General features: G+C 34.8%; 54 protein-coding genes (2 of these 54 only partly in view). 22 read left to right on the top strand and 32 right to left on the bottom strand.

What is annotated here, in order from left to right:
- Both QSV08_RS03510 and QSV08_RS03505 read left to right on the top strand, forming a co-directional pair.
- Nucleotides 1-927, top strand: the 3' portion of a protein-coding gene (locus QSV08_RS03510; RefSeq protein WP_324026627.1) for an acyl-CoA dehydrogenase family protein. The gene continues 885 nt to the left of window position 1, outside the view; only the last 927 of its 1,812 coding nucleotides appear in the window; the start codon falls outside the window, past its left edge; the stop codon is at nt 925-927.
- A gap of 102 nt (nt 928-1,029) precedes the next feature.
- On the top strand, nt 1,030-2,454 hold the full coding sequence (locus QSV08_RS03505; protein ID WP_324026625.1) for a pyridoxal phosphate-dependent decarboxylase family protein: 1,425 nt from the start codon (nt 1,030-1,032) through the stop codon (nt 2,452-2,454).
- Here the strand turns inward: QSV08_RS03505 and QSV08_RS03500 are convergent, their stop codons facing one another.
- A complete protein-coding gene (locus QSV08_RS03500) occupies nt 2,455-4,257 on the bottom strand; it encodes a glycoside hydrolase family 15 protein (protein ID WP_324026623.1) in 1,803 nt (600 codons plus the stop codon).
- 103 nt (nt 4,258-4,360) lie between these two features.
- On the opposite strand from QSV08_RS03500, the gene QSV08_RS03495 reads away from it, so the two are divergent.
- The 9 genes from QSV08_RS03495 (at nt 4,361) to QSV08_RS03455 (ending at nt 15,600) form a co-directional block, all read left to right on the top strand.
- Nucleotides 4,361-6,574, top strand: a complete 2,214-nt coding sequence (locus tag QSV08_RS03495; RefSeq protein WP_324026621.1) for a bifunctional alpha,alpha-trehalose-phosphate synthase (UDP-forming)/trehalose-phosphatase — start codon at nt 4,361-4,363, stop codon at nt 6,572-6,574.
- A 27-nt stretch (nt 6,575-6,601) separates the two neighbouring features.
- Nucleotides 6,602-8,125, top strand: a complete 1,524-nt coding sequence (locus tag QSV08_RS03490; protein ID WP_324026619.1) for a nuclear transport factor 2 family protein — start codon at nt 6,602-6,604, stop codon at nt 8,123-8,125.
- A gap of 4 nt (nt 8,126-8,129) precedes the next feature.
- Complete coding sequence (locus QSV08_RS03485; RefSeq protein WP_324026618.1) at nt 8,130-9,293, top strand: MFS transporter; 1,164 nt, start codon at nt 8,130-8,132, stop codon at nt 9,291-9,293.
- A 154-nt stretch (nt 9,294-9,447) separates the two neighbouring features.
- Entirely contained in the window at nt 9,448-10,779 is a 1,332-nt protein-coding gene (locus QSV08_RS03480) for a M28 family peptidase (RefSeq protein ID WP_324026616.1), read from the top strand.
- A gap of 18 nt (nt 10,780-10,797) precedes the next feature.
- Nucleotides 10,798-12,405, top strand: coding sequence for a M1 family metallopeptidase (locus tag QSV08_RS03475; protein WP_324026615.1), 1,608 nt, complete (start codon nt 10,798-10,800; stop codon nt 12,403-12,405).
- A 106-nt stretch (nt 12,406-12,511) separates the two neighbouring features.
- Nucleotides 12,512-13,627, top strand: coding sequence for a DUF2914 domain-containing protein (locus tag QSV08_RS03470; protein ID WP_324026613.1), 1,116 nt, complete (start codon nt 12,512-12,514; stop codon nt 13,625-13,627).
- Nucleotides 13,628-13,773: 146 nt separating this feature from the next.
- Entirely contained in the window at nt 13,774-14,379 is a 606-nt protein-coding gene (locus tag QSV08_RS03465) for a YkgJ family cysteine cluster protein (protein WP_324026612.1), read from the top strand.
- Nucleotides 14,380-14,484: 105 nt separating this feature from the next.
- A complete protein-coding gene (locus QSV08_RS03460) occupies nt 14,485-15,120 on the top strand; it encodes an alpha/beta fold hydrolase (RefSeq protein ID WP_324026610.1) in 636 nt (211 codons plus the stop codon).
- 12 nt (nt 15,121-15,132) lie between these two features.
- A complete protein-coding gene (locus QSV08_RS03455) occupies nt 15,133-15,600 on the top strand; it encodes a GAF domain-containing protein (RefSeq protein WP_324026609.1) in 468 nt (155 codons plus the stop codon).
- A 67-nt stretch (nt 15,601-15,667) separates the two neighbouring features.
- On the opposite strand, the gene QSV08_RS03450 is transcribed toward QSV08_RS03455, so the two are convergent.
- A complete protein-coding gene (locus QSV08_RS03450) occupies nt 15,668-19,063 on the bottom strand; it encodes a ThuA domain-containing protein (RefSeq protein WP_324026608.1) in 3,396 nt (1,131 codons plus the stop codon).
- A gap of 129 nt (nt 19,064-19,192) precedes the next feature.
- On the opposite strand from QSV08_RS03450, the gene QSV08_RS03445 reads away from it, so the two are divergent.
- From QSV08_RS03445 to QSV08_RS03430, 4 genes are all read left to right on the top strand, one after another.
- Nucleotides 19,193-19,774: a YdeI/OmpD-associated family protein gene (locus tag QSV08_RS03445; protein WP_324026606.1), complete on the top strand. Its 582-nt coding sequence runs from the start codon at nt 19,193-19,195 to the stop codon at nt 19,772-19,774.
- A 135-nt stretch (nt 19,775-19,909) separates the two neighbouring features.
- Nucleotides 19,910-20,677: a CDP-alcohol phosphatidyltransferase family protein gene (locus QSV08_RS03440; protein ID WP_324026604.1), complete on the top strand. Its 768-nt coding sequence runs from the start codon at nt 19,910-19,912 to the stop codon at nt 20,675-20,677.
- A gap of 85 nt (nt 20,678-20,762) precedes the next feature.
- Complete coding sequence (locus QSV08_RS03435) at nt 20,763-22,142, top strand: amidohydrolase family protein (RefSeq protein ID WP_324028345.1); 1,380 nt, start codon at nt 20,763-20,765, stop codon at nt 22,140-22,142.
- A gap of 13 nt (nt 22,143-22,155) precedes the next feature.
- Nucleotides 22,156-23,400 (top strand): metal-dependent hydrolase family protein, encoded by a 1,245-nt coding sequence (locus QSV08_RS03430; protein WP_324026602.1) that lies wholly within the window; start codon nt 22,156-22,158, stop codon nt 23,398-23,400.
- 637 nt (nt 23,401-24,037) lie between these two features.
- Here QSV08_RS03430 and QSV08_RS03425 read toward each other — a convergent pair.
- Nucleotides 24,038-24,661, bottom strand: coding sequence for a DUF998 domain-containing protein (locus tag QSV08_RS03425; protein WP_324026601.1), 624 nt, complete (start codon nt 24,659-24,661; stop codon nt 24,038-24,040).
- A 77-nt stretch (nt 24,662-24,738) separates the two neighbouring features.
- Nucleotides 24,739-25,638, bottom strand: a complete 900-nt coding sequence (locus tag QSV08_RS03420) for a sterol desaturase family protein (RefSeq protein ID WP_324026599.1) — start codon at nt 25,636-25,638, stop codon at nt 24,739-24,741.
- 195 nt (nt 25,639-25,833) lie between these two features.
- On the opposite strand from QSV08_RS03420, the gene QSV08_RS03415 reads away from it, so the two are divergent.
- Nucleotides 25,834-26,310 carry a Dps family protein gene (locus QSV08_RS03415; protein ID WP_324026597.1) on the top strand — a complete coding sequence of 159 codons (477 nt, stop codon included), beginning with the start codon at nt 25,834-25,836 and terminating at the stop codon, nt 26,308-26,310.
- A gap of 64 nt (nt 26,311-26,374) precedes the next feature.
- Here the strand turns inward: QSV08_RS03415 and QSV08_RS03410 are convergent, their stop codons facing one another.
- Together QSV08_RS03410 and QSV08_RS03405 are read right to left on the bottom strand one after the other, a co-directional pair.
- Complete coding sequence (locus QSV08_RS03410) at nt 26,375-27,025, bottom strand: hypothetical protein (RefSeq protein ID WP_324026595.1); 651 nt, start codon at nt 27,023-27,025, stop codon at nt 26,375-26,377.
- A gap of 25 nt (nt 27,026-27,050) precedes the next feature.
- Nucleotides 27,051-27,476: a VOC family protein gene (locus QSV08_RS03405; protein WP_324026594.1), complete on the bottom strand. Its 426-nt coding sequence runs from the start codon at nt 27,474-27,476 to the stop codon at nt 27,051-27,053.
- Nucleotides 27,477-27,812: 336 nt separating this feature from the next.
- Here QSV08_RS03405 and can point away from each other — a divergent pair, with 336 nt between their 5' ends.
- Nucleotides 27,813-28,454, top strand: a complete 642-nt coding sequence (gene can / locus QSV08_RS03400; RefSeq protein ID WP_324026592.1) for a carbonate dehydratase — start codon at nt 27,813-27,815, stop codon at nt 28,452-28,454.
- Between the two features lie 26 nt (nt 28,455-28,480).
- Here the strand turns inward: can and QSV08_RS03395 are convergent, their stop codons facing one another.
- From QSV08_RS03395 to QSV08_RS03270, 26 genes are all read right to left on the bottom strand, one after another.
- Nucleotides 28,481-28,663 carry a hypothetical protein gene (locus tag QSV08_RS03395; protein ID WP_324026590.1) on the bottom strand — a complete coding sequence of 61 codons (183 nt, stop codon included), beginning with the start codon at nt 28,661-28,663 and terminating at the stop codon, nt 28,481-28,483.
- A gap of 117 nt (nt 28,664-28,780) precedes the next feature.
- Nucleotides 28,781-29,266, bottom strand: coding sequence for a hypothetical protein (locus QSV08_RS03390; protein WP_324026588.1), 486 nt, complete (start codon nt 29,264-29,266; stop codon nt 28,781-28,783).
- 108 nt (nt 29,267-29,374) lie between these two features.
- Entirely contained in the window at nt 29,375-29,959 is a 585-nt protein-coding gene (locus tag QSV08_RS03385; protein WP_324026586.1) for a hypothetical protein, read from the bottom strand.
- Nucleotides 29,960-30,008: 49 nt separating this feature from the next.
- On the bottom strand, nt 30,009-30,404 hold the full coding sequence (locus QSV08_RS03380) for a hypothetical protein (RefSeq protein WP_324026585.1): 396 nt from the start codon (nt 30,402-30,404) through the stop codon (nt 30,009-30,011).
- Between the two features lie 75 nt (nt 30,405-30,479).
- Nucleotides 30,480-31,145: a hypothetical protein gene (locus QSV08_RS03375; protein ID WP_324026584.1), complete on the bottom strand. Its 666-nt coding sequence runs from the start codon at nt 31,143-31,145 to the stop codon at nt 30,480-30,482.
- A 136-nt stretch (nt 31,146-31,281) separates the two neighbouring features.
- Nucleotides 31,282-31,941, bottom strand: coding sequence for a hypothetical protein (locus tag QSV08_RS03370; RefSeq protein WP_324026583.1), 660 nt, complete (start codon nt 31,939-31,941; stop codon nt 31,282-31,284).
- Nucleotides 31,942-32,089: 148 nt separating this feature from the next.
- Nucleotides 32,090-32,623: a hypothetical protein gene (locus QSV08_RS03365; RefSeq protein WP_324026581.1), complete on the bottom strand. Its 534-nt coding sequence runs from the start codon at nt 32,621-32,623 to the stop codon at nt 32,090-32,092.
- Between the two features lie 15 nt (nt 32,624-32,638).
- On the bottom strand, nt 32,639-33,097 hold the full coding sequence (locus tag QSV08_RS03360; protein ID WP_324026579.1) for a hypothetical protein: 459 nt from the start codon (nt 33,095-33,097) through the stop codon (nt 32,639-32,641).
- 73 nt (nt 33,098-33,170) lie between these two features.
- Nucleotides 33,171-33,755 (bottom strand): hypothetical protein, encoded by a 585-nt coding sequence (locus QSV08_RS03355; protein WP_324026577.1) that lies wholly within the window; start codon nt 33,753-33,755, stop codon nt 33,171-33,173.
- Nucleotides 33,756-33,859: 104 nt separating this feature from the next.
- Nucleotides 33,860-34,522: a hypothetical protein gene (locus QSV08_RS03350; protein WP_324026575.1), complete on the bottom strand. Its 663-nt coding sequence runs from the start codon at nt 34,520-34,522 to the stop codon at nt 33,860-33,862.
- Between the two features lie 232 nt (nt 34,523-34,754).
- Entirely contained in the window at nt 34,755-35,234 is a 480-nt protein-coding gene (locus QSV08_RS03345; RefSeq protein ID WP_324026573.1) for a hypothetical protein, read from the bottom strand.
- Between the two features lie 81 nt (nt 35,235-35,315).
- Nucleotides 35,316-36,017: a DUF4240 domain-containing protein gene (locus QSV08_RS03340; protein ID WP_324026571.1), complete on the bottom strand. Its 702-nt coding sequence runs from the start codon at nt 36,015-36,017 to the stop codon at nt 35,316-35,318.
- A 205-nt stretch (nt 36,018-36,222) separates the two neighbouring features.
- Nucleotides 36,223-36,744 (bottom strand): DUF4303 domain-containing protein, encoded by a 522-nt coding sequence (locus tag QSV08_RS03335; RefSeq protein WP_324026569.1) that lies wholly within the window; start codon nt 36,742-36,744, stop codon nt 36,223-36,225.
- Between the two features lie 112 nt (nt 36,745-36,856).
- On the bottom strand, nt 36,857-37,360 hold the full coding sequence (locus tag QSV08_RS03330; RefSeq protein WP_324026567.1) for a phosphate ABC transporter permease: 504 nt from the start codon (nt 37,358-37,360) through the stop codon (nt 36,857-36,859).
- Between the two features lie 112 nt (nt 37,361-37,472).
- Nucleotides 37,473-38,096, bottom strand: coding sequence for a hypothetical protein (locus tag QSV08_RS03325; protein ID WP_324026565.1), 624 nt, complete (start codon nt 38,094-38,096; stop codon nt 37,473-37,475).
- A 176-nt stretch (nt 38,097-38,272) separates the two neighbouring features.
- On the bottom strand, nt 38,273-39,688 hold the full coding sequence (locus QSV08_RS03320) for a carbon starvation protein A (RefSeq protein WP_324026563.1): 1,416 nt from the start codon (nt 39,686-39,688) through the stop codon (nt 38,273-38,275).
- A gap of 106 nt (nt 39,689-39,794) precedes the next feature.
- Complete coding sequence (locus QSV08_RS03315; protein ID WP_324026562.1) at nt 39,795-39,962, bottom strand: hypothetical protein; 168 nt, start codon at nt 39,960-39,962, stop codon at nt 39,795-39,797.
- Nucleotides 39,963-40,009: 47 nt separating this feature from the next.
- Nucleotides 40,010-40,744 (bottom strand): hypothetical protein, encoded by a 735-nt coding sequence (locus tag QSV08_RS03310; RefSeq protein ID WP_324026560.1) that lies wholly within the window; start codon nt 40,742-40,744, stop codon nt 40,010-40,012.
- 221 nt (nt 40,745-40,965) lie between these two features.
- Nucleotides 40,966-41,679: a YARHG domain-containing protein gene (locus QSV08_RS03305; RefSeq protein WP_324026558.1), complete on the bottom strand. Its 714-nt coding sequence runs from the start codon at nt 41,677-41,679 to the stop codon at nt 40,966-40,968.
- A 77-nt stretch (nt 41,680-41,756) separates the two neighbouring features.
- Nucleotides 41,757-42,557, bottom strand: coding sequence for a hypothetical protein (locus QSV08_RS03300; protein WP_324026556.1), 801 nt, complete (start codon nt 42,555-42,557; stop codon nt 41,757-41,759).
- 263 nt (nt 42,558-42,820) lie between these two features.
- The gene (locus tag QSV08_RS03295) at nt 42,821-43,594 is read right to left on the bottom strand and encodes a hypothetical protein (RefSeq protein WP_324026554.1); all 774 of its coding nucleotides are present in this window, start codon (nt 43,592-43,594) and stop codon (nt 42,821-42,823) included.
- Between the two features lie 124 nt (nt 43,595-43,718).
- The gene (locus tag QSV08_RS03290) at nt 43,719-43,970 is read right to left on the bottom strand and encodes a hypothetical protein (RefSeq protein ID WP_324026553.1); all 252 of its coding nucleotides are present in this window, start codon (nt 43,968-43,970) and stop codon (nt 43,719-43,721) included.
- 87 nt (nt 43,971-44,057) lie between these two features.
- On the bottom strand, nt 44,058-44,702 hold the full coding sequence (locus tag QSV08_RS03285) for a hypothetical protein (protein WP_324026552.1): 645 nt from the start codon (nt 44,700-44,702) through the stop codon (nt 44,058-44,060).
- Nucleotides 44,703-44,807: 105 nt separating this feature from the next.
- Nucleotides 44,808-45,752 (bottom strand): hypothetical protein, encoded by a 945-nt coding sequence (locus QSV08_RS03280; protein WP_324026550.1) that lies wholly within the window; start codon nt 45,750-45,752, stop codon nt 44,808-44,810.
- Between the two features lie 140 nt (nt 45,753-45,892).
- The gene (locus tag QSV08_RS03275; RefSeq protein WP_324026548.1) at nt 45,893-46,351 is read right to left on the bottom strand and encodes a hypothetical protein; all 459 of its coding nucleotides are present in this window, start codon (nt 46,349-46,351) and stop codon (nt 45,893-45,895) included.
- Nucleotides 46,352-46,432: 81 nt separating this feature from the next.
- The gene (locus QSV08_RS03270) at nt 46,433-49,663 is read right to left on the bottom strand and encodes a S41 family peptidase (protein ID WP_324026546.1); all 3,231 of its coding nucleotides are present in this window, start codon (nt 49,661-49,663) and stop codon (nt 46,433-46,435) included.
- A 267-nt stretch (nt 49,664-49,930) separates the two neighbouring features.
- Here QSV08_RS03270 and QSV08_RS03265 point away from each other — a divergent pair, with 267 nt between their 5' ends.
- From QSV08_RS03265 to QSV08_RS03245, 5 genes are all read left to right on the top strand, one after another.
- Entirely contained in the window at nt 49,931-50,524 is a 594-nt protein-coding gene (locus QSV08_RS03265; RefSeq protein WP_324026544.1) for a methyltransferase domain-containing protein, read from the top strand.
- Nucleotides 50,525-51,623: 1,099 nt separating this feature from the next.
- Nucleotides 51,624-54,860: a VPS10 domain-containing protein gene (locus QSV08_RS03260; RefSeq protein ID WP_324026542.1), complete on the top strand. Its 3,237-nt coding sequence runs from the start codon at nt 51,624-51,626 to the stop codon at nt 54,858-54,860.
- A 40-nt stretch (nt 54,861-54,900) separates the two neighbouring features.
- A complete protein-coding gene (locus tag QSV08_RS03255; protein WP_324026540.1) occupies nt 54,901-56,841 on the top strand; it encodes an alpha/beta fold hydrolase in 1,941 nt (646 codons plus the stop codon).
- Nucleotides 56,842-56,881: 40 nt separating this feature from the next.
- Nucleotides 56,882-57,607, top strand: coding sequence for a DUF2490 domain-containing protein (locus QSV08_RS03250; RefSeq protein WP_324026538.1), 726 nt, complete (start codon nt 56,882-56,884; stop codon nt 57,605-57,607).
- Between the two features lie 28 nt (nt 57,608-57,635).
- On the top strand, nt 57,636-57,671 hold the 5' portion of the coding sequence (locus tag QSV08_RS03245; RefSeq protein WP_324026536.1) for a hypothetical protein. The gene runs 600 nt beyond the window's last position; 36 of the gene's 636 nt are visible here — the first part of the coding sequence; its start codon is at nt 57,636-57,638; its stop codon lies off the right edge, out of view.

The following is a 57,671-nucleotide window of genomic DNA, read 5'->3' as shown; positions in this document are numbered from 1 at the left end:
CGTATTCAGTTCAAAACTCCGATTATGAACTTTGGCGCTATTAAGTCTAAAATTGCCGAAATGGCAACTAGCGTTTATGTTGATGAATCTGCAAGTTACCGTGCTGCAAAAAATATAGAAGATCGTATTGCTATGCGTGAAGCGGAAGGTAATACACACCAAGAGGCTGAACTTAAAGGTGTTGAAGAATATGCTATCGAATGTTCTATTCTAAAAGTAGCTGTTTCTGAAGATTGTCAAAAAACTACAGATGAAGGTATTCAGATTTTTGGAGGTATGGGCTTTAGTGCCGATACACCAATGGAATCTGCTTGGAGAGATTCGAGAATTGCCCGTATCTATGAAGGTACAAACGAAATCAACAGAATGTTGGCAGTGGGTATGCTTGTGAAAAAAGCAATGAAAGGTCATGTTGATCTTTTAGGTCCTGCAACTGCTGTTGGTGAAGAGTTAATGGGAATTCCTTCTTTCGATGTACCAGATTTTTCTGAACTATTCGCTGAAGAAAAAGATATCTTGAAGAGACTTAAAAAGGTTTTCTTAATGGTTGCTGGATCTGCAGTACAGAAATACGGAGCAGAATTAGAAAATCACCAACAATTAATGTTGGCTGCATCTGATATTCTTATTGAAGTATATATGGCAGAATCTGCTTTATTACGTACAGAGAAAAATGCAAAACGATTTGGTGAAGAAGCACAAGCTACTCAAATTGCCATGTCTAGATTGTACTTATTCAGTGCTACTGAAACCATCATTAATAAAGGAAAAGAAGCTATCGTTTCTTTTGCTGAAGGTGATGAGCAAAGAATGATGTTAATGGGACTTAAACGTTTCACGAAATATACAAACTACCCTAATGTAGTTGCCTTACGCACACAAATTGCCGATAAGGTTGCTGCAGATAACGGTTATACGTTTGACTAATTCAGATTACCTTTTGTTGTTTGGTAACTTGAATATTAAACCGTCCCAATTGGGGCGGTTTTTTTGTTTGGTAAATATTGATATTGCGACTACTTTTAAACCATGCATAAAAAATTACTTGAACAGGTTTATAATACTTCCGATTTCAATTCGAATGGTCATATTCTAATCGACCAATTGACTTCTCACTTAGAGGATAAACTAAATGCTTCTTCTCGTAATGCTATCAACTGGAACGAACCTGAAAAGGAATTAGAATTCTGGAAGATTTTTTTAACCGATGGTATTGAAACAGACCTTTTTCCAGAAATAATAAAACGTACCACCTACGTACACCATCCTAAGTATATAGGACATCAAGTGAGTCCGCCAGCTCCAATTACTGCACTCACTGGGCTAATTAGTTCATTATTAAATAACGGTACTGCGGTTTACGAAATGGGCATGTCTTCTAATGCTATTGAGCGCATTATTATAGAATTGATTTGTAGAAAAATTGGTTTCGATAACGCTTCAGGAGGATTCTTAACCTCTGGCGGAACTTTGGCAAATTTAACTGCGTTATTAAGTGGACGAAAAGCAATTACCAAAAGAGATATTTGGAATGAGGGCAACCAAAATCAATTAGGCATTATGGTAAGCGAAGAAGCGCATTATTGCGTTGATCGTGCCGCAAGAATTATGGGATTGGGCGACCAAGGAATTATTAAAGTTCCTGTAACCAAAGGTTTTAGAATGGATACCGATTTAATGGTGTCTAAATTTAAAGAAGCACAGGAAAAGGGAATTGAAATATTCGCTATTATTGGTAGTGCTCCTTCTACTGCTACTGGTATTTTTGATGACTTAGAAGTGATTGGAGAATTTGCTAAAAAACAAAACATTTGGTTTCATGTTGATGGCGCACATGGTGGAGCGGGAATTTTCTCTAAAAAATACAAGCACACCCTAAAAGGTATTGAATTGGCAGATTCTGTTGTTATCGACGGACATAAAATGATGCTAATGCCAGCACTGACCACTGCCCTACTCTATAAAGATGTAAAAAATGCTAACGCCACTTTTAGCCAGAAAGCAGATTACCTACTTACAGATTCTGAGCATGAAGATTGGTATAACTCTGGTAAACGCACGTTTGAATGCACCAAAAATATGATGGCAATTCATTGGTTCACACTGTTAAAATTGTACGGAGAAGAAGTTTTTGATGCAAATGTTACCGAACTTTATGACTTAGGTGTTCTCTTTGCTCAGCTTATTGAAGAGGAGCCAAATTTCGAACTGGCTTTACAGCCAATGTCCAATATTGTTTGTTTTAGGTATTGCCCTGCTGATATGGATGAAGAACATATAAATGCTCTTAATGTAAAAATTCGCCAATCTCTTTTAGAAGATGGCGAATTTTATATTGTACAAACGAAACTAAAAGGTACGCATTACATGCGTATTACTGTGATGAATCCGTTTACCACAGCGCTTCATTTTAAAGCCTTAATACAAAAAATTAAGTCCTTTGCTACTTGTTAATTATTCCCTTAAAGACTCAAGCATTTGATCTTCACTTTCTTTTTTAGAGAAGTTGATTGCACACTCTATTAATGCTAAATGCGAATATGCTTGTGGGAAGTTACCTAATAATCTTTTGGTCTTAAAATCAATATCTTCACTAAAGAGACCTAAATGATTACTATAACTCAATAATCGCTCAAAATACTCCAACGCTTTTTTACGTTCTCCTATTTTAAATAAGCTATTTATATACCAGAATGTACATACTGTAAATGATGATGAAGGCAAACCAAAATCATCTTCATTTTTATAACGATACAGTAATCCGTCATTATTTAATTCCTTCCCTATGGCATGTACCGTGCTAATATATCTCTCATCTTTTGCATTCACACATCCATAAGATTCCATCAACAATACAGATGCATCTAACTCTTTAGACCCATAAGACTGCGTGTATGCGCCTACTTCTTCGTTCCAGGCATTGTCATATATATCTTTCCAGATTTCTGCTCTAATAGGCTCCCATTTCTCAATTTTGTGCTTCTTATCTAACATTTCGGCAACCTTGATCGCACGATCCAAAGCTGTCCAACATAATACTTTTGAGAATGTAAAATGTCTGTCTTCTGTTCTGAACTCCCAAATACCCTTATCGGCATCCTTCCAATTATTACTTACAATCCAAACGATTCCTTTTGTAATCGCCCAAAGGTCTTCTCCATTATCAATATCAATACTAAATTTCGCCATCTGTTCGTAGATAACATCCATTAGTATACCATAGATATCGTTTTGCTTTTGATGATAAGCTGCATTACCAATTCTTACAGGCTTAGAACCTTTATAACCAGCTAGGTGCTCTAAGGTTACTTCAGTCAACTTCTTTTCTTTATTGATACCGTACATGATTTGAAGCTTCTCTGCCTTATCTGGTATCAAATCTATAATGAACTGTAAATAACGTTTTGCAACGTTCTTATGACCCAATTCTGATACTACCTTAATTACCATAGATGCATCGCGGATCCAACAGAATCGGTAATCCCAATTACGTACTTCGCCTATTGTTTCTGGTAATGATGTAGTCGCTGCAGCTAAAACTGCACCTGTCTTATCATAGCTTAATAGCTTTAAAGTCAGTGCACTTCTAGAAATTTCTTCGTTGAATTTCTCATAGGTAGGTGTCAAATTAGACCAATTCAACCAATATACCTTTGTATTTTGTAAATCTAAGTAAGCCCTATCTGTAGTAGGTAGCAATAGTTTTTCATTATAACCTACCAGAATATAACCATCTTCGTTTAACTCAATTTCACCACTATCTACAATAGTCTTCTTATCAAAAGAAGAATATAAAAATATAGTATCGAATTTTACGTCATGCGTAAGACTTGCTATAAAATCTTTTTTTATAAATGATTCAGTTTTACCCATTGCATACTCAAGCTTGGGATCGTAAACAATTGAAAATTTTGGCGCACCAGATATATATTTAAAATATCTGATCAACTCTGGTGGCGCATGGTAAGCATTGCCTTCTTTTCTATAACGTGGCATGAAATCATGAATCTCAAAATGGTCAGCGCCAGATTTAAAAGAAGTGATTAAAATATTCGTGAATTGCTCATATTTTTGGGTAATGACATAGCTATCATCTACATTGATTTCAAAACTACCACCAATCTCTTCATCTAATAATTTTGCAAAGATAGATGGACTATCAAATTCTGGTAAGCAGCACCATTCGATGCTTCCTGTCTTTGAAATTAATGCTGCACTTCTACAATTCCCTATTATTCCGTAGTCTAAATTATCCATTCAATAAAAATCTTAATTCATATGAGGTTTCAATTGGTATTACCCTCCTTTTTCCCGAAATTTAGAGAAATAATTATCAAGAAGTAGCAAAAAAATCTCTTTTATGGCGAAAACTATCATTATCTCAAATAGACTACCTGTACAATTACAAATTAGCAATGGAGACATTACTGCAGTGCCAAGTGTTGGTGGTTTAGCTACCGGAATGAAATCTGTGCACTCAGGTGGAGATAGCCTTTGGATTGGCTGGAGCGGATTGACAGATGAAGAAATACCTAAAGAGTTAATCCCTAAAATTGATAAGGCTCTTGCTGAGCATGGTTCTTCTAAAGTAAATCTTACAGAAAAAGAAGTAGATGGTTTTTACTACGGATTTAGCAATAGAACCATATGGCCACTATTCCACTACTTCTTAGAATACGCTGAATTTGAGCTTGAAAGTTGGGAGGTTTACAAAGCGGTTAATCAGAAATTTGCCGATGCTATTCTTGAAAAAGCCGATAATGATGATACAATCTGGATTCACGATTACCAATTAATGTTGGTACCGCAAATGGTTCGTGCCCAAAGACCTGATATTTCTATCGGATTCTTTTTGCACATTCCTTTTCCTTCTTATGAGATATTTAGAACACTACCTTGGCGTGAAGAAGTATTACAAGGCTTATTAGGGTCAGATTTAATCGGTTTTCATACCTATGACTATGAACGTCACTTTTTAAGCTCTGTACGAAGGTTATTAGGCTTAGAGGTAAGTTTTAATGATATCTACTTAGATGATAGGGTTATTAAGGTAGACTCTTTCCCCATGGGTATTGATTATAAAAAATTCAGTGATGCTGCCAAAGAACATTCGCAACGCAGCGAAGACGAAAAGTCTGAACTACAAAAACGTCTGGACACCCATAAAAAATCGGCGCCTGATGCTAAATTCTTTTTGTCTATTGACCGCTTAGATTATACTAAAGGTATTGCGAAGCGATTAAAAGCATTTGAATACTTTTTAAATAAATACCCTCAGTACAAAGAAAAAGTAAGACTGATTATTCTTGCTGTACCTTCTCGTTCGAATGTACCACAATACCAATTATTAAAGCGAGAAGTTGATGAATTGGTAGGTCGTATTAATGGCGAACTTTCAACGGTTAGCTGGACACCGATTTGGTATTTCTACAGGTCTATGCCTTTTGAAAACTTAATTGATTTGTATACTTCTTCTGATATTGCTTGGTTGACACCAATTAGAGATGGTATGAATTTGGTAGCTAAGGAATACATTGCTACTAGAACAGACAAAACGGGAGTTTTAATACTTAGCGAAATGGCTGGTTCTGCCAATGAAATGAATGAATCGCTATTGATTAACCCTAACAATTTTGAGCAAATTGCAGATGCTTTAAACGAGGCTATAAATATGCCTAAAGAAGAACAGATTGCTAGAAACACATTATTACAAAAGAGATTAGAGCGTTATAACGTTGAAAAATGGGCTAATGACTTTATGACATCGTTAGTGGGTCAAAAAGAAAAAGATCAAACCTATAAGTCAAGAAAACTGTCTGCAGACATCTTGAATACGGTGATGGATGATTATAATAAAGCAAAAAGAAGATTAGTTTTCTTAGACTATGACGGTACATTGGCTGGTTTTCATGCGGATCCACAAAAAGCATCGCCAGATGAAGAATTATACAAACTACTTGATGCGATTTCTTCTCAACCAAACACAGATATGTATTTAATTAGCGGGCGAGATAAAGAAACGTTCACTAAATGGTTCTTGCCTAAAAAGTACAATATGATTGTTGAGCATGGTGTATGGATTTCGCAAGGTGGCGAGGAATTCAGGATGCTAGAAAATGTCAAGAAAGACTGGATGGAGAAAATTTTACCAGTGTTAGAATCTTTTGTAGACCGCACACCTGGTAGTTTTATTGAAGAAAAAAATTATTCTTTAGCTTGGCATTATAGAAAAACAGATCCCGACTTTGGACAAAAACGTTCTGTTGAACTAAATACGGTATTGACAAGTCTTATTGCCAATGATGACTTAAGTGTCTTAAATGGTAACAAAGTGATGGAAATAAAAAGCAGCAACGTAAATAAAGGTAGAGCATCTATGCGCGTGTATACTGAACATGAGTACGATTTTGTTTTTGCAATTGGTGATGACTGGACCGATGAATTTATGTTTCAAGAGCTTCCTGAAGATTCCATTACCGTGAAAGTAGGGCGCCAAAAAACACAAGCAAGATATTTTGTTGATAACACTAAAAATGTACGTGCAATTTTGAAGCGATTTGCCGACAAAAAATAATCTTACATTCTAATTACCCTCATTAATATGAAACAAATTTACAAGCTTGTATTCGTAAGCTTTTTTTGCTGCCATACTGCTTTTGCTCAACAAGGCACCGAAGTTTATATAGCAAATTTAGATTTGAGTAATGATAGTTTGAAAATTAATGAGGTTATCAATATATCTGAGAATGAAGGTTATGATAATCAACCTTCATTTTTTTTTGATGATAAAATTCTATTTGCATCAACAAGAAATAATCAAACAGATATAGCCCTTTATGATATAAACGATAAAACAACTACTTGGCTTTCTAATACACCAAATGGTAGTGAATATTCTCCTTTAAAAATTCCTGGTAGAAATGCTGTTTCTGCTGTTCGTTTAGACGAAGATGGTTTACAGCGTTTATACGCGTATGATTTGAAAACGGGTGACTCAAAGGTGTTATTACCAGATTTAAAAGTGGGTTATCATGTTTGGTTTTCTAGTGATATTATTGTTTGCACGGTTTTGATCGAAAATCGTATGGATTTGGTGGTGTATAACCTAAAAGAGAACACCCATTATACTGTACAGAAGAATGTAGGTCGATCGTTGCATAAAATTCCCGGTACAGAGCTAATTAGTTTTATAGCAAAAGAAAGCGAGAATGCTACTATTACATCGCTAAACCCAAATTCTAAAGAAACAAAGGTTATCACAAACCTTTTAAGAGATTCTGAAGATGTGACTTGGACTACCGACGGAAGCTTAATTACTGCGTATAACAAATATCTGTTTTCCTTTAAGCCATCAATCGATACAGAATGGAAATCATTGTTTGAATTTCAACAAACTGATATTCATGGTATATCAAGACTAGCCGTAAGCCCTAACGGAAAGAATATTTCTTTTGTTTCTAAAGATGCTCCAGATAAAATTGTACAGAAGCAAGTAGAAACTTTTAATGCACGTGATTTAGACGCTTTTGTAAATTGCTATTCAGAAGATGTTGTAGTGAAAAATTTCTCTCAGGATACTATATCCATTGGTAGAAAACAACTGAAAGATGGGTATGAGGCTTTTTATAAAAAAACACCTTCCATTGAAGTTAAGGTATCTTCAAGAATTGTAATTGGTTCTACTGTTATAGACCAAGAATTTGTCACTATTGGCGACAAACAAAAACAACAAGTGGCCATTTATGAAACTGACGGACTCATAAAAACCATGACTTTTATTAGAGATAAAAAAACAACTTTTGACCCAGAAATCATTGTTCAAAAGCAACTTGAAGCTTATAACAATAGAGATATTGACGGTTTTTTAGCCACGTATGCAAAACAAGCTAAAATATATAGCTACTCAGGAGAATTAAGATCTGATGGTACAGATGCAATGCGAGCTGGCTATGCTGATTTCTTTAATTCATCCCCAGATTTACATTGCGAAATTCTCAATAGAATCGTCATCGGAAACAAAGTAATAGATGAAGAATCGATTACTGCAAATGGCAACACTTTTAAAGCTGTAGCTATTTATGAAGTGGAAAATAATGAGATAGTCAAAGTAACTTTTGTTAACTAATCTATTGAAACAAAAGCTACATATTCTCCCGATTATAATTCTATCACAGTTCGCCTGCACTTCTACATGGTTTGCAGGGAATGCAATATTAGAATCGCTAACCAAAAAGTTAGATTTTGGTGCAGATATTGTTAGCCATGTCATTTCTTCGGTACAATTCGGATTCATCATCGGGACCCTAATATTCGGAGTTTTGATGATTGCAGATCGATTTTCTCCTTCAAAAGTATTTATGATTTGTGCCTTTCTAGCATCCCTTTCTAATCTGACATTGATCTATCCAGATTTAAACGTGGGTGGTTTACTATTAGCGAGATTTAGTACAGGTTTCTTTTTAGCAGGTATTTATCCCGTAGGAATGAAAATAGCGGCAGACTACTACGAAAAAGGACTCGGTAAAGCATTGGGGTTTTTAGTCGGAGCATTAGTTCTAGGCACCGCTTTTCCTTTTTTGATAAAAGGAAGTCCTTTAGCAAGTCATCCAGATAAGGTTATTATGTTAACCTCTGGTATTACGGCGTTGGGCGGACTATTACTCTTCTTACTTGTGCCAAACGGTCCGTATCGCGTGGCAAGTACTACTTTAAAATTTGATGCCGGACCGAAGCTTTTTAAAAATTTCGAATTTAAGAAAGCTGCATTTGGGTATTTCGGGCACATGTGGGAACTCTACGCCTTTTGGGCTTTTACACCTATTGCCATTCAATATTTTGCGATTCAATCAGGTAGTGATATTTCGGTCTCACTTTGGTCAGGAATCGTCATTGCCCTCGGCGGATTATCATGCGCCTATGGCGGAATACTTTCTCAGCATATAGGCAGTAAAAAAGTAGCATTGATAGCGTTAATAGCATCGGGATTTCTATGTTTAATTTCTCCGCTTCTATTTTCACTTCCTATATATGTATTCTTGGCAGGTTGGTGTTTATGGGGCATTGCTGTTACTGCAGATTCACCTCAATTCTCAAATTTGGTGGCATCGGCCGTGGCACCCGAATTAAAAGGCACTGCACTTACACTAGTAAATTGTATTGGTTTTGCCATTACTATTATTAGCATTCAACTTCTAGGATCACTTCAATCGATCATCCCTATTGATCTTTTATTTATTCCTTTAGCTATAGGTCCGTTGTTTGGTGTATACTATTTATTGATCAAAAGGCGATGATAAATCCTGCTTAAATAGAAATACCTTTTTTATCCTATTAAAACTATACCATACGCACTTATACTTTTATACATGAAATTATGCTCAACCCTATATTTTACTTAATTTTAGAAACCTATTGCCCATACTAGCTTTACTCATATAAAAAATTGAAATGAAAAAATTATTACTGCTTACATTACTAACCTCAGCCATTACGTTAACAGCACAAACCGATCAACGTATATATGATATTATCGATGCAGTTTCTGCCGAGCGAATAGAAAACGATGTTACTAAACTTGTCAATTTTGGTACTAGACATACCTTAAGCGATACCGTTTCAACTACCAGAGGTATTGGTGCAGCAAGACGTTGGATCAAAAGTGAATTCGAAAAAACCGCTGCTGAATGTAATGGGTGTTTGAATGTTTTCTTTCAAAAAGACTTAGTTAAAAAAGGTGCTAACGACCGTATTATAAAAGATGTAGAAGTAGTTAACGTACTTGCTATTCAAAAGGGGACAAAATACCCAAATCGCTACATTATTATGAGTGGCGATATCGATTCTCGTGTTAGTGACCCAACAAATTTCACAGATGATTCCCCAGGTGCAAATGACAACGCCAGCGGTATGGCGGGTACTATTGAAGCTGCACGCGTATTATCAAAATATAAATTCGAGAACAGCATCATTTATATGGGACTTTCTGGTGAAGAGCAAGGTCTATTCGGTGGTGGCGGTATTGCTCAATACGCAAAAGATAAAGGCTGGGAAGTTATCGGTATTTTCAACAATGATATGATCGGTAATATTACTGGTGTCGATGGTACGGTAAGCAATGTAGATTTTAGAATTTTCTCTGAACCTGTACCACCGACCGAAACTGAAGCGCAGCGTAAAGCAAGACGTTTTTATGGCGGTGAAGTGGACGGAATTTCTAGACAACTAGCACGCTATGTTCATAAAAACGTGAAGCAGTACATGCCAGAAATGAACCCAATAATGATTTATCGTTTGGATCGTTTTGGTCGTGGTGGGCATCATAGACCTTTTAACGATGCTGGTTTCCCTGGTATTCGTATTATGGAAGCTCATGAGAATTACACCCAACAACATCAAGATATTCGTGTTGAAGATGGTATCGCTTATGGCGATGTTCTAGAACATGTAAACTTTAAGTATGCCGCTAAATTAACGGCTGTAAACGCCATAAACCTAGCATCTATCGCATGGGCTCCACCATCACCTAAAACGGTAAAAATAGGTGGTATTGTGGAACCTGCAGCTAAATTTCAATGGAGTAAGGTTGATGGTGCAAAGGGATATAAAATTTACTGGAGAGATACCACATCTCCAACCTGGGATAATAGTAGATATGTAGGTGATGTTTCTGAATTTGTTTTGGAAGGCATTGTTATCGACAACTTTTTCTTCGGAGTTTCTGCTGTAGGTAAAGACGGATTTGAGAGTCCGGTTGTTTTTCCTAACGGAATTTTTAGATAGGCTTAATCCAAATTAAACATGAATAAATTACTTGTTGCTTTTACCCTCGGGATATTTACTTTTTCGCAAGCACAGACCTTTACTGAACAAGATACGCTTAGAGGTAGCATTACCCCTGAACGTGAATGGTGGGACCTTAACTATTATCACTTAGATATAGCTGTTAATCCTGATGATAAGTTTATCAACGGAAGTAATACTATTCGCTACAAAGTGCTAAAACCTCATCAAGTACTACAGGTAGATTTGCAACCGCCATTGCAAATTGAAAAAGTAACTCAAGACGGCATCGAACTTGAAGTGACGCATAACATAAATGCTCATTTTATACAGTTAACAAAACCTCAGCAAGTAGGTGATTTTAATGAGGTTATTATTACCTATTCTGGTCACCCAAAAGAAGCGGTTAGAGCTCCTTGGGATGGCGGATTCTCATGGAAAAAAGATGCTAACGGCAAAGATTTTGTCGCTACTTCGTGCCAAGGTTTAGGCGCTAGTGTCTGGTGGCCAAATAAAGACCACATGTACGACGAGGTTGATAGTATGCTGATCAGCGTAAAAGCACCAAAAGGTTTAATGAACGTCTCTAACGGTCGTCTTAGAAGTGTTGATAAGGAGACTAATACCTACAATTGGTTTGTTTCTAACCCCATCAATAACTATGGTGTTAATGTCAATATCGGTGATTATGTACACTTCGATGAAATATATAAAGGAGAAAAAGGTGCTCTTGATATGGATTATTATGTTTTGAAAGATAATCTAGAGAAAGCAAAAGAACATTTTAAAGATGCTCCGAAAATGATGCAAGCTTTTGAACATTGGTTCGGAGCCTACCCTTTTTATGAGGACTCTTTTAAACTGGTTGAAGTGCCTTATTTAGGTATGGAACACCAAAGTTCTGTTACGTATGGTAATCAATACCAAAAAGGATATTTAGGTAGAGATTTATCGGGTACCGGTTGGGGATTAAAATTCGATTTCATTATTATTCATGAAGCTGGGCACGAATGGTTTGCAAATAACATTACCTATAAAGATGCTGCCGACATGTGGATCCACGAAGGGTTCACCTGCTACTCTGAAAGTTTATTTTTAGACTATCATTATGGTACAGAAGCGGCAAATGCATATGTACAAGGCATTCGAAATAATATTCTAAACGATAAGCCCATCATCGGTATTTACAATGTAAATCATGAAGGTAGTAGCGATATGTATTATAAAGGCTCTAATATTCTTCACACACTGCGACAGGTGGTAAATAATGACAGAAAATGGAGAACTATTCTGCGCGGTCTAAATTCGGAATTCTATCACAAAACAGTAACTACTAAAGAAATCGAAGAGGTGATTGGTGTAGAAATGAACCGCGATTTAAAACCCTTTTTTGACCAGTACTTACGAACGACCAAGATTCCGGTTTTCGAATATAAGGTGAAAGGCAAAAAGCTATCATATCGTTTTACAAATACTGTCGAAAACTTCAGTCTTCCGATAAAAGTATACATAGATGACATTCCTGTTTGGCTAGAACCAAGTAACGAATGGCAATCGGAAAAAATAAAAGGCAGCTTTGAAAACTTACGTGTAGATCCAAATTTCTACATTGAGACTAACCCTTAAAGTTCACTTTACAACATATTAATTTTTAGCGTTCATCATAAATTAAATAGGATTAATTTCCTTTTTAAATTATGGTATTTTTACCGCATCTATTTGATAGGTTTCCATGAAAAAAACGCTTGCCAGATATAGAAATAGTGCCTTCAGAAGTTTTATTCGAAGGCATTCTAAATATGCACCAATACTGTTCTTTATTGGAGGTTTCATTTTTGACACCTTAACATTAGGTCGTATTGACCGTACGTACGACCTTACGGTTTTATGCCTGCATATGACCTCTTTATCTATTGCACTATATCTCTACAATTTAGCTGATGATGGCAAATGGAAAAATACCTTTTTAGCACGGTATGAAGAATATTTGCCTTTAGCTATTCAGTTCTTTTTCGGAGGGTTATCAAGTGCCTATGTAATCTACTTCTCTAGAAGTGTTTCTTTATCTAAAACAGCATCATTCTTTATAATTCTCGTGCTATTGCTTATTGCCAATGAGTTTCTTAAAAAAAGAATCTCTAATAAATATTTACAATTCGGAGTCTATTACTTTATAAGTTTTACGTTTTTCACGTTTATGATTCCTGTTTTCTTGAAGGAATTAAACACATCTATATTCTTAATCTCTGGTGCAATTAGTTTAGTTAGCACGCTAGTGCTTCTCACTTTTATCTATAGTAAAAGTCCGAGTACTCGTAAAGAAATTAAACTGGGTAAAATGATTGCCATAATTTTAGCGATTTACGGCATTATTAATCTGTTCTATTTTCTAAGATTAATACCACCAGTTCCATTAGCATTAGATAAAGGCATTGTTGCTCATGATGTTGTATTAAAGAATGGTAGCTATGAGGTAACCTACGAATCTGAAGAATCGTTCATTTTTTGGAGGAAACACAAACTAGATTATAACTATACTCCAGACCAAAGGGTGTATATTTTTTCTTCAATTTTTGCTCCTACAGATTTAAAAAAGTCCATTTTTCATCGATGGAGAAGATATAATGATAAAACCAAAGAATGGATAACTGTAGATGATATCGGTTATGATATTACAGGCGGTAGAGATGGTGGCTTTAGAGGTTACACCTATAAAAGTAATGTAACGCCAGGTGAATGGGAAGTTCAAGTATTAACAGAAGAAGAACAGGTATTAGGTGTCATCGGTTTTCATATTAATCTTAATACAAACCAAGAACCGTTGCACCTGAAGACATCAAAGTTCTAATTTGATTACGATACCTCTTTTAAATAATTCAAGCTCAACACTTTAACCTCTAATTTAATATCAATGATTACTACAAGTTATTTAATTTTATAAATTGTTTAGTATATTAAAACATAGCCTACCTTCGCAAGACCTTAAATACATAAGTGACAATATATCAAAAAGTTCAGGCTGTAAATCATCTTTTCAATCAATTGGATAAGGACTTGGGCTCCTTTCAACAATCTACGGGACTAGGCTGTGTAGCCAATTGCGGTCTATGTTGCTTAAAACCGGACATCAACGCTACTGCATTAGAATTTTTACCACTAGCCTATCATCTTTTATTAAATGGCGAAACGGAACAATGGTTAGAGCAATTGCAAAATAATACCGAGGACAAACTCTGCCCTGTATTAAATAAGGTTATTGCTCCGGGTTCTAAAGGCTTTTGCTCTGATTACGCCCACCGCGGACTCATTTGTAGACTATTTGGGTTCTCTGCCATGCTACATAAAAACAACACACCTACATTGGTAACTTGTAAACCAATAAAAGAACAAAAACCCGAAGCTGTTGCTAAGGCTAATGCTCATATTGCTTCAAAAGATAATTATCCCTTAATTAGCAATTACTACATGCAACTGCGCTCTATAGATGAATCTTTAGGAGAAGAATTGTTTCCGATAAGAATTGCCATAGAAAAAGCTATCTATGCTGTTCTAGCATATTATGCCTATAGAGAACTACCTAGCAAAGACGATATAGTATAATGTAGATTGCTTTAAAAAAGAGATTAAACGTACCTTTATCATTAGATTTTTCATCTTCCAAATTATTGATTTGGGAGGGTATAGTCATTTCTATAAAAGTTTGTTTTGAAAATATACGCTATTAGTGGATTAGGTGCCGACCAAAGAGTTTTCAATCATTTAACTCTAGATTTTGAGCTTATAGCAATAGATTGGATTACTCCTAACCACAACGAATCTATTAAAGAATACTCGAGAAGGCTTAGCGAAGTTATTGTCACCGATGTTGAGTTCTGCTTAATCGGTGTTAGTTTCGGCGGATTAATTGCTACCGAAATCAATCAAATACTTCATCCGAAAAAAGTAATTCTTATTTCTTCTGCACAAACAAAAAATGAATTAAGACCCATTTATAAATGGGTTGGCAAATCTAGAATTTTGAAGCTAATACCTGCTTCTTTATTCAATCCACCTAGGTTTCTTGCGAGGTATATCATCGGAGCCAAAAATGCTAAACTATTTTATGAGATATTAGATGATACCGATTTAAACTTTGTGAAATGGGCTTTACAAGAATTTACAACTTGGCAGAATTTGAAACAATCAGCAAATGTTGTTAAGATTAATGGCGCAAAAGATAAATTGATTCCCCCTAGAGGTATTACTAAAATGAAACTAATTGAAGGTGGAGAACACTTTATGATAGTCGACAAAGCGGATGAAATCAGCAAAATCATTAATTTTGAATTGAAAAATTCTTAGAAAAGAAATAAAATGAACAACTCTAAAGAAATTATAGCAGCTATACATACTCAATTATCAAAGGATACACCAAATTGGGACAGCCTTTTGAAAATAATTTTAGAACATTTTGATTGCTCTACCGGTACCTTACATTTTTTAGATAAAGACGCTTTATTACAGCTTCAATCGCAAGTAGGTATTCCTGAGTTTTTGATTCCGAAGTTGTCTACTATTCCTATCGGAAAAGGTATGGCGGGTATTGCTGCAGAACGTAGAAAACCTGTTGAAATGTGTAATCTACAAACAGATGATTCTGGCGTTGCACGCCCATCTGCAAAAGATACTAAAGTAGAAGGTTCACTAGCGGCACCATTACTATACAATGAAAAGCTTTATGGCACCATTGGTATCGCAAAACCTGTACCTTATGACTTTACAGTACCTGAAATAGATTTACTAATGGAAATTGGTGAATTGATAAGCAAAAAACTGAGCTAACAGGTTCACCTTTACACATAAAAAAGCCCGCTATTTAGCGGGCTTTTCAATTCATTATATTTGAGTTCTATTTAAAGATAGCGCCTGTTAAAGCTACTTGAGCAAGCTCTTTACCTTCTTCTCCTTTAAACGTCACATAATACGGTCCGTCACCTGATACTGTTCCGGTTATTGGAATAGTAATCATTGTTCCTTGAGAACCTTCTGGTTGGGCTGTTAATTTACCTGTACCGATTACTGGTCCGTCTGCCGTATTTTCATGTATTTCAAAATCAAAATACATGGCAGGTGCTGCTTGCCATCCTGCGGTAAGCGAAACAGATTTCACTCCCTTTAAAGACATGTTCTCCAACATGAACCATCCTGTAGATTTCCCTACTAATAGAATATCCATTCCTCCAAACTGCATTGCTTGCATTCCGTCCACCTTCATTTGGTCATTGAACTTAACCGTGCTACTTGGTATAACTACAGATTTAGAACCTGTTAGTGGAATAGTACCTTCGGCACCTGCATCTGTATAACTAGCAGTTAATACCAGCATATTACCTGGTGCAGAAGATTCTGCTGTAATTGTTCCTTTTGCCGGTAATGATTTTACTTTTTTATTATCTCCGTTTAATGAAAGAATATACAATGCAATCTGTCTAGATTCATCTGATGTTATATTAGGGTGTGCAGGCATGGTTACCTCGCCCCAAACTCCTGTACCACCTGTTTTAATTTTACCTTGTAAGTACTTTAAAGCATCTTTACGCCCTTTGTACTTCGCCGCAACATCTTTGTAATTTGGACCTATAGAAGCTTCTGCTTCTTTATGACATGTTTTACAGTCCATTGCTTGAGTCAATGCTTTTCCTGTTACTGTTGCCGATACTTGTTGATGCCCCATATTCATGGCTACCTTATCCATCCCTTCCAAATAATCAACACTTACAAAAATATTGCTTGCATCGATTTCAGTACCATCAGGATCTGTTACCGAAACGTCATAGGCAATTTTCTGACCTGGCAAATAAAATGCCGGTGCACTATCACCTAATGAGATAGCAACTTCTGGTCTTGAGTTACCGGCAACAATACTAGTACTTTCACTTATTGCCTCTTCGCCTTTATCATCTGCAACGGTTACTTTCAACTTATAAACACCGGCATCTGCATAACTATAGCTAACATTTGGTTCTGTAGTCTCTTTGGTGTCGCCATTACCAAAATCCCATGTATATTTAATAGCATCATCTTCGCGATCGCTTGCCTCTACTGTTGCTTTTACGGTCAACGGAGTTTTACCTGCTGTTTTACTAACAGTAACTTCATTGATTAATGGTGGTCTGTTACCGCCATTGAATTCGATATATCCTAAAGAAGAATTTGCATTTTGCGAGAACCAACCACTTCCGTATTCTAACAGGTAGATTTTACCATTGGGTCCAACCTCCATATCAATTAGGTTGTTAACCTTAACCTCAGGAGCAAAAGGTTCCATTTTACTGAAATCTCCGTTTTCATCTAAATGTACCGCGAACATCCAACCACGCATCCAATCATAAATAATCACTTTGCCGTCATAGTAGCTAGGTAATTTCTCATCACCTTGGTACATATCTGAATAGTATGTAGGACCTGCCATTGCATTTCTACCACCAGTTGCTGTTTGTGGAAAATCTTGAGAATCGTCATATGGATAATATACATATGCTGGCATTGCAGGTGGCAATTCTGTTAACCCTGTATTATTACGAGAGTTATTTATAGGTTTTTCAGGATCAAAAGGCGCACCTGTTTTACCTGTTTCATAGTCGTATGCATTATAGGCAAAATTGTCACCTATAAATAGTGGCCAACCAAAGTTACCCGCTTTTTTAGCTTGGTTCATTTCATCATATCCTCTTGGTCCTCTAGTACCTAAACTATCTACTCTAGCATCAGGACCAACATCGCCCCAATACACATATCCCCTTTTCATATCTATAGATATTCTATACGGATTTCTATGACCCATAGTATAAATCTCTGGTCTCGTTTTATCTGTACCTACCGGGAATAAGTTTCCTTCAGGAATATCATACGTACCATCTTCCTTTACTTTAATTCTAAGTATTTTACCACGTAAGTCATTCGTATTTCCAGAAGAACGACGCGCATCGTACTGCTCATGCCCAGGAATATCGTTTAAAGGTGCAAATCCGTTATTTACATACTTAACACCTTTCTCATTAAAGGGCGTAGAATTATCACCTGTAGATAGGTAAAGTAAACCATCAGGACCAAATGCTATCGAACCACCGGTATGACAGCAAATTTCTCTCTGGCTGTCTACATCTAAAATCACCTGCTCTGATGCTACATCAAACTTACCATCAGTAAATTTCATTCTAGCTAAACGATTTACCGACTTGTCGCCTGTTGGCGCATAGTATAAATAGATCCAATGGTTATTGGCATAATCTGGATCTTTTTGTAAGCCCATTAATCCTTCTTCCGCATTAACATCGGGTGTGTTTAATGTTTTACTATAAACATCAAGTTTAAGCACTTCGCTAAGTTCTTTTGTCTCATCATTGTATAACATTACCTCTCCCCTACGCTGTGCTACCAATACATTACCGTTTGGTAGAACAGTCATTTCGGTAGGTTCAAAAAACTGACCTTCGCTCAATGTTACTTTTGCAAAACGATCAGCATCTGGTGGTATTTGAGAAGTTACTTTCGAATAATCTAAATTTAGATTTTCACCTATGGCATATTGAATTCCGCCTAACAAATGCTTTAAAAACAAATCTTCTGTAAAACTGGCATCTGCATGACCGCCACCTGTGTAAAAAGAACGCCCTCCGTCAAAATCATGATACCAAGCTATAGGATGAAAATCTCCATTCTTTCCGCCTTCATAGGTGGACTCATCTAAAGTCATAAGAACGTTGATATCAGGATTGATGTTTTTGTAGTTATACAATTCATCTTTTCTGGTCCACACAGAGTCGGTAAAAAACTGTGTAGCCTTAAAGTTCTTGTCCTTTATAATAAAATCTGCCGTTGGCATTCCCCTTGGGTGACTCAAAAATTGAGCTCCTGCAAGGTCATTGTACCAACCCCAGTCATATTCGGTATCTGCCGCAGCATGTATACCTACATAACCACCGCCAGCTTGAATATAACGCTCAAAAGCAGCTTCTTGATACTGATCCAAGACATTACCAGTAGTACTTAAAAAGATAATAGTTGAATATTGCTTTAGGTTTTCATCTGTAAATAGATCTGCATTTTTGGTAGTATCGACTGCAAATCCGTTTTCTGTTCCTAACTTTTGAATGGCTGCAATGCCCGCAGGGATTGATGCATGCTTAAAAGCCATTGTTTTTGAGAAGACCAAAACCTTAGGTTCTCCTTCTCTTTTATTGCCACCACAAGAGACAATAATAAGCGCAAAGCCCAAAAGCAGCGCAATGAAGATTTTTTTCATACGTAAATTGTTGTTGTTGTTTAGTTGATTTTAGAAAGCATAAAAATAGGGCGCGCATCTGTATTTACCAATACTTTCTGTGTTAATCATTGTACATTTATGATAGATTAATACCCCTTTAATAAAATTATGATAAACAAACCTGAGTTATATTTTAAAAATGACAATGAATTCAAAAATTGGTTGCATAATAACCATTCTGAACAATCGGGTGTTCATCTTATTTTCTATGCTGTTGCTCATGAAAACAAAAGTATGCGATGGGAAGAGGCTGTACAAGTAGCACTTTGTTATGGATGGATAGATAGTACCGTAAAAAGCTTAGGCAATGGCAAACGAAGACAGTACTTCTGCCCACGGAAACCTAAAAGTGTTTGGAGCAAAGTCAACAAAAATTATATTAAAGAGCTTACAGCAAATGGCAAAATGCATGCGACTGGATTGGCTTCTATAAAAATTGCAAAAGAAAACGGCTCTTGGACTTCTTTAGACGATGTAGAAAATGGAGTTATTCCAGAAGAATTACAAACTGCGTTTGATAAAAACACTGAAGCATTTAGTAACTTTAAGAAGTTTACCCATAGCCAACGTAAAGGCTACTTGTACTTTTTAAACCAAGCTAAGCGCCAAGAAACTAGAAATAAAAGAATCAAGGAAATTATACAGCATGCCGCTGAAAACGTAAAATATAGAAATAATGGCGGACGATAAATTAAAAATTGTTTATTTAAAATTTACACTTACTTCATTTTACCTAAGTATTAATTAAACCTTATTTTTACGTTCGCTTTTGTGGTGTACCAAGCCAACGTGTTTCCGTTATTGGTTTTCCTGAAGATGTATTTCATGTCTAAATTACCTAAAGAACATCAGTTCTTAGATTTATCTGATTACGGTAGACCCCTTGCCTTTTTAATTGCCAACCGTTTAAAAACAACCATATTTACACCAATTCACGTTACGCTAGCATTTACGTTCTGCGGACTTTTGGCAATTGTTTCTATTTTGAACGGATTTTATTGGTCAGCCTTACTTTTCTTAATATTTAAATCTGTTTTAGATGCAGCAGATGGTGAACTGGCACGATTGAAAAATACCCCGTCGCATATTGGTCGGTACTTTGATTCAATTTCAGATTTTATACTAAATCTGCTTTTCATGCTTTCTATTTGGCATATTACCAATGTTAGTATTTATTTAGTTCTGCTGGCATTCGTCGGACTTGAATTACAAGGAACGCTCTACAATTACTATTATGTAATTTTGAGAAATAGACATCATGGCGATAGCACAAGTAGAGTATTTGAGAATAAAACTCCGAATGCATTACATGGCGAAAATCAACAAACCGTCAACATACTATATAAAATTTATAGCTATTGCTATGGACCATATGACCGAATCATCTATAGCCTTGATAAGAATGCCATAAAAGGAAAATATCAACCCAAATGGTTAATGACAGCGGTATCAACATTCGGGCTAGGATTTCAATTACTGCTCATAGGGCTCTTTTTGGTATTGGATTTAAAAGCATATATAATTCCCTTTTTTATAGGTTATAGTCTATTAATTTTTGTTTTTATCTTGATCAGACAATTATTAAATAAGTAATTATTTTTACCTTTCTACACCAACCAAAAACAATATGAAAATTTCTATTATATTAAAACAGGTATGCCTAACCTTATGCTGCTTGATGATTCTTTTATCATGTAAGTCTGAACCACAAATAACCTATGATGTAATTATAAAAAATGGTCATCTTATTGATCTCGAAGATGGTTCTGTTTCTGTTTCGAACATTCTAATTAACAATAATAGAATTGTTAAAATAACTTCTGATGCTGATTTAACCAACATAGAAGCTAAGTCCATTATTGATGCAACAGGTAAATTTATTGTACCTGGTTTTTGGGATAACCATACGCATTTTAGAGGCGGTGATTCTTTAATAAGCGCAAACAAGAACTTCTTGAAACTCTTTATGGCTAACGGAATTACAACTGTTCGCGATGCGGGTGGCGATCTTACCTCGTCTGTTTTAGAATGGCGAAAAGCTATTGCAAACAATGAGCTCGTAGGACCCACCATTTTTACATCGGGACCAAAAATTGACGGACCCGGTGGTACGTGGGCAGGTTCTTTAGAAGTGGATACTGATGAAGGTATTTCTAAGGCTTTAGATTCTTTACAAGCTATACCGTCTGACTTTGTCAAAATTTACGATAGCCGTATTTCGGGCGAAAATTACTTAAAAGTGATCCAAGAAGCAGAGAAGCGTGGTTTAATTACTTCTGGGCATATGCCTTTTACCGTTGAACTTGACGCTACTATAGATGCAGGTATTGATGCAGTCGAACATCTATATTATATTATGAAAGGCTCTTCTTCTCAAGAGAAAGAAATCACGCAACAATTAATTAATAAAGAAATCGGATTTTGGGATGCCATGCCCCTACTCCAATCTTCATATTCAGACTCCACAGCTTTGAATACATTCGAGCATTTAAAATCGAAAAATGTATTTGTAGTACCTACGCTGCATATTGGCAGAGTGCTCAGCTATTTAGATGAAGTTGATCATTCTAATGATACCTATTTAAAATATATGAGTGACGGAATACAGCAAACGTATAAAGGTCGAATTAACCGTGTAAAAAATTCAACCGAAAAGCAGGTGGAAGACCGTAAAGCACTTGATGATTTTTTCGGCGGACTTGCGTTTAAATTGAATGAAAACGGAGTGTCTCTTTTGGCAGGATCAGATAGCGGTGCATATAACAGTTTTACGTATCCTGGTATTTCATTACATAAAGAAATGGAAGCCATGGTCGCTACTGGAATTTCTCCTCTAGATGCCCTTAAATCATCCGCTTTTAACGGAGCTAAATTTTTAAAACAAGATGCTGATTACGGAACTATTTCTGAAGGTAAAATTGCTGATATTGTTTTATTAAATAGTAATCCGTTAGAAGATATTAAAAATACTAAAGACATTTTTATGGTGCTTTCTAATGGAAATCAGCATACCAAAACTGACTTAGACAACTTATTAAATTCTGCAATTGCCAACTAAAAAAACTACTTTTATGAAATCAATATTACTTTTCTTTTTATTCTCCATAAGTCTATGTTCTGCTCAAACACTCTTAAAACCAGACCAAGTATTTGACGGCACCGAATTACATGCCAATTGGGTGGTTTTAGTAGAAGGAAATCAAATTACTTATGCAGGAAATGCCAACCAAATAACACTACCGAGTAACACCACAGAAATAGATTTGGCTGGCAGCACTATAATGCCTGGCATTATTGAAGGTCACTCGCATGTATTATTACACCCTTACAATGAAACCGATTGGAATGATCAGGTGCTAAAAGAATCGCCTGTGGAACGTGCCGTTAGAGGTACTGTTCATGTAAAGAATTCGCTTTTAGCCGGAGTTACCACCATGCGAGATTTGGGGGCTGAAGGTGCTGGTTATACTGATGTGTACTTAAAGAAAACTATTGATAACGGAATTATTGACGGTCCGCGATTATTGGTTGCCGGACCTGCAATTGTGGCTACCGGAGCCTACGGACCAAAAGGATTTCATGACGGCGTAACTGTGCCATTAGGTGCCGAGCCCGCAAGTGGTGTTGACCAGTGTATTGAAACGGTTCGTAGACAAATGGGTAACGGTGTCGATTTGATTAAAATTTATGCGGATTATCGCTGGACTCCCGGTGCTGATTCTAAAGCAACATTTTTACAAGAAGAAATTAATGCAATGGTTGCAACTGCTACAACAGCTGGAAAATACGTGGTTGCACATGCCGGTACTCCCGAAGGAATGAAAAGAGCAATACTCGGTGGTGTTGAAACTATTGAGCATGGTGATGGTGGTACGCCTGAAATTTTTAAGATGATGAAAGATAAAGGTATTGGTCTATGCCCTACCCTTGCCGCTGGCGATGCCATAACTCAATACCGAGGTTGGAACAAAACGACAGACCCAGAACCTGAACGTATTCAACAAAAACGTAAGTCATTTAAAATGGCGCTGGATTCTGGAGTACAAATTGTCTTTGGTGGTGATGTGGGTGTTTTTACACACGGAGAAAATTACCGTGAAATGGAATTAATGGTCGATTACGGAATGAAGCCATTAGCCGTCTTAAAATCTGCCACCTCTGGCAATGCCAATATGTTTCATTTAAATCAACTAGGAAGCTTAAAAAAAGGGTTTCTAGCTGATATTATTGCTGTAAAAGGAAATCCTGTTCAGGATATCTCAGCTGTTAAAAATGTGTCTTTTGTAATGAAAGATGGGGTAGTTTATAAGGAGTAGTTGTTGGTTACTTCGGCTACGCTCAGCACAGGTGTTGGTTGTTCGTCATAGCGAGCGAAGCGCGGCTATCTGTTTGTTTGGAACACGTTCACTTCTGTTATGCTCAGTGACCTTAACGCATTGTCATCCTGAGCGCAGTCGAAGGGACTGGAACACGAAAGGGCTCTCTAACTCACCATGGGTCTTCGACTGCGCTCAGACTGACATATGTACTTATAACATACTTTATAACTCTGATTGAATAGATTGCCACGTCGCGAAAAGCTCCTCGCAAAGACGTTTTTTTTAGCTGTTCGTCATAGCGAGCAAAGCGCGGCTATCTGTTTGTTTGGAACACGTTCATTTCTGTTATGCTCAGCGACCTTAACGTATTGTCATCCTGAGCGCAGTCGAAGGGACTTGAACACGAAAAGGTTCTCTAACTCATATGGGTCTTCGACTGCGCTCAGACTGACATAGGTACTTATAAAATACTTTATTACTTTAATTCAACAGATTGCCACGTCGCGAAAAGCTCCTCGCAAAGACGATTTTTTTAGCTGTTTGTCATAGCGAGCAAAGCGCGGTTATCTGTTAACTGAAAAACAAAATATTTCGACCGAGTTAGGTAATTATAAACCTTTGTACTTAATACTAACTACTCTGAAGCCTCTCCAATTCTCAACGCACTTGAAACCATAAAAGTGATAAACGAGGTTTCTATAACTCGTTGTAGAATTCCTCGATAATCTGATTCTGGGTTGGAGAATAAGATGAATATAAAAATTCCGCTAATGATAGCCGTAGCCATTGCAATTTGTGATAATTTACTATAGCCTTCAAATTTCTTTAATCCGAGTCCGATTGCGATAATACTTATAGGTAGAAAAATATAGGTCAAAGAACCCATAGCATTATGTATTAATTGCGATAGGCTAGAGTCTAATACGTTTGTTGGGCAACCTGCATCGCACGGAAAAAATCCTACTAGTAATGTTCCTAATCCGTAGAATAATGCCAATCCGAAAAATCCGGCTAAAATCAATTTGGAACTTGGAAAATATTTAGGAGCACTAAAACAAAAAATGGTAATAAGAATTCCGCTAGGTACATATCCGAAGTACTGCAAATACCAACCATATTCAGTATCAGCCGCAAAAGATTCACTTATATATTGACTTACTACACTGTAATCATCGATTAATAACGGACCTACAATCGCAGCAATTGCAATTAAACTAACTCCTAAAATACCTATATACGCTACTAGTTTATTATTCATTCTTCTGGTGGTTGATGGTATGACGACTAATGAATACGATTGTTACATCACCAAGGAATAAAATACCGTAAAAAAATTTAACTATCAATGTTCCTTTGCTCCTCCCACTCTCTTCTTAAATCTGTCGAAAGAATACTGGTACCATCATGTCGCCAGCCTGGTGGTTTCATTAGGTACTTAAACCTATTTGCTAATGAAGTTTTTGATGTGAAGAAATCGCCTAACATCTTGTACCATTCTGTAAAGGCTATCTTAATTGGGTTATAGGTATTAATGTTCGCAACCAAACCATAAACGGGCTTTTCATCTTCTGGCTCGAAAGTACCAAATAACCTATCCCAAATAATAAATACTCCCGCATGATTTCTGTCTAAGTACTGCGGATTGGTAGCATGGTGAACCCTATGATGACTTGGCGTATTAAAAACGGTTTCGAACCACTTGGGCATTTTCTTAATCATTTCGGTATGTATCCAATATTGATAGATCAGACTGATTGACATCTGTACCAAAATCATCACAGGATGAAAACCAATAAGCACCAACGGAGTCCAAAAAATAAAGGTATAAAATCCGCCAGACCATGACTGTCGTAATGCGGTGCTTAAATTGTAATTTTTAGAGGAATGATGCACCACGTGACTCGCCCAAAAAAAACGGCTTACATGACTAGTTCTATGAAACCAGTAATAGCATAAATCTTCTGCAAAAAGTAGTATAATCCACGACCACCACGCAAAGGTTATTTCAAAAAGGTGATAAAAGTTATATAACAGATAAAAGAACCCTAATGCAATACCCTTAGTTACCAAACCTATGGCTACATTACCCAAACCCATAAGAATAGAAGTGCCGGCATCTTTAAACTCGTAGTCATGGAGTTTCACCTTAACCGATAGAATAACTTCTAGAATTACAGTCACCGTAAAAAACGGAATGGCGTAGTGTATTAAATTAGGGATTTCAGGAATTTGCATGCTCGTTCGGTATCATTTTAACCTTCCTAATTTACGAATCTATTTTGTGAACTACAATTACCCTAAAAGACAACTTTTATTATTATTTAAATTCGATGGTTGCATAGGTAAAACGTATTGCTTGTGTAACCTTTGTTACCCCACTACACGGGCTTTGTGCGTAATTTTACATCACGAAATTAAAACATTAGACTTATGGAAACTTTAGAACTTAAATTAGGATTAGATCAAGATTATAAAATTGCTATTAGTACTAAACTAAACACACTTTTAGCAGATTATCAAATTCATTATATGAACTTGAGAGGAATGCACTGGAATGTAAAAGGTAGTAACTTCTTTCTATTACATGAGAAATTTGAAGAATTATATACTGAGGCAAATGAAACAATTGATGAAATTGCCGAGCGTATTTTAACTTTAGAACAACAACCTTTACATACGTTTGAAGATTATTTAGAACATAAGACCATTAGAAGTATTAAAGAAGTGACTGACGGTGCTACTGGTATTTCTTTAATTATAGATAACCTGAACGAGTTATTAATTCAAGAAAGAGAAATTATAGCGTTGTCTTCTGATAACGATGATGAAGGAACTGCTGCTTTAGTAAGCGATTTAATATCTGGACAAGAAAAATTAATTTGGATGCTTAAATCTTGTTTACGCTAGATTACAAATTTATATACGAGTAAAAAAGGCAAAAGTCGATATTGACTTTTGCCTTTTTATTTTATTATTTACCTGAGATTATGCTGAAAGCTGAACGCTTTTCAATTATCAAAGCTCTCTTATAAAACTCTCTAAACTCTTCTTTTGAATATTTTGCCCGCATAGCAGAAAGTACGTCGGGCAAACTAAGGCTACACCAGTCCCATAACATAGTATCAAAATTATAGGCGAACATCTGGTCTTTTACTTCGTTTCTTATTTCATCTATTTCGGTTGGTGAGAATCCATTTTCTACAAGTCTTGCTAAACAACGTTCTTCATTTTCTTTAGTAAATTCAGTATCTAGATAAGGTTCTAAAATCCAATCCCAGTTCCAGCTTTGAGATATTAGTCTGATATTGTTACTCTCCGCAAACTGTTTTAATTTATCTTTATGTTCTGCTGTTATAAAAATAATATCGTTTTTGACATGGATTTTACACACTGTAAAATCGACGGACATACATTCTATTTCTCTTGCAGAAATAAATGCTGTAGGATAAATAACTGATGGCTCAAAAGGATACTCGCTTATTAGAATTTCCTGTTCGCGAATTTCAGATTTACCGATACCGCACAACAAATTTTTCAATGTAAAAATGGTCTTAGAAGTATTAAAATCTGTCAAAGGCATTTGACCTTTGATATTGAATATGCTTTTAAGATATTTCCACATGTTCTAGTAGTGATAAAACGACTAATTATTGTTGTTGCTGTTGCTGCTCTTGTTGTTGATTTTTAATAGGCTCCAATAAATCCCACATGTTACCGTATAAATCCTCAAAAACGGCTATCATACCATAAGGCATTTTTTCTGGTGAACGCACAAATTTGATTTTACGTTCCATCATTTTGTAATAATCTCTCCAAAAATCATCGGTGTATAGAAACAGAAAAACACGACCGCCCGTTTGGTTACCAACACTTGCCAATTGTTTTTCGTCAGCTGCTTCTGCCAATACTAAAGAACATTCTTTAGACCCTGGCGGAGCTACAACAACCCAACGTTTACCATCGCCCAAGTCGGTATCTTCAATTAGGTTAAAATCTAATTTTTTGGTGTAAAATTTAATGGCTTTATCGTAATCACCGACTACTAATGCTACACGTGCTATGGTCTGTTTCAAAGTGTTCTAATTTTATGGATATTAAAAATACCGCTTATAAATTAGTTATCGCTGTAATCTGGTTTTAATGGATTGGTGCGGGAATAAAATCTACTATTTAGGTCTCTTATTATCCATCTCATGAATTATTGATACAAGAACATTTTACTCAGCGTTTATTTTTCATTTTAATTGTATTGAAGAGCTTACCTTTAATAATTAAGTTACTGCAGGCAAAAGCTAAATACTTTAAAAATTGATACTTAACTTAAATTCAATTCTGCAAAAGAAAGTTATAGTAAGTATATCAAGCACCAAGTATTCCACTTAGAGCATTAATAGTTTAAAGAAAAGAATATGAAATTAGATTTTTATAAAAGCTTGATCGATAATAATAAAAAATGGGTCGAATCTAAATTAGATGATGACCCAGATTTTTTCAAGAAATTAGAAAAAGGACAACAACCACCTTTGTTATGGATAGGTTGTTCTGATAGCCGCGTACCTGCCAACGAAATAATTGGCGGTAAACCAGGCGAAGTTTTTGTGCATAGAAATATAGCCAACATGGTGGTACACTCAGACATGAATATGCTTAGTGTGTTAGATTACGCAGTAAATGTGCTAAAAATTAAACACATTATCGTGTGTGGACATTATGGGTGTGGTGGTGTAAAAGCTGCTATGGGAAGTAAATCTTACGGATTAGCAGATAACTGGATCCGCCACATTAGAGATGTCTACAGGCAACATCAAAAAGAGTTGGGAGACATCACTGATGAAGAAATACTTTTTGACCGTTTTGTTGAATTCAATGCTATGGAACAGGTGTACAATCTCGCTAAAACTTCTATAGTACAAAATGCTTGGGAAAGAGGTCAAGAACTATTTTTACATGGTTGGGTATATGGTGTAGGTACAGGAATAATAAAAGATTTAGAGGTTAATTTTAGCTGTAATTCGCAATTAGAAGAGTTCTATAAACTAGGGATTATATGACAATAGGTTAAATACGAAAAGAACTATTAATTTTTAAGAATATTGGTTTCAAATCCGTCGATACTTTTGGTGTTTTTGTTTTTCCAGTATTCTTTTATTTTATTCTCTTCTTGGTTTTTAGACCAATCATTTAAGGCTGTTCGTTCTTCTTTAAAATCTATGAACATATCAGCAAAATCACAAGAAGTCTGAATCAAATCTACTTTCACCTCAATATTGTATCCACGAAAAATGTCTTTTTCTTTTCAATGAAATCTTGTAATATGGGTGTGATTCAACATCCGAATTACCCACCCCTTAATCCCCTCCAAGGAGGGGAGATTTTATTATAAGTTTGATGTCATTTTACCTAGGTTTATTTTCTCTGCTTTAGTGAAGTTGATATCGCGTACATAATCCATCTTGCCCCATAAATACGTATTTCCTTTAAGTCCTTTGGTCATTCGCATTCTGCGGTTGAGTCGTTTTGTTTCTTGTTCGGTCGCTAATCTTCTCTCGCCTAGTTCACCATATAATTTTATTGCTGGATAGTCAGAAAACTTTTCTTTGAACAATGCTCCAAGCCAAAAGAACCGACTACTATTCACACCAAGTAGGCAAACATTTTTATTCGTTTTTGCATGTAACGGTAGTTTCTTCGGGAATTTTTCGAAATAAAATCCGGTTTGATTATCATTCAGAAACAAAGAACCAATTGGTGTAACTGTCGGATTATTCTCTGCATCTACAGATGCAACAGAAATATGAAAATTTGAACTGAAACTCTTATTGAAATGTGTTCTTATCGTTTTCCAGTCTTGAGTGATGTTCATTTTAAATTATTTAATAAAAGAAAAACCGTACGTAGTTTGAAACGGGTTGTTTCCAAATGACAAATCAATAAAAACCATTTTTTATCTAAAAGATCTTTACTAAAAATATTAGTTCAAACCAATTACATCTTTACGTACTTTTTTTCTCCATTTACTTTCATACTTTAAATCCAAAAACATAAATGCACGTCTATTATATTTTTCTATGCATTCATAAACTTCCGAAGGTTCACAACCAAAATCAAAATATTTTAATTTATATTTTTTTTCAAATCTATTATCAGATTTCGAATTTGCTATAGGAGCTATACTGCCAATAATATAGAGTTTAATTTCTGTTTTTCTCCAATCTTGCATAACACTATCCAGGTCACAAGTTGCTGAAACAATTATAGATTTAGGTTTGCTCCTTTTAGTCCATTCAGATAAATATTTATAATTAAGCATACCGTAAAAACCCGCTGAAATTTCTAAATCATACTTTTCCCTTTTCTTAATTGGGACTAGTTTAAAAAAACCAGTACTATCTGCCATTGTTCCATTACTTGAACCTTTTTCTATAATATAAATTGCCCCTTCCGGTGCAGATTTAGTAACGGAAGAAATTACTCGTCCATGTATAGTGTCCTCTACTTGCGAAACAGAAGCATTCGAAAAGAAAATTGTAAAGATTACTAATAGTTTTAATTTCATCTTTCAGTATTAGCTAACAAGTTAAACTAAAAAACAATCTGAAGCAGTTTTACGAATAAGTCATTTCTATAAAAATCCAAATATACTTTGGCAATTTCAACAATATTACTAAAGCAAAAGAAGCCAATAAACTGTATAAAAATTTTCTTCTATGGTTTTTAAATTTCCGATTTATAAAATATATCTGTATCGGAATAAATAATAGTAACGCAAAAATAGCAGAGGCTATAGATGCATAAAAAAAGAATAGTAGTGCTACGCCTTGCAAAACATCAAAAAAAGCATTAAAACCTTCTAATAGAGCATCAATCGAATCAAATCCAGAAACTCCACTATTACTTGAGTCTTCAGTATCAAATAAAATACGTACCTCAATGAAAAACAATACCGTATTGAACAGTAAATAAAGTATTAACCAGCTTAGTTTTTTAAGTATGTTCTTCATGATAATCTGCAATTTTCACAAACCACAAGTATCAAATGAATTTTTACGGGCAAGTGAGGTGATATAACTGTTTATTTAAACTAAAATTATATCGTTGCTCTTCAAATTGACATTACTATTAACTTCTGCTATTGCTAATTCGCTTATCCAAAAATTAGGCTTTAACACCTTCCCTTCTTTCATAGCTTTTGCTTTTTTACACTTTTTCTTAATTAGCTTGATTAATTCGGAGTACAATTGAAAAGTAGAAAGCTGTTCTGTCAACATCACTTCATTCGTTTTTAAATAGAGAATTTCTTTAGGATAACTAAATTGAATACCCAAGCTCGAGTTTCTTGTTGAATCATGAAAAACAACACTTAATTTTTCATTTTGTACGGTCAAATTAAAAGGAGCTACATTAATCACTGGCTCGAGCTGTATAGCTCTTTTATACCTCTTAATTTCATTGTCTTCCTCTATCTCAAAAACCTCATAATTTACCAATTCAGGATTGTCAGTTATTTGAGTATAAATATCCAATTTCCAATCTTCTTTTGACCATGCTACTCCTGAAATTATTTTATCATAATATGCTTTGTAATCCGTAAATATTGAAGTCTTATCTCGTATTTGATAGTCTTCGCTAACCCTTGCATTTGTTATAGCTATAAAGTAATTTAAATCATTAAAAACCTCTTTAAGTTCATTTGGGTGAAGTACAAAATTAAATTTCAACCATTTTAATCCGCTATAACTCATACTTGTATTTTTTGTAAAATATCAAACTCCGTTTTTATTTAGTGCTTATGTAACATTCCAATTAGTCAAACGAATAGAAAATTTATAAAAAACTTAAAACTGTATAATAATTAAATTACTTTTTTTACCGTGTTTTTTAATTTGAACCTTCATTTAGGTATTTCTTTAAAATTGCAGTTACTTTTTTAGATTGTTTTTGCTTATTCATTATGTTCAAAATTTCTGCTTTTCCTGCATCTTCAATAAACCGAGTCCAAATTATTGTATAATATTTTACTTCACTCTTATTATGAAAAAAGAAAGGAGAAAGGTTTTCAAACACACGAAAATGATTGAAATATCTATTATGTGCGCTACCAATACATATGATAAGATTAATCAATACCTTCTCATTCGCTTCTTCTTTTAAAGCTTTTATTAATTTATCAAAAGTATCTGGTCGTGTAAATAAGATTGACCTATAACCATTTGTTTCTTGTAGTGCCTTTCCTCTAAAATATTTGCTTGCTTGTAATCTTAAAACTAAATCTTCACTTCTAAGATTTTCAAACTGAACCAAACATCCCTCACACTCCCTATTGTCGAATAACTTCGGAATTCTTTTCTCAAAGAATTGATTAATTGATGATTCAGTTTTTTTACTATATTCATTTATCAGAAGTTTAATTGCTTTGTGATAAACTATATAATATTCAGAATCATCATAATACTTTGTCGTTTTCTCAATTTGCAGAAATTCTTTTTCTCCTACTTCAATTAAGCTTTCTACTTCGGATATAATTTTGTCAATTTCCATTTTTCGATTGTAAACTAAATATTATAATATTTACAACGTTTATAAATACATTTGATTTCTGCTTTGTAAGCTAAAATTCTTGTACATTTTCTAAAGTTATATTCTTACAATTATTATGATTTCGTGTAATATCAAACTCCGTTTTTTGTTATTTTTTCAAATACTCTTTATAATCCATTTCTAGTTTATCAACTTCGGCAATTAAAAAATCATAAAGATTACCTTTAAATTCTTCCCTATCAGTGCCTTCTTTGTCTGTCTCTACAGTAATGGTATTATCGTTAATATAAGCTCTGTATAAATTACCACTTCGTTTAAAAAACATTTGCCCTATCGATAAGTCGCCATTGAACTCCGTTTCTGCATATTTATCTTCATAAGATAACCATTCAGGAAAATTCTCATCTACCGAAAGTCCGTAAACAAAAAAACCATATCCAAATTCCCACATTGGTATTGTTTCTAGTAGTTCTGGTCTTTTCCAAATATTTTCTTTAACCTCTAATATCATTGCACCATAAGTGGTCAAAAACTCAATAAAATCATTATTGAATTTGATATCTTTTTGTTGTGCATACTCTGATACCATTTCTTTGGTTGCCGGTTTTTTATCAGAAGAGAAAAAACTGAAATCATCATTCAGTGCTATTAATCTATTATAAAACTCTTTTTTAGTTGCCATCTGTTGGTTCCTATTTTAATTACTCTTTATGAAATTAATATCAAAAAAATGATTGATTTTACTCAGTAACTCAACTTTCGATTTGTTCATATTTAACACGGCATAAAACGGATTGTTTATTGATGTATCGCTTAATTTTCCATTGCGAATTTTCATTAAATGAGGAAACTTATTATAATGTTTTAGTCCGTATAGGGCTTCTGATATAAACCCAGAATCATATGTCGATTCTATTCTTTTTCCATCTAAATAAACGATTTCAATACTTTCTGAAAGATTAGGCAGAATACTTTGTTCTAGATATTGCTTTGAGTTCTTTCTGTTATTATAGCAGAAGAAATTCTTGCCATTATTTTCGATCAAAAATTCACCATACTTTTTCTCGAAGTTTTTACGCTGAAAATAATGTATTGGAATACCAGCCAGCATCACCGGAATTGCAAGAATACATAGCGGAATTACAACTATAGCCATCGCAATAATTACTAGTATGTTTTTAATTTTTTGCAACAGTTCTTAAATGTCTTTTAGCAGTTAGTTTCGTTTCTTATTTATTATCTACTAATTCAAATGACTCATTTACAGTACCCTTGAAATCACCTTTTTCCTCTCTCAAAGTGAGCTTAAATTCTAAAGTTGGTTCAAAATAATACTCACCTTCAGATTTTTGTTTTGTAAATCCGCCTAAAACATCAACGTCGTACCATCCATTTTCAACTTCAACAAATGGCTTATTCCACTTTTTAGGATTTTCAAAAAGCTCTTCAACTTTTTCATCGCTAAAGTCATTTAATATCCACCACGTAAATAGAATTACCTTGTTGTTTTCAACTTTAAGTATATACCCCTCTTTTTTATAGATTAGATTATTTTCTTCATTCTCAAACTCAGAAATACCTTCTAACACATTGAATATTACAGTATATGGTTGGTTTGTTATTTTAGACATAGGTATCAACACCCCTTCTGTTACAATTTCATCGCCGCTCTCATTGGTGGTGAACTCAGTTGCTAAGTCATTAGAAAGTCCCTTTTTATTCTTGTAATCTCTTAATAGCTTAATATCGCCAAGCAGAAAATAATCGATTGTATCATTTAAAACTTCAGAAAACTTTTGGAGATGATTATTCATGTATTCAAACTTTATTTATTCCTTTTACATTTTTTAATAATCCTTAAATAATGCTTAAAAGTGAATTATTACTTACTAAAACTTAAATCTGTCTTTACTCGATTCTAGAGCGACTTTCCATGAAAAGGACAGTATTTCCAATTACCTTTCATCTCTGCATTATCTACCGGGCATTTTTTAGCAGGCATTAACGTTACCAATGGCAGTGAATATGCAAACTCATTATTTGAATGTTTTATGCTGAAGTTACCTTCTTGATATTCATCTATGATATCATTGTTTTGTTCATCTTTAACTTCAAAAAAATAAAAATGCATTCCCTCTCCCATTTGACCTAGCATTTTTGCGAACATAGGCTTCATTGCTTCTGCCATTTGCTGAGCATCAACTGATATCTGTTCATTTGTTAGCGGTAGATATATATTTCCGTCGCTATCTTCTATCGACATTGAATTTCGTAAAGTAGCTTCATCAGTAAAAGACATTGTAGCATCTAAATTTATTTCTAAGTCTAAGCCACAAACAAATATGTAATTTTCGAATGTTGAAATCAATTGATCAACAGTTTCCTTCGGGACTTGCGGATTGTCTTCTAGAGCTATTTTCCAATAACTTTTAGGAATCCAAAATGATAGCGTCATATGGTTCTCTTCTTTCTCCCAAATTTGAATTTCTCTTATATAATCGGTGAGTTTTACTTTGCTTGTTTCTTGTGCAAAAGATATTTCACCAAATAGTAGTACAATGAATAGAAATAGAAATCTCATTTTTATAATTTTTAAATATTAAAAAGCTTAATTAAACGGAGTACAACAATAAGAAATTCTTTCGCTTGCACCTGAGTACTTTACTAGATTTTTTATCTGATTATGATGGAATAAATTTTTTTGACAGACTTACCGAACGTACACAGAAGCTTTAATTACTTGTTCAACCACACTGTTATTTTGAATAAGATTTAAAACGCTTTATACTTATGTTTACCGTTTTAAACTGAACTTATTTCTGTTCGTACATCTTTTCAAGGTGGGTTTTAAATTCAGTAAACTTTTCGACGGATTCGAAAAAATCAAGAAAAAACTCATACCTATCTTTTCTGTCATTTATATAGAGAATTACAGATACTTCATCATCATCTGAATCATCATTAAAATATAGCTCATCTACCTTTTTGAGGTTAATTTTAGCAACAGTATTTTTATGAGGAAAAGACAGCGTATGCTCACTAATGGTGATATCGTTCTTATTTTGAATTGATTTTCTGTGCTTTATTAATTTATAAACTGCATAAGCAAGAAATAAGATAGCGATTAGACCGGTTACGTAGTAACTATTGGGGTATTCGAGTAAATGTCTTCCTTTATAAGTGATATTGGCATTATACAGGTACGAGTAAAAAAACAACCCTAAAAAAAGAATTGCCGGTAAGAATACCCAGAACGAGAACTTGCTTTTATATTTAAATACTTTAATGTTCATTAGTTATAAATTTACGTGTAACAATAATTTCAATTAATTAGAATTTGATAATCATGCCCACTGTAGTTAGCGGAGTTTGTATTATTTCCACTTTTCCACATTGCTATATGTTTCAAAAGATAATTTTGTCTCTATAAATTCACCTTCGGTCTTTAACTTTTTGTTATACGCTTCATTTGCTAAATATAGTAAGGATTCAAAATCCATTTCTTCGGGCATTTGAGTAGGATCTGCTAATACACTTTCATAGTATTCTTTTCCGTTTGCTATAACGCAGCATCTAACGTAAAGAAAATAGTCTGTTGAGAAAAACTCAGTTTCGCTTGTGAAAGAATCCGGACCAATGTTTGAAGCGTAAGCACGACCATCTAAGCTATATAGCTTTTCAGAAAGAATTTCAGCAAACAGCTTAATATCGTCAACAGTCATGGCAATTAAACTTTTTAAGGCAGGTCGTAAAACTGCATCATCATCACCAGTCTTTTTCCAATTAAATGATGAGATGATTGCCCAAAATATATAATCGTTCATAGGTTTATACTCCAAAACCGGCTTTTCCGGTATATTGGTCAAGTCGTTAGTTTCGGTGTATCCTTTATTAATTTTCTCCTTAATAAGTTTTTCAATTTCTTTTAAGCATTGAGCTGAAGATGAAAACTCCTTTTCATTATTACGACCATCAGTACCAATTTTTCCCCATTGAACTAGGTACTTTTCTTCAAGTTGTTCTATGGTCCAAAATTTATTCGATGCTCCTATTTGATTGATGAAAGTTCGTTTCATTTTTTATATTTTAAACTACTTTATTTAATCCTTTTTCTTTATCGAAATGTCATTTTCTTACCTGTTTGCAAGCCATTGTAATGGTCTCAACTCAAGAATTGCGCGCTATTGACCTAATGATAAGGGTAGTGTTAGAAAATCACCATGCTCATCCATTTAGGCTTAAACGAGCTAAACTTTAAAAGCCAAATTTGTAATCGGCTTTCTACTCATATTTTTTCAAGCGTTTCATTGCTTGCTCAAAATCTTCGTCATGGTCAATACAAAATGAAATGAAATCTTTAGTTTTTGGTATGCGATTATAGGTTTCAGTTTTTCTAAATTCAATTAGCGTTTCGCAAAATAGTTGCATAAGACTTTCTGTAAAATCTTCCCATTCATTGAAGTCGGCACTTGGTATACTATTGTAAATTGTATCAATTTCTTTCCTCGTCATTAATGAAATATCATCTACATCTTGATATTCCCAATCTCCCGTATTAAATTTTAAATCAAATACTTCTTCTTCCTTTTTATAAAGGTGCGAGAATCTTCCTTTCTGATATTCCTCTAAGGTTTTACTAAATTCTTTCTCTGTATTAAAACACAGAAGTACTTCTGCGCATTCTTCTGTGTTACAGTCAAAAGCAAATGCATAAAATACAAGTTCGGGGTTGGCTTCTAAAAAGCTATTAACTCCGTTTATAGTAAATTCTAATAATTTTGCTTTCAATTCGTGATTATTCATTTTATTTGGCATCTTTATTTAAAATAACTGTATCATCTATTTTCCTTCATCCAAAAAATGATTTTTTTGGTTTTCTCGCCACTATTGAGTTAATAAATTTTGTACATATTAATTAGTCAATTTTAGTGAATTCGAAAAGACCTTTGTGTAAGACAATACCAAAAATTCCGGTTGTTGCTATAAATTCTTCTTCTCCAATTTTTACTTTATTATCAACGGTGGTCTTACAAAGAAAAAAATGTCCGCCATCTAGACATTTCATTTTTCCAGATTTATATAATTCAGTCCAACCAAATTCTTCATACTCATTAAATTCTTCATTCATTAAAAATCTTCTTAATAAGACACTATCCTTTTGCGAACCGGTTTGGGTTATCATATTCCAGCGTACTAAATCTGTTTCATATTTACGGACTATATCTTCCACTTTTGCATTCAATGTTTTTTCAATAATACCATATTGAATATTTAAAGAATCTTTTTTATTTTTTCCATAAGATTCAATCTTGTATCTACCACTCCAACCAATTTTTGTTTTTTCATCCTCTTGACAAGACACTACATTATAGAGAAACAAAAAGATAATAGAAATAAGTATTGATTTAATATTCAGCATTTCATTTTTATTTTAAACAATGGTTGTAAATAAAAGTAGGTGATTGTTTATCTGTGAGAACTATAAGTTGCGATCATATAACAAGCTATTTTAATAGATTGATAACGGTAGTCTATATTTCTAAACTTATCAGTTCAAATAATTCTGAATGATATTCTTTATAATCTGGATTTGGTTTAATTTTTAATCCCGCAGTAAATAGTGTAGAAATCAATTCGTTTAAATCTTCTGTCAACTCTTGTGTATGTCTTTTCTTATCGGTTATTTGATCAATGTCGGTTATTAACCTGCAAAAAGCATCATTTCCATAACTATCTTCTGCATTAACATTTACATCATATTCTATTAATTTCTTTAAACCCTTTAGCGCTTCTGTAAATTCTTCTTTTGTAGTTTCAATTTCATAAATATTTTCGAAACCATCATCTGTCTTTCTTAAATTTAAAACACTGTATCTACTATTAAATACACACGCCCTAATGGCATCGTGTAAAACAGGAATTCTCCAATTATTAATACTTTCCGTTTCAATATAATTGACGTCTGCACCCTTAGAAATTAAGAATTCTGCTATTTCAAAATTAGCTGTTTTGAAAGCTACCTGTAATGGAGATTGACCATCATCTTTTTTTGGTGGTGCTTTTGCTACACAGTTTACTAATTCAGGTTTTTTGTTAACGTAATTTTTAACCTTCTCAAGGTCATAATCTCTAATCGCTTTGAAAAATACTTTCATATTGTTTTACGTTGAAATCTATAAGATTGCTAACGTGTATGTATATGTAAAATTGTATGTTCTCGGCAAGGTTTTTTCGGTGGAAAACTAAATGAAGAAAACGCTCAAAAAACATTTTTTGTCTGCGCTTAAAGCCAAGAGCTTAGACTGGCTGACATATCTAAAATAAAATCAACTTATTTTATCTGCTTATTCTTATCTCTCATTTTCATAAAAAACAACACCGTCAAAAATGTAGAAATTGCTATACCGATCCAGTTAGATATTATAAGATCCAAACCCAGACCGACGGTTGGGTCGTAAAAAATATAAGAACCAACTACTGATGTTATAAAAAATGCAGGAACCAAGGCGATGAGATAATGTGTTTTCTTTTGGTATAAATACACTGCCCCGATCCACAAGGCAATAGCTGCGGTTACCTGATTAGCCCATGAAAAATACCTCCACAATAATTGAAAATCCATTTTGGTTAAAATGAAGGAAACTATAAATAGTGGAATAGCTACCATAAACCGATTCTTTAAGACCTTCTGGTCTATATTCAAGTAATCGGCAATAATCATACGTGCGGCTCTAAAAGAAGTGTCTCCCGATGTAATAGGTAGCACAATGACACCCAACACGGCAATAGTACCACCAATAGCTCCTAACGAGGCTATGGCAATTTTATTAACTACCGCGGTCGGACCTCCATTTTGTAAAAGTTCATTTAAGCTGTCTCCATCTAAAATACTCATGGATGCTGCTGCCCATATCATTGCAATGGCAGCTTCAAGTATCATCATACCATAAAACACTTTTCTGCCATCTTTTTCATTATTTATGGTACGAGAAATGATAGGCGATTGCGTTGCATGAAACCCTGATAATGCCCCACATGAGATTGTCAAGAAAATTACCGGATAATACGGAACACCATTTGGGTGCATATTTTGAAATGTCAACTCAGGAATAGGATTCCCGATTACGGACATACCTATGCAAATACCAATAGCACTAAGTATAAGAAGCATACCTAGTACAGGATAAATTTTACCAATGATTTTATCGATTGGCAACAAAGTAGCTATAATGTAATAGAAGAATATTGCAAAAAGTATTACGGTCAGGTAACTGGTTTCTGCACCAATGACATCGTCTATCATTTTTGCAGGTGCTGTAACAAAAACAGTACCTACTAGTATTAAGAGCAATAGAGCAAAGAAGTTTACAACGTGACTAAATGATTTTCCTAAAAATCGTGATGCTAAAGCCGGTAAATGCGCTCCGCCAAATCGTAAAGAAATCATACCGGTGAGGTAATCATGCACAGCACCTGCGAAGATGGACCCAACTACAATCCAAATAAATGCTATCGGACCATATAGAGCGCCCAATATGGGACCAAAAATAGGACCTACACCTGCAATATTCAGAATTTGAATAAATGCATTTTTATTACTGTTCATGGGTACAAAGTCCACTCCGTCTTCCATTGTATGTGCGGGAGTTTCCTTTGTTTCATTGGGTTTAAACGTTTTATCTACAAACCTGCCGTAGATAAGATAACCCAATACCAATAAAATCATTGAGGTAATAAATGTAATCATTTGGGTGTTTTTGTGTTGGTTTTGAGTGTGTTAATGAATTTTTTAACGAAGTCTATTCTTCAGTTCAACAATAAATAACCAGTCTCAATTCAAAGCAAACTTAATTTTATTTTTTCACCCGCTCAATAATGAACATTATTACTACTGACAAAATCGCTACGACAATGGCTTTGACCCAGTCTATTTCATCTTTTGCAAATACATCGTAAATTATAAAGCCGGCTGCGAAACCTAGTACAAATTTTAGATTTTTAATGGTGAAAAAGTCTTTCATTTTATGGCTGTTTAGTTTTTCTTATCTAAAGCGAAATCTTAAAGATTTCATGAATTCATAGATTTAATAAAATCTGCTCGAAGTTTAGTATTGCTTTTCCAAAAAATTAGGGTTCTTACAAAAGGTATAAATAAAAACAAGCAAATATATATTGTAAATTCAATTTCGAATTTTGAAATAAACGAGAATACCAGAAAAACAACAAAACATGTACTTAGTATCATTGATAAAATGCCAAGAGGTTTATATTTATTGATATAATCTTTGTCTTTTTCATTTAACATATTTCCATCAATTGATATAAATATATAATTATAGCCAAATGGTGGTCGTTCTTCAAATATTTTTAAATATTCGTATTCAATATTCTTTGGCTTTTTATATTCAGGAGGTCTAGCCATTTCAGGAACGGGCATTGTAATATACTTACCATTAATTTTCGAAACAAATTGTTTTGTTCTAGCAGTATCTCCTTCATAGTCTATAGACCATATGCCTTCTTCTGAATGAATTTGATAGGTATCACTAATTCTACATTGTTTAATTACATTCCAAATATTTAATAGAAAGTGTGACATTACTATTGAAAGAACAAGAAACATACCTCCCATTATCCAACTATCCGAGAAAAAAAGAAATACTAAATATATAACCGCTAAGTCTAAGGCAGCAAATATGATGAACATTTCAATATACCCATATTTAGTGAGTGCTATGCAACGTTCAATAATAATTTGTTCAGTCTTATTTGGTTCTCGCCATTTGTCATTGATTTCCGTCAAAATGTTATTGTATTAATGATTTACTACAGCTTTGTTCTTACTGATATGATTAATTTTCTTAAATAAGATTAACGTCTTATTCATGAAGCGTAGTGTATTAGTATTCAATAATTTCTACTTTTTACTTAACCAAATGGCACATCTGGCAGACTCAATTAATTGGCATCAACTTTCGGACTAGCAGGTGATAACTATATTTTATACACCCTGTTACCATAGGTTTATGACTTCTCTAATTTCAAGATTAGCTCAATATTATGCTTTTCAATATCACTAAATTTGATTACATCTTTCTTTATAGGCTTGTACCACTCTTTTTTTGAGAAGTAGTTATTCATTTTTCCACCAGCTTTAAAAATGTATCCATTTCTAGCAAATATTTCGTTTCGCATTATTTTTAATTCGCTTATTGATAATTCAGATAGTTCTTTTGAGGTCAGTTTCACAAAACTAGCTTCAGGATATTTGCCTTCGGGCCTCTCTATATTAGTATCCGGATTAAATTGAATATCGTGATGTATGTTTTGTTCGAAACTTTCATAGTAATGAGATACTAGTCCTTTTTCATTATCAGAAGTTGATAATTCATATTCAGTTTTTTCTATTACAATTTTATATTTTGAATAGTCAACCGATTGTCTATCAGATTTTTCAACCCACGTATTGTTTTCCCAATCGGCATATTCTGTTCTTGCATACAATTTACCGTTACTAAATATTATTTCTAAATTAGCTTCTCCCTCAGACTCACCGAAATGATAACTACCTTCATAATCCCTCATTTTAGGGCTTATAATTTTCTTGATTTCTGATAGATTCATTTCATAATTTTGAACACTCATATAAGCAAATGTTATCGTATCTCTAGTCTGAGAAAAAGACAATGCACTAAAGAGTGAAAATATTATAACCAACGTAGTTTTAAATTGTAGCATTTTTTAGTGGATGGTAATGATTGTGATAAGCTTAGGGCTACCCTATTCGATTTAGTCTTTGATATATTTTCGTTTCTTTATTCTATAAATTCTCTTACATCATAATTCTGTATTTTGAATTTCCCATTTCTGTATTTTGATTTCCTTTTTTTTAATTTCCCGTCTTTTACCCTATTATATGAATATGAAAGGCTTTTCATCTTAAAATCAAATACTAATTTATTTGGCTCATATGATTTTAGTCGACTTTTAATTGTGCCAGAATCACTTTTAATAATAGGGTTTGAGTCATCTACATTTGTCCAAGAACAGACTGTCAATTTTCTTTCATTTTCAAAAGCTTCCTTTTTGATTGGATCACGGTTCTTGTTATTTAATTTATATACCGAAGCATAATAACAAGAAAAGGACATATCATCTTGTCTTTCTATTAATAGAAATTCATCGTTATTAAGATTATGTACTTCTGTAAAGTATTGATGCAACCTATTATCTTTAAGTATAATTTTAGGTGAATTATTATGTGTTTGTTGTGTTAAATAATTCAAATGAATAAAACCATTTGCAAAATGGTAAAGCGTCAGTTTTCTGTCTTCAGAGTAATAAATATCAAATCTAAAAACTGTTGAATCACATTTCTTTTTTAGATTACCAAATTTAGATAGGTCTATATTTTTATCTTGAATTGTAGTTTCTAATTTATTAGTAAAAATTTTCCATAAACTATCTTTTGCTTTTTCAATACTATCGTATTGGTTGGTCTTTTCAATACTTTCATATTTGTTTAAAATATCGACCAGTTCTATATCTCTAGCACCTTGCCCAAAAGATTTGAAGAAAGAAATGGTTAAAATAAAAATGATAGATAAGTGTTTCATTTATATTTCGTCTACGTATTTTTTGTTGTCATAATTTCTCTCCGGTGTAGGCGGTCTGCTAACTATAAACCTAGAACAGTTCAGTAGCAAACCAGCCTTTGCTTGCCACTATAAACATAGCAAAATCTTAAGGTTTAGTTTTATTTTTTCCTGTCCAAAGCTAAATCCATTCCCGATAGCTATCGAGATTAGCGACTTCATAAATATACACAGACCTTTCGGTTTTGCCCTAAGGCATGTATTACGTTTATATTTTATTGTAATTAATTTTTTGGTAGATTGAATTTCATTTCTGTTAACTCTGTATAAGACGGAGTTTTTGCGTCATAGAATCTCAATTCAGAACCTACTCTTACACCCAATAACCCGGTTGGCGTCATTATTATTTCATCCGTTCCTTTAGGTAGCTTAAATTTCATTTCAGGCAACTCTTTAAGCGTTTTATCTTTTGAGCTATATACTTTCAATTCAGATCCATTTCTTACAAATATTACAGTTCCACTCATTGCTATTTCATCTACTTCATTTGGTAAGTTAAATTTCATTTCAGGCAACTCCTTAAACTCATAGTTTATTTTCTTAAACTCGTAGTCTTCTTCTTTGTAGAATCTTAATTCAGAACCGTTTCTTACACATAGTAAGCCAATTCCATAAGGCATTGCTATTTCATCTACTCTATTTGGTAAGCTGAAGTTCTTTTCAGGTAACTCAATAAACCCGTAGCCGAAGTACTCCATGTCGTAGTTTATTTCTTGGTAGAATCTTAAATCAGAATTATTTCTTACGATTAATAAACTTCCAGCCATTATTATTTCATCAGTTCCATTCGGTACATTAAATTTCATTTCAGGCGCCTCGTAAAACGTGTTGTCTTTTTCATCATAGAATTTCAATTCAGAACCTTTTTTAACACCTATTCTCACTCCTAAGCGTTCTGTAATTGTAGATATTAATTCTGTATCATTAGTTTTTTGAGCCTGACAAGAATTAAATGATATCAGCAAAGTAATGAGTAATAGTTGTTTTGTTTTTTTCATTTTTTTAAATTGGCTATAATGTCTAGGCTAGGCGTAGTGCGGTAGTGAGGAAAATTTCGTTTTCGTCTACGCACGAAGCTAAAGCTTATTGTTTAGTTTTATTTTTACTTGTTCAAAGTTAAATCTATTCTCGATTTATAAATTCTAAAGTGCTTTTAAAATAACTATGTAAATCATCAAACTCTTCCTCTCCTGGATACCAATTTGCAAACTTCCAGTATTTCCATTTTTCATTTGTTGCATTCGGTGGAATTAGAAGAAAGTATTGTTCTTGATTTATTCCACCAACTAAAATACTTTTCTCAAGTTGTTTTCCGATATTTTCAATTCCGTCAATACTATAAGATTCAATTATAAAACTGTCAATATTTCTCAAAAAGTCAATTCTATTAATCGGCTCAAAGGTCGGTTCGATATCGTTTGGTGCTGAAAATCCGTTTGCTTGATTTTCATAATTCTTAATTTATTTTCTTCTTGTCTGAGTAATAGTTATTAACGCATTATAAAATCCATCAAAACTTATTGTTTTATTTTGAAATTCCTCTAACTTATTTCCCATCTCTTTTAAACTTAGAAGTTTTCCTAAAACAACACTAAAAGAAAAAATCAATTTTTCTTTATTTGATAAATTTGGAATATCATTAGGGTGAAATTTTAAACCGTTAATTAAGTTATTTATCTTTTGTGTTTCTAAATCTATAATATTAGAAGTATGGGCAAATTCATTTCTTATTTTCCTAATTGTATTTATCTCAAATTGTTCCTCACTATTAATTAAACCTATTGAAAAAGACATCATAATTTTACTTGAAAATGTTCCTAATGGTCCATTAAAATTGAACAATTCCCTCTTATGTTTTTGTCCTCCAATCAATTTTATTTCAAGAACTTCTTTCAAAACATCTTCAATATAAGCCGCTATAATTAAAATGAGACCCCTATCTGATTCATTTAAAATTTGAGATTTATAATCTTCAAACTCTTTAACCAACTCACTTTTATCAAAAGTACTGGTATCTGACTTTTTAACTCCATCCAATTGCATTGAATAAAATATTCTTTGCAACGTTTTGATATCCCACTCTCTATAATCGTTTTTCGAGTTCATATTTTTTAAATTGTTTCAAAAGAAAAGTAAATAAAAAATCGAGCTAAAAAAAATACCGAATCTATTCGGTTAAACAACTACTTAGCTTTAAACTCTATACGTTTTCTAGGCAGTTTTTATTCGCTCTATTTCACTTGCTTTAATTACTATTGTATTTATTTTTAGTCTTTCATAAGTTTTTTCCGCTTTGTATTTGCATCTATCGTCATTAGTTACGAAATAGTCGCAGTGAGCACCATAAAAAGTATGTAAAGAATCATCAAACATATTATTGTAATTCCCGTCAGACTTATATCCTTTAAGGTCATATTTGTAAAAGGTTTCTATTAGCTTTGAGTAATTATTGTTTTCGCTTGTTTTAGATTTTGGTCCATATAAATCTGAAATCTCGAAAATGTCTAAATGTTTAGGTAAATCTTTAAAGTTTTGTCTTACAGTTTTAAGCATTTCTTTATTGTTCTTTAGCTTGTTCATACTTCGCATTAAACTTGATTTAAATGACTTGTAAAGGCTAAAATCTGATTTTAGTCGGCTTTGGAAGTTAAAAATATCTTCCATTAACGCATACATATTATTTTCGGTTTTAGATTTCGGATACATTACACCAAACATTGGGTCTTGTTGATAGCTCAATTTCCATTCCTTTGGTAACGGGATTAATTTATATAATAACAAAGGATTTGGAATTCCTAAATCATCCTCGAAAAGTTCACCAAATGAATTTGGTTCAAATTCCCATTCAGTATTTTTTTCGTTAAAAAACTCGCGAATCTCTCGGAAATGCCAAACCGTATTTTTGTTTCCCCAATATTGACAAATACAAAGATTCTTTGTTAGACGTTCAATATTGTCCAAATGCCCGTCTATAAAATTTGGATTTTTCTGAAAGCCACGAAATAAATCATTCAGATGCGCATTAGAATATGGAACTACTATTTGTCCTGTTAAAACTAAATCTTCCCATTTCTTATATAAATTCCGTTCATTTTCTTCGAGAGTTTCTTTTTTCTCAATTCGGTCAAAAATGTTTAAATCAAAATAGATGTTCATTAGTATAGTTAAATTATAGAGCGTTTCTGTATAAGAATAGTTTTGAGTTTGTCTGCGAGGATTTTCCGAAAGAAAATCAGACGTTACAAACATGCAACGACCTTTAATCAGGTACTAAACCGCAATTATTTTTATACGGCTTAAGTTTGATTCTTATCAAATTCAATTATTCTTTTTATATAATCCATTAATTCATCTTTCTCTTCATTTGACATTTCATTTTCAGGGATTAAATAGAATTCAGTTATTTCTTCTTTAGTCAAATTACCTTTCTTATTCAGATATTTTACTTGCTTAATAAAGTTATCCGCATTTTTTTCAAATAGAATACCTCTTAATAATGCCTTTTCATCTTTGTTTATAACCCGATTTCTTTCTTTTTTATTTAAGTCAGATGTCAAATAAGTTGTATCGACAGAAACTTTGCTTTCAAAATTTGACTTTATTTTTCCACTACCGTTACAATAAGCACATTTACCTGGTCCCCATTTGAGTTCTTTATTTAAACGTTTTATGTCATTCCAATCCACTTCTCCTTTTCCGAGGCATCTTGGACAGTCAATTTTATTTTTGCTAAATAATTTTTCTATAAAGTTCATTTTTTTGATAAAAGCTAACTGTAGAATATAGTCACTACTATCTATATCCCTATTTTATATTTCTTTTTTTTAAAAGCATTTCTACTCCACCTCTTTCATCAATACTTCAATCGACTTTTCCAATTGCTCATCTATGCCTTTTGCAATTAGTTCCGGCTGATTTTTAATAATAATTTCGGGGTTGGTTTCGTTGTTTTCCATCCACTCGCCTGCTTTGTTTTTAGCACTTACGGGTACAACACCCCAAACGCCACCGTTTGGCAAACGCTCCCAACCGGCAAAGCTACAGGTACCTGGTACTGGCATACCTACAGTTTTCCCAATCTTTAAATCTACATAGCCGCTTGCGAAACAAGAGCCATCGCTGTACATAGATTCGTTGAACATTGCCAAGGTCGGCTTCGTCCATCGAAAGGTTGGTTCACCACCTACAACCCTAGCCTCTGTTTCATAGGTTAGAAATGGTATACCGGTAAAGAACATTGCCAAATCGGCTACCAAGTCTCCACCGCCATTAAAACGGGTATCTACTATGACCGCTTTTTTATCATTGAATTTACCGAGCATTTCTTCGTAAATTGTACGGTATGGTCCGTCGCTCATGCCTGGTATGTGCACATAGCCTAATGTACCGTTACTTTTTGCCAATACTTCTTTTTCATTATTTTTTACCCAACGGTCATATAGCAATCCGTTTTCTACACGTAAAGAAATAGGTTTAACGGTTATTTGTTTTCTCTTGCCTTTTTCATCGACAACATCTAACAATGTAAAGTTGCCTGCAATACGGTTTAAGTAGAAAGCGGCATCGGTAGATTCTGCTATAGTTACTCCGTTAATTTCCTCGATTATAGTGCCTGGTTGAATATCGAATCCTGCTTTATCCAGCGGTCCGCCTTTAATAACTTCCGTAATTTTTAATCCGGCACCTTGGTGCTCATAATCTATAAAAATACCTAACGAAGCGGTTTGGTCTCCATTTTCGATTTTGTCGGAATAACGGCCACCGGCGTGACTCACATTCAATTCGCCTAACATTTCTGAAACCATTTCAGAGAATTCAAAGCCATTACCGATGTGCGGTAAATACTTCTCGTATTCGGTACGCATAGCTTTCCAATCTATACCATGAAAACTAGAGGTATAGAAAATACCGTTGGTGCGCAACCAAATATGATCGAACATATATTTGCGTTCTGCATCGGCATCTAAAACCATCTCTGCCTTTATTTTTACAGGTTCTTTCTTACTAGTGGCGACATCTACTTTAGATATGCTGCCGTCGGATAATAAGAACAGATGCTCTTTCTTGGCATCCCATTGTAAACTTCCCGATTTCGCATCTAAAGCTATGAGCATTTTGGTGCTTTTGGTACGTATTTCGGTTTCCCAAAGGTTCAATCCTTTTTCAAACCTAGTTAGGTAATACAGTTTTTCGCCGTCTTTAGAAAGTACGGCATCCGATAGTTTAGAAGAGTGTATGGTTAAACGCGATTTTCTGCGTTCTACATCTTCTAAATCGAACTTTAAATTCTTAACTTTTTCTTCTTCCTTTTTATCGTCTTTCTTCTTTTTATCTTCAGATTTGGCTTCGTCCTTTTTTTCTTTGGCAGCGGCTTCGATCATTTTCAACAAATCGTATTCCTCTTTTGTATTATTGAACTTATCCCACGACTCTTGGTTCAAAAACATAGTATATACATCTGTTTCAAAAGAACCACTGGTCGCGTAACTTTTTAGTCCGTCACGATTCGAGAAATAGATAATCTGACTACCATCATTCACCCATTTAGGCGAAAAATCATAATACCCACTTTGGGTCAAGTTTTTACGCTGTTTTCCGTCTTTAGAAACCAAAAGCAACTCCGTATTATTCAACGACACACTCCAGTCTACCAACAGCCACTTACTATCGGGACTCCACTGATAATACTGATCGCCGTCTTGCATATGAATAACGTTATCGGGCGTCATTAATGTGGTGATCTCTTTCGTTTTTAAATTCTTCACCTTTAAGGTTCTTCTACCTTCAATATAGGCGACATAGGTACTATCTGGCGAGAATTCTGGTAAATAAATATCTTCTTTCGAGGTCACTAAAGTATCTTCTTTGAATACTGTTGCCGCAAAGAAATAAGGCTCTTCTTTTCGCACTTTAGATGATTTAAAAATGCTCCATTTACCATTGCGCTCACTTGAGTAGGCAACCGATTTACCATCGGGCATAAACTTTACAAAGCGTTCTTGTTCTGGGGTATTGGTAATCCGTTTTGTCAACGAACCATCTACCGATGTTACAAAGACTTCGCCCCTACTTATAAAAGCGATTTCTTTACCATTAGGTGCAACATCCATTTCTTGAACGCCACCGTTGACGGACACATATTCTATAGGGTTACTGTCTTCTTGTGTTCTTACAATGATTTCAACTTTTTTCGCTGTTCCCCCTTCTGACAGGGTATAAATTTCACCATCGTAACCAAATGCCAGTTTGTTATTACCAATACTTAATGAACGTACCGGATGCGTTTTAAAATCTGTCAATTTCTTAGATTGAGTACCACCTTCCACAGCCATTGAAAAGACATTAAAAGTACCTTCTTGCTCACTTAAATAATAAACAACAGTACCATCTTTAGAAAATACGGGATTGCGATCTTCACCCTTAAAACTGGTTAATTTTGTATGCTTACCTGTGGATGGATTATAAGACCAAATATCTCTTGTTACGGAAGATGTGTGATGCTTTCTAAACTCATCTTCGTATCCCTTTTTATCATGATACACCATCTTAGTTCCATCTGCATTTACTTGCACGTCTTCTGCTGGCACTGTCAATACTTGACCTACACGCCCACCAATTACAGGAACGCTATATAGTTCTGGTTGATCATCTGTTGGGTATTGGCGATGCTGGGCAATATCTAACCGATCTGCACCAAATAGTACTTCTGAATTATCGGCAGAAAAACTAAATGGTTTTTCGTCATTGCTATGGTAAGTTAATCGAGTTGCCTCACCTCCTTCGGCATCCATCACATAGACATCAAAATTGCCATATCTGTTCGATGCAAAGGCTATTTTCTCTCCGTCTTTACTCCATACTGCTTTATAATCATGTGCAGAATGATAGGTTAACTGCTTTGCCACACCACCATCTGCAGGTACCGTAAATAGGTTGCCTTTATAGGTAAATGCTATGTTATTACCGTCTGGAGAAATAGCCGGGTAACGCACCCATTGCGGATTAGTTTGTGCCGTACAGACATATGTTAAGCATACCGCGATTGCAGTTAAAAAAGAGTATTTCATACGTTTACTTTGTTGGTAGTTAGTCCGTTCGAAAGATAGCAAATTGGTTCGTTTACTACAATCAATCTATGATCAATGGTGTTGAATTCTACATACTTTGCTAAAACTCACCAAATCTGATTAATTTTACTCGATAATCAAAATTTTAATGCTGCGACACTTGGCTACCATTCAAGCAGGCTTGGGTCGTCATATAAATTATATGTTCAATTCAATGCCTCGTGGGCTTTTTTCGAGGTTATTTACTAAGCATACAACACAATTATATTGAAAGAAGAACAAGATTACTGGACACAACGCTATCAAGAACAACAGACAGGTTGGGATATTGGCTACCCCTCTACGCCCATTAAAGAATATGTTGATAAATTAACCGATAAGACCATTCAGATTTTAATACCAGGAGCTGGAAATGCCTACGAAGCGGAATACCTTTGGAAAGCTGGATTTAAAAATGTTCATATTCTCGATATCTCTGAAATTCCGCTGAAAGAATTCAAAAAACGAAATCCTAATTTCCCGGATGAAAATATGCATCAAGCAGATTTCTTTGAGTTCAAAGGGCAGTTCGACCTTATACTAGAACAGACCTTTTTCTGTTCTTTTACACCTACTGACGAACATAGAAATACCTACGCCAAACACATGTCTGAACTGCTAAAACCAACTGGAAAATTAGCGGGACTCTGGTTTGATATTCCCCTGACTGGCAACATGGAAAAGCGCCCCTTCGGTGGAAACAAAGATCTGTACACCAAATATTTATCACCCTATTTTAAAACGATCACTTTCGATCCCTGTTATAACTCCATCGCACCACGACAAGGCAATGAGTTGTTTGGGATTTTTGAGGTTCGTTGATGGTTGTTGGTTGTTGGTTGTTGGTTGTTGGTTGTTGGTTGTTGGTTGTTGGTTGTTGGTCGTCACTTCGCTTTCGCTCAGTGACTTTTGCACAATGTCATCCTGAGCGCAGTCGAAGGGACTGGAACACGAACACTTCGGCTACGCTCAGTGACCTAGAAAATGTTGTAACTAATAATCATAGAAACACAAATTCAACAGATTGCCACGTCGCGAAAAGCTCCTCGCAATGACGAATAAAAAACTGCCAACTGTTACTGTAAACTGAACACTCACAAGCCGTATTATCATTTGTCAGTTCGAGTGAATTTCGAGGAACGAGAAATTTGTATCGAAAACCTTTACGTGTACCAATAGTTCTCGATACAACTTTTTAGCTTCCGCTATGCTACAACCAAAAAGCCACTCGAAGTGACATCTTCATAAACTAAGTGTCATCCTGAGCACAGTCGAAGGGATTGGAACACGAAAAGGATCTCTAACTCGTATGAGACTTCGACTGCGCTCAGACTGACATAGGTACTAATAACAAACTTCGTTACTCTCATTCAACAGATTGCCACGTCGCGAAAAGCTCCTCGCAAAGACGATTCTAACGTCATGGCGAGCAAAGCGCGGCTATCTGTTTGTTTGGAACACGTACACTTCGGCTACGCTCAGAGACCTAATTATCATTTGTCAGTTCGAGTGAATTTCGAGGAACGAGAAATTTGCTTGCCCGCCGAGAAGGAGGGTATCGAGAACCTTTACGTGTACCAAAAGGTTCTCTAACTCAAATGGGTCTTCAACTGCGCTCAGACTGACATAGGTACTAATAACAAACTTTGTTACTTTAATTTAACAGATTGCCACGTCGCGAAAAGCTCCTCGCAAAGACGTTACTGACGTCATAGCGAGCGAAGCGCGGCTATCTGTTTGTTTGGAACATGCGAACATTCTGCAAACTGCTACTGTACACTGAACACTGTTACTGCCAACTGATACTGAAAACTGTTAAAGGATTACGGATTCTTCAAAACCACACACTGTTAACATCCTTTTAAGAATACTTCCCTTTCTTTTCCGCTATTTTTAGAAACATAACTAACAAACCACTCAAATGACTAGAAGATTACTCTCCTTGCTGGTGCTTTTTGCATCTTTTTTCGTTTCAGCTCAAGAATTTAAAATGGACATGGTACAAGACATGAAACCCCGTAACATCGGTCCTGGTGGTATGAGTGGTCGTGTAACCGCTATTGATGTTGTTACCGAAAATCCTGATATTATGTATGTCGGTACGGCTTCTGGCGGATTATGGAAATCTACTTCCGGAGGTATAAAATGGGATCCTATTTTCGATAAAGAAGTTACTGCTTCTATCGGTGCCGTTGCTATTCAACAAAGTAACCCGTCTGTAATTTGGGCTGGTACTGGTGAAGGTAATCCTAGAAACAGCTTAAATGGTGGTTACGGAGTGTACAAATCTCTGGATGGCGGTAAGACCTGGAAATCTATGGGTCTTGAAAAAACGAGACATATTCATAGAATTAAAATTGACCCAATGAATCCGAATACGGTATATGTCGGTGCAATCGGTTCTCCTTGGGGCGAACATCCTGAACGCGGAGTCTTCAAAACTACCGATGGCGGTGAGACTTGGGAGAAGGTTCTTTTTGTAAATAACAAAACGGGAGTTGCTGATCTTATTATGGATCCTACCAACCCGAACAAGCTAATCGCTGCAATGTGGGAACACAAGCGCGACCCTTGGTTCTTTAATTCTGGTGGTTCTGGTAGTGGATTATACATTACCCACGATGGTGGTAAGAATTGGAAGAAATTAAGCGAAGAAGATGGTTTACCTGCTGGCGATTTGGGTAGAATTGGTGTTGCCATTGCCCCTGGCAAGCCTGATGTTATTTATGCCTTGGTAGAAGCTAAAAAGAATGCGCTATACAAATCTGAAGATGGCGGATTTAAATGGAAGAAAATTAATGATAAAAGCGATATCGGCAATAGACCTTTTTACTATTCTGAGATATATGTAGATCCTGAAAATGAAAATAGAGTTTTCTCTGTATTTACCTATGTAAATGTTTCTCAAGATGGTGGTAAGAACTTCTCTCAATTAATGCCTGCATATCGTGCTGATAACGGCGTACACCCTGATCACCATGCATTCTGGATTCACCCTGAAAACGGACAATTTATGATGGACGGTAATGATGGCGGATTGAACATTTCTAAAGATGGTGGAAAGACATGGCGTTTTGTAGGTAACCTACCTGTTGCGCAATTCTACCATATTGCAACCGATAACGACTATCCTTATAATGTATACGGTGGTATGCAAGATAATGGTAGCTGGAGAGGTCCCGCTTATGTTTGGAAAGCTCAGGGAATTCGTAACAGCTACTGGCAAGAAATTAGTTTTGGTGACGGCTTCGATGTCGTACCTGATCCTGTAAATTCTCGTTATGGTTATACGATGAGCCAACAAGGCTACGTGCAACGTTTTGACCATGAAACTGGTGATAATTATATCGTTCGCCCTACTCCGCCAGATGCTACGACCAAGCTTCGTTTTAACTGGAATTCGGCAATTAGCCAAGATCCTTTTGATAACAGTACTATCTATTTCGGGAGTCAGTTTGTACATAAAAGCACTGATAAGGGATTGACTTGGAAGGTTATTTCTCCGGATTTAACTACTAACGATCCTGAAAAACAAAAACAAAGCGAAAGTGGCGGATTATCTATGGATGCAACCGGAGCTGAAAACCATACTACCATATTAGTTATTGAACCTTCTACCGTTGAGAAAGATATGCTTTGGTCTGGTTCTGATGATGGGCAAGTACATTACACTCAAAACGGTGGTGGTACCTGGACAGACGTTACTGCGAATATTAAAGGCTTACCAAAAGGAAGCTGGATTCCGCAAATAAAAGCTTCTACCCGTAATAAAGGAGAAGCATTGTTAATTGCGAATGATTACAGAAGATTCAATTACACACCTTATGCATACCGCACTAAAGATTACGGTAAAAGCTGGACAAGAATTGTTGATGCTACAGATGTAGAAAGTTATGCACTTTCAATTATTGAAGATCCTGAGAACCCTAATTTGGTATTTTTAGGTACTGATGACGGTCTATATGTTTCTTTCAATGCTGGTGAAAAATGGCAAAAATGGACAGAAGGCTTCCCAACGGTTTCTACGAAAGATTTAGCGATTCACCCAAGAGAACACGATTTGGTAATCGGTACTTTTGGTAGAGCTGCATGGGTATTAGATGATATTCGTCCGCTACGTGCAGTGGCAGCTGATGCATCCATCCTAAATAAAGACATTGAATTATTTACGCCTCCAACGGCATATCAAGCTTCTTACCAGCAACCAACAGGTAGCAGATTTGGTGGTGACGGATTGTATCAAGGTGAGAACAAAAAGTCTGGCGCTATGATTACCTACTATTTAAAAGAAGGTAAGAAAGCAACTAAAAAGCCAGCAAAATCAATGGATAAAAAGGATGAAGAATCTGAAGAGTCATCCGAAGAAAAAACAGAGAAAATAGAATTAACAGGAGTGCAAAAGAAAGATTCGGTTCAGTTCGATTTTTATGACGGAGATCGTTTAATTCGAACCTTAAAGTACAAGACTCCAGAAAAAGCAGGATTCCACAGAATATTCTGGGGAATGGATGAAAAAGGTGCAGATAGACCTTCTAGAAAAGTAATTACCAAAAAGAAAGAATCTGGCGGATTAGATGTAAAACCTGGCACCTACACCATTAAAATGTTGTTTGGTGATTTAGCCGAAGAAACTAAAATTACCGTAAAATCTGATCCTCGTTTAGAGGTTTCTATGGCTGGTATTAATGAAGCATATACGAACGGAAAGGTTTTAGAATCGTACATGCAAAAAGCTGCAGATGCCGTTCAGCAATTGGCGCAAAGTAAAGCGACTGCCGAACTGTTTCAAAAAGACCTGAAAAAGGAAGATGATAAAAAGTATAAAGAGCAAATTGATGCTTCAAAAGATATCATCAAACAAATAGATTCTGTAACCGCTATCTATTTAGGCAAAGTTGACAAACGACAAGGTATTACACGTAGTAAAGAGATGACCGTAATGCAACGTTTACAACTTGCGCGTGGTTATGTGGGATCTCGTAAAGCTGGTATGACGGCTACTGAAACTCAATTAATGCAATTTGCAAAAGAGGATCTAGAAGCGGCTTTAGAGAAAACGAATTCATTTTTCTCTACAGACTGGAAAACATATAAAGCTACTATGGAGAGTTTACAACTTTCTCCTTTTAAAGAAGTAGACACCTTTAGTTTGAAATAATTCTCATGATATTAGGCATACTCACTTAAAACCATCAATTATGAAAAAACTGTTCGCTTGTTTTGCCATAGCTCTCATTTGGAGTTGTACAGAAAAAAAAGAAGTCCAAAATGAGGTTCAAGAAGAAGTTGAAATCACTAAAATTCCGGATCAGTATACCATTAAACAAATGATGGATAATGAAGCTATTTCTGGTGGTAGTTTTTATCGTGATAATTCTAAATTATTGGTTTCAAGTAATAGATCTGGTATCTATAATATGTATACCGTGCCTGCCAATGGTGGTGATTTAACGCCGATAACGCAGTCTGACAGCGCATCTATTTTTGCGATTTCTTATTTTCCGAGAGATGAGCGAATGCTTTTTAGTATGGATGGTAATGGTGATGAAATTTACCATATCTACATTCGTAATTTAAATGGCAGCCATACAGACCTTACGCCTGACAAAGGTGCGAGAGCTAGCTTTAAAGGTTGGGCGGAAGATGATCAAAGTTTCTTTTTTACATCGAATAAGCGAGATGCTAAATACATGGATCTGTATCAAATGGATTTTCTCAACTATTCGCCAAAACTAGTTTTTAAGAATGAAGAAGGGTATGATATAGGCAATCTTAGTAAGGATCAAAAATATCTTACGCTGGCGAAGTCTTTGAACACCAACGATTCAGACTTGTATCTTTTTGATCTTTCAACGAAAAAGAAAATCAAGATCAATAAAACGCAAAGTGCGAATAGTAGTCAAGATTTTTCTCCTTCAGGTGATGAACTCTATTACACTACCGATGAAGGCAGCGAGTTTTCATACCTCATGAAATATAACATCGCCACCGGAAACACGGAGAAAGTAATCGAACGTGATTGGGATATTCTGGGCAGCTACTTTACAGATAATGGCACCTATTTAGTAACCTATATCAATGAAGATGCAAAAAATACCATTGAAGTGATGAATGTCGCTACTATGGAAAATATTGATTTACCAGCGTTTGATGCTATGGAAATCACTAATGTAGACTTCTCTAAAGACGAAAAATGGATGCGTTTTTACGCAGGCGGCTCACATACTCCGAGCAATCTATTTCTCTATAATCTAGAAACGAAATCGCAAAAACAATTAACAGATGTTTTGAATCCTGAAATTAAAGCAGACGATCTTGTTGCTGCTGAAGTAGTACGCTACAAATCTTTTGACGGAGTAGAAATACCTGCTATTTATTATAAGCCACAACAAGCAACTGCCAATGCAAAAGTACCCGCACTAGTTTGGGTTCATGGCGGACCAGGCGGACAAAGTCGTCAAAACTTTAGTTCGTTTATTCAGTATTTGACCAACCATGGGTATGCTGTACTTGCTGTAAACAACAGAGGTAGCAGCGGTTACGGGAAAACGTTTTTTCAAATGGATGACTTAAACCATGGCGATAAAGATTTGAAAGACTGTGTAGAAGGTAAAAACTGGCTTGCAGCACAACCCGAAATCGATGCAGATAAAATCGGAATTATTGGTGGTTCTTATGGTGGTTATATGACCATGGCTGCATTAACCTATACTCCCGAAGAATTTGCTGTTGGAGTGAATCTTTTTGGTGTTACCAATTGGTTGCGAACTTTAAAAAGTATACCACCTTGGTGGGAATCTTTTAGAGAATCTCTTTACCTAGAATTGGGCGATCCATATAGTGCAGATTCGGTACGTTTAAAAGAAATTTCTCCTCTTTTTCATACCGATAAGGTGACCAAACCTTTAATTGTTTTACAGGGTTCTCAAGATCCTCGTGTATTGCAAGTAGAGTCTGATGAGATTGTTGCGGGTGTAAAAAAGAACGGAGTACCAGTAGAATATGTACTCTTTGAAGATGAAGGTCACGGATTTGTTAAAAAAGAAAATCAGATTGAAGCCTATAGTAGGGTTTTAGATTTTTTAGATTTGTACTTAAAAAAAGATACAGGAACACCAATTGAAAATGGCGATAAATAAAGGCGCAATCATAAATTTTAGTTTCATATTATAATAAAGAATGAAGAAAGTTATTACGTTATTAGTATTATTGGCTACTATTAATCAAGCAAATGCACAAAGTGGTAGTACAGGAGAAGATGATTTTGGTAGTTGGTTCATGTATTTCGGTACCAATAAAATTGCCGATAAATGGAGCATACATACCGAAGCGCAATTTAGATATTATGAAATGGCATCTAACTTCAATCAGCTATTACTTCGTACAGGTATAAATTATCATATTAACCCTGATGCTATTGCGACCTTAGGCTATGGATTTATTGAAACCGACCCAACGTTCAGTGAATTTGACGTTATTGGGGGTGATGCTCTTATCAAAAATAACTCCATTTCTGAACACCGCATATTTGAGCAATTCATTCTTAAAAATAAAGTATGGGAATTTAATTTCGAGCATCGCTATCGTTTAGAACAACGCTTTGTTCAAAATAATGCTACAGGTATTAGCAATACATTACATAGGGCTCGCTATAGAATTCAAATGACCTTGCCCCTAACCGATATCTTTTTCTTGAATTTCTATGATGAAATTTTCATCAATCTACAAAATGATGCCTTTGGTCAAAACCGTGCTTATGCAGCCCTAGGCGTTAATGTTACCGAAGATTTGAGCATGCAAGTTGGGTATTTAAAAAATCACTTTAGCGAGACTAATTACGATCGACTTCAAATTGGTGTATTTTATAATACTGATTTACGTGGCATTTTTAAAAAGAAGGAGTAAATTTATACTATAAATAAAATACATTATCATGAAAAAAATAGCATTTACATTCGCTAGTGCACTT

The organism is Maribacter sp. BPC-D8 (genome assembly GCF_035207705.1).
In the GTDB taxonomy this organism is placed as follows: Bacteria; Bacteroidota; Bacteroidia; order Flavobacteriales; family Flavobacteriaceae; genus Maribacter.
The sequence above is the reverse complement of the archived record's forward strand: the minus strand, read 5'-3'. Positions and strand labels throughout refer to the sequence as shown.

Excerpts from the sequence above, each read along its gene's own strand:
- QSV08_RS03505 (WP_324026625.1), top strand. The coding sequence starts at position 1,030 with ATGCATAAAAAATTACTTGAACAGGTTTATAATACTTCCGATTTCAAT.
- QSV08_RS03500 (WP_324026623.1), bottom strand. The coding sequence starts at position 4,257 with ATGGATAATTTAGACTACGGAATAATAGGGAATTGTAGAAGTGCAGCA.
- QSV08_RS03495 (WP_324026621.1), top strand. The coding sequence starts at position 4,361 with ATGGCGAAAACTATCATTATCTCAAATAGACTACCTGTACAATTACAA.
- QSV08_RS03490 (WP_324026619.1), top strand. The coding sequence starts at position 6,602 with ATGAAACAAATTTACAAGCTTGTATTCGTAAGCTTTTTTTGCTGCCAT.
- QSV08_RS03480 (WP_324026616.1), top strand. The coding sequence starts at position 9,448 with ATGAAAAAATTATTACTGCTTACATTACTAACCTCAGCCATTACGTTA.
- QSV08_RS03475 (WP_324026615.1), top strand. The coding sequence starts at position 10,798 with ATGAATAAATTACTTGTTGCTTTTACCCTCGGGATATTTACTTTTTCG.
- QSV08_RS03470 (WP_324026613.1), top strand. The coding sequence starts at position 12,512 with ATGAAAAAAACGCTTGCCAGATATAGAAATAGTGCCTTCAGAAGTTTT.
- QSV08_RS03455 (WP_324026609.1), top strand. The coding sequence starts at position 15,133 with ATGAACAACTCTAAAGAAATTATAGCAGCTATACATACTCAATTATCA.
- QSV08_RS03450 (WP_324026608.1), bottom strand. The coding sequence starts at position 19,063 with ATGAAAAAAATCTTCATTGCGCTGCTTTTGGGCTTTGCGCTTATTATT.
- QSV08_RS03445 (WP_324026606.1), top strand. The coding sequence starts at position 19,193 with ATGATAAACAAACCTGAGTTATATTTTAAAAATGACAATGAATTCAAA.
- QSV08_RS03440 (WP_324026604.1), top strand. The coding sequence starts at position 19,910 with ATGTCTAAATTACCTAAAGAACATCAGTTCTTAGATTTATCTGATTAC.
- QSV08_RS03435 (WP_324028345.1), top strand. The coding sequence starts at position 20,763 with ATGATTCTTTTATCATGTAAGTCTGAACCACAAATAACCTATGATGTA.
- QSV08_RS03430 (WP_324026602.1), top strand. The coding sequence starts at position 22,156 with ATGAAATCAATATTACTTTTCTTTTTATTCTCCATAAGTCTATGTTCT.
- QSV08_RS03425 (WP_324026601.1), bottom strand. The coding sequence starts at position 24,661 with ATGAATAATAAACTAGTAGCGTATATAGGTATTTTAGGAGTTAGTTTA.
- QSV08_RS03420 (WP_324026599.1), bottom strand. The coding sequence starts at position 25,638 with ATGCAAATTCCTGAAATCCCTAATTTAATACACTACGCCATTCCGTTT.
- QSV08_RS03415 (WP_324026597.1), top strand. The coding sequence starts at position 25,834 with ATGGAAACTTTAGAACTTAAATTAGGATTAGATCAAGATTATAAAATT.
- QSV08_RS03410 (WP_324026595.1), bottom strand. The coding sequence starts at position 27,025 with ATGTGGAAATATCTTAAAAGCATATTCAATATCAAAGGTCAAATGCCT.
- can (WP_324026592.1), top strand. The coding sequence starts at position 27,813 with ATGAAATTAGATTTTTATAAAAGCTTGATCGATAATAATAAAAAATGG.
- QSV08_RS03390 (WP_324026588.1), bottom strand. The coding sequence starts at position 29,266 with ATGAACATCACTCAAGACTGGAAAACGATAAGAACACATTTCAATAAG.
- QSV08_RS03385 (WP_324026586.1), bottom strand. The coding sequence starts at position 29,959 with ATGAAATTAAAACTATTAGTAATCTTTACAATTTTCTTTTCGAATGCT.
- QSV08_RS03380 (WP_324026585.1), bottom strand. The coding sequence starts at position 30,404 with ATGAAGAACATACTTAAAAAACTAAGCTGGTTAATACTTTATTTACTG.
- QSV08_RS03375 (WP_324026584.1), bottom strand. The coding sequence starts at position 31,145 with ATGAGTTATAGCGGATTAAAATGGTTGAAATTTAATTTTGTACTTCAC.
- QSV08_RS03370 (WP_324026583.1), bottom strand. The coding sequence starts at position 31,941 with ATGGAAATTGACAAAATTATATCCGAAGTAGAAAGCTTAATTGAAGTA.
- QSV08_RS03365 (WP_324026581.1), bottom strand. The coding sequence starts at position 32,623 with ATGGCAACTAAAAAAGAGTTTTATAATAGATTAATAGCACTGAATGAT.
- QSV08_RS03360 (WP_324026579.1), bottom strand. The coding sequence starts at position 33,097 with ATGGCTATAGTTGTAATTCCGCTATGTATTCTTGCAATTCCGGTGATG.
- QSV08_RS03355 (WP_324026577.1), bottom strand. The coding sequence starts at position 33,755 with ATGAATAATCATCTCCAAAAGTTTTCTGAAGTTTTAAATGATACAATC.
- QSV08_RS03350 (WP_324026575.1), bottom strand. The coding sequence starts at position 34,522 with ATGAGATTTCTATTTCTATTCATTGTACTACTATTTGGTGAAATATCT.
- QSV08_RS03345 (WP_324026573.1), bottom strand. The coding sequence starts at position 35,234 with ATGAACATTAAAGTATTTAAATATAAAAGCAAGTTCTCGTTCTGGGTA.
- QSV08_RS03340 (WP_324026571.1), bottom strand. The coding sequence starts at position 36,017 with ATGAAACGAACTTTCATCAATCAAATAGGAGCATCGAATAAATTTTGG.
- QSV08_RS03335 (WP_324026569.1), bottom strand. The coding sequence starts at position 36,744 with ATGAATAATCACGAATTGAAAGCAAAATTATTAGAATTTACTATAAAC.
- QSV08_RS03330 (WP_324026567.1), bottom strand. The coding sequence starts at position 37,360 with ATGCTGAATATTAAATCAATACTTATTTCTATTATCTTTTTGTTTCTC.
- QSV08_RS03325 (WP_324026565.1), bottom strand. The coding sequence starts at position 38,096 with ATGAAAGTATTTTTCAAAGCGATTAGAGATTATGACCTTGAGAAGGTT.
- QSV08_RS03320 (WP_324026563.1), bottom strand. The coding sequence starts at position 39,688 with ATGATTACATTTATTACCTCAATGATTTTATTGGTATTGGGTTATCTT.
- QSV08_RS03315 (WP_324026562.1), bottom strand. The coding sequence starts at position 39,962 with ATGAAAGACTTTTTCACCATTAAAAATCTAAAATTTGTACTAGGTTTC.
- QSV08_RS03305 (WP_324026558.1), bottom strand. The coding sequence starts at position 41,679 with ATGCTACAATTTAAAACTACGTTGGTTATAATATTTTCACTCTTTAGT.
- QSV08_RS03300 (WP_324026556.1), bottom strand. The coding sequence starts at position 42,557 with ATGAAACACTTATCTATCATTTTTATTTTAACCATTTCTTTCTTCAAA.
- QSV08_RS03295 (WP_324026554.1), bottom strand. The coding sequence starts at position 43,594 with ATGAAAAAAACAAAACAACTATTACTCATTACTTTGCTGATATCATTT.
- QSV08_RS03285 (WP_324026552.1), bottom strand. The coding sequence starts at position 44,702 with ATGAACTCGAAAAACGATTATAGAGAGTGGGATATCAAAACGTTGCAA.
- QSV08_RS03280 (WP_324026550.1), bottom strand. The coding sequence starts at position 45,752 with ATGAACATCTATTTTGATTTAAACATTTTTGACCGAATTGAGAAAAAA.
- QSV08_RS03275 (WP_324026548.1), bottom strand. The coding sequence starts at position 46,351 with ATGAACTTTATAGAAAAATTATTTAGCAAAAATAAAATTGACTGTCCA.
- QSV08_RS03270 (WP_324026546.1), bottom strand. The coding sequence starts at position 49,663 with ATGAAATACTCTTTTTTAACTGCAATCGCGGTATGCTTAACATATGTC.
- QSV08_RS03260 (WP_324026542.1), top strand. The coding sequence starts at position 51,624 with ATGACTAGAAGATTACTCTCCTTGCTGGTGCTTTTTGCATCTTTTTTC.
- QSV08_RS03255 (WP_324026540.1), top strand. The coding sequence starts at position 54,901 with ATGAAAAAACTGTTCGCTTGTTTTGCCATAGCTCTCATTTGGAGTTGT.
- QSV08_RS03250 (WP_324026538.1), top strand. The coding sequence starts at position 56,882 with ATGAAGAAAGTTATTACGTTATTAGTATTATTGGCTACTATTAATCAA.